The sequence below is a fragment of the Collinsella sp. AM33-4BH genome (assembly GCF_003469205.1).
Taxonomy (GTDB): domain Bacteria; phylum Actinomycetota; class Coriobacteriia; order Coriobacteriales; family Coriobacteriaceae; genus Collinsella.
This window is the reverse complement of record NZ_QSIN01000012.1, coordinates 227-57,897: the sequence shown is the minus strand read 5'-3', so window position 1 is coordinate 57,897 and position 57,671 is coordinate 227. Positions and strand designations below refer to the sequence as shown.

Annotated in this window: 47 protein-coding genes and 1 pseudogene (1 of these 48 cut by a window edge); 32 read left to right on the top strand and 16 right to left on the bottom strand. The window is 60.6% G+C overall.

Translation table 11 applies throughout. From position 1 onward, the window contains the following. Positions 1-352: the 3' portion of a TIGR00266 family protein gene (locus DW821_RS08740; protein ID WP_117629922.1), read on the top strand. The gene continues 323 nt to the left of window position 1, outside the view; 352 of the gene's 675 nt are visible here — the last part of the coding sequence; the start codon falls outside the window, past its left edge; the stop codon is at positions 350-352. A 162-nt stretch (positions 353-514) separates the two neighbouring features. Here DW821_RS08740 and DW821_RS10450 read toward each other — a convergent pair. Continuing rightward, a pseudogene (locus DW821_RS10450) lies at positions 515-655 on the bottom strand (hypothetical protein); the annotation flags it as partial. Positions 656-764: 109 nt separating this feature from the next. On the opposite strand from DW821_RS10450, the gene DW821_RS08730 reads away from it, so the two are divergent. Then, complete coding sequence (locus DW821_RS08730) at positions 765-1,466, top strand: ABC transporter ATP-binding protein (protein ID WP_117637631.1); 702 nt, start codon at positions 765-767, stop codon at positions 1,464-1,466. Between the two features lie 5 nt (positions 1,467-1,471). Beyond that, positions 1,472-4,237 (top strand): FtsX-like permease family protein, encoded by a 2,766-nt coding sequence (locus tag DW821_RS08725; protein WP_233553043.1) that lies wholly within the window; start codon positions 1,472-1,474, stop codon positions 4,235-4,237. 513 nt (positions 4,238-4,750) lie between these two features. Here DW821_RS08725 and DW821_RS08720 read toward each other — a convergent pair. From DW821_RS08720 to DW821_RS08710, 3 genes are all read right to left on the bottom strand, one after another. Continuing rightward, positions 4,751-5,689 carry a helix-turn-helix domain-containing protein gene (locus DW821_RS08720; protein ID WP_118066523.1) on the bottom strand — a complete coding sequence of 313 codons (939 nt, stop codon included), beginning with the start codon at positions 5,687-5,689 and terminating at the stop codon, positions 4,751-4,753. A 393-nt stretch (positions 5,690-6,082) separates the two neighbouring features. After that, positions 6,083-7,162, bottom strand: coding sequence for a 6-phosphofructokinase (locus tag DW821_RS08715; protein ID WP_118066521.1), 1,080 nt, complete (start codon positions 7,160-7,162; stop codon positions 6,083-6,085). 140 nt (positions 7,163-7,302) lie between these two features. Beyond that, positions 7,303-8,388: a carcinine hydrolase/isopenicillin-N N-acyltransferase family protein gene (locus DW821_RS08710; RefSeq protein ID WP_118066519.1), complete on the bottom strand. Its 1,086-nt coding sequence runs from the start codon at positions 8,386-8,388 to the stop codon at positions 7,303-7,305. Between the two features lie 161 nt (positions 8,389-8,549). Here DW821_RS08710 and DW821_RS08705 point away from each other — a divergent pair, with 161 nt between their 5' ends. Further along, the gene (locus DW821_RS08705) at positions 8,550-9,935 is read left to right on the top strand and encodes a M18 family aminopeptidase (RefSeq protein ID WP_233553041.1); all 1,386 of its coding nucleotides are present in this window, start codon (positions 8,550-8,552) and stop codon (positions 9,933-9,935) included. A 282-nt stretch (positions 9,936-10,217) separates the two neighbouring features. Here DW821_RS08705 and DW821_RS08700 read toward each other — a convergent pair whose 3' ends face one another. The 3 genes from DW821_RS08700 to DW821_RS08690 form a co-directional block, all read right to left on the bottom strand. Continuing rightward, a complete protein-coding gene (locus DW821_RS08700) occupies positions 10,218-11,153 on the bottom strand; it encodes a D-2-hydroxyacid dehydrogenase (RefSeq protein WP_118066517.1) in 936 nt (311 codons plus the stop codon). Positions 11,154-11,286: 133 nt separating this feature from the next. After that, positions 11,287-12,174, bottom strand: coding sequence for a methionyl aminopeptidase (locus DW821_RS08695; RefSeq protein ID WP_118066515.1), 888 nt, complete (start codon positions 12,172-12,174; stop codon positions 11,287-11,289). 160 nt (positions 12,175-12,334) lie between these two features. Then, a complete protein-coding gene (locus DW821_RS08690) occupies positions 12,335-13,111 on the bottom strand; it encodes a radical SAM protein (RefSeq protein ID WP_118066513.1) in 777 nt (258 codons plus the stop codon). Between the two features lie 225 nt (positions 13,112-13,336). On the opposite strand from DW821_RS08690, the gene DW821_RS08685 reads away from it, so the two are divergent. The 3 genes from DW821_RS08685 to DW821_RS08675 all read left to right on the top strand — a co-directional run bounded on the left by DW821_RS08685 (position 13,337) and on the right by DW821_RS08675 (position 16,606). Continuing rightward, positions 13,337-14,134: an alpha/beta fold hydrolase gene (locus DW821_RS08685; protein WP_118066511.1), complete on the top strand. Its 798-nt coding sequence runs from the start codon at positions 13,337-13,339 to the stop codon at positions 14,132-14,134. A gap of 211 nt (positions 14,135-14,345) precedes the next feature. Beyond that, complete coding sequence (locus DW821_RS08680) at positions 14,346-16,226, top strand: HD domain-containing phosphohydrolase (RefSeq protein ID WP_118066509.1); 1,881 nt, start codon at positions 14,346-14,348, stop codon at positions 16,224-16,226. Between the two features lie 23 nt (positions 16,227-16,249). Next, complete coding sequence (locus tag DW821_RS08675; protein ID WP_199584322.1) at positions 16,250-16,606, top strand: Hpt domain-containing protein; 357 nt, start codon at positions 16,250-16,252, stop codon at positions 16,604-16,606. 105 nt (positions 16,607-16,711) lie between these two features. Here DW821_RS08675 and DW821_RS08670 read toward each other — a convergent pair whose 3' ends face one another. From DW821_RS08670 to DW821_RS08645, 6 genes are all read right to left on the bottom strand, one after another. Continuing rightward, positions 16,712-17,521, bottom strand: coding sequence for a gamma-glutamyl-gamma-aminobutyrate hydrolase family protein (locus tag DW821_RS08670; RefSeq protein WP_118066507.1), 810 nt, complete (start codon positions 17,519-17,521; stop codon positions 16,712-16,714). 52 nt (positions 17,522-17,573) lie between these two features. After that, positions 17,574-18,338: an amino acid ABC transporter ATP-binding protein gene (locus tag DW821_RS08665; RefSeq protein ID WP_117746439.1), complete on the bottom strand. Its 765-nt coding sequence runs from the start codon at positions 18,336-18,338 to the stop codon at positions 17,574-17,576. 36 nt (positions 18,339-18,374) lie between these two features. Continuing rightward, the gene (locus DW821_RS08660) at positions 18,375-19,208 is read right to left on the bottom strand and encodes an amino acid ABC transporter permease (protein WP_118066505.1); all 834 of its coding nucleotides are present in this window, start codon (positions 19,206-19,208) and stop codon (positions 18,375-18,377) included. Then, on the bottom strand, positions 19,205-19,864 hold the full coding sequence (locus DW821_RS08655) for an amino acid ABC transporter permease (RefSeq protein WP_118066503.1): 660 nt from the start codon (positions 19,862-19,864) through the stop codon (positions 19,205-19,207). Before DW821_RS08655 ends, DW821_RS08660 begins: the two co-directional genes overlap by 4 nt. 138 nt (positions 19,865-20,002) lie before the next feature. Beyond that, complete coding sequence (locus DW821_RS08650; protein ID WP_118066501.1) at positions 20,003-20,998, bottom strand: glutamate ABC transporter substrate-binding protein; 996 nt, start codon at positions 20,996-20,998, stop codon at positions 20,003-20,005. Between the two features lie 455 nt (positions 20,999-21,453). Beyond that, positions 21,454-23,235: a 1-deoxy-D-xylulose-5-phosphate synthase gene (locus DW821_RS08645; RefSeq protein ID WP_117584136.1), complete on the bottom strand. Its 1,782-nt coding sequence runs from the start codon at positions 23,233-23,235 to the stop codon at positions 21,454-21,456. Between the two features lie 228 nt (positions 23,236-23,463). Between DW821_RS08645 and DW821_RS08640 the strand changes: the two genes are divergently transcribed. From DW821_RS08640 to DW821_RS08590, 11 genes are all read left to right on the top strand, one after another. Next, positions 23,464-24,021 (top strand): HD domain-containing protein, encoded by a 558-nt coding sequence (locus tag DW821_RS08640; protein WP_117584135.1) that lies wholly within the window; start codon positions 23,464-23,466, stop codon positions 24,019-24,021. A 3-nt stretch (positions 24,022-24,024) separates the two neighbouring features. Beyond that, complete coding sequence (locus tag DW821_RS08635; RefSeq protein ID WP_233502699.1) at positions 24,025-25,044, top strand: putative ABC transporter permease; 1,020 nt, start codon at positions 24,025-24,027, stop codon at positions 25,042-25,044. Between the two features lie 198 nt (positions 25,045-25,242). Then, positions 25,243-26,520 (top strand): ammonium transporter, encoded by a 1,278-nt coding sequence (locus tag DW821_RS08630; RefSeq protein ID WP_118066499.1) that lies wholly within the window; start codon positions 25,243-25,245, stop codon positions 26,518-26,520. A 156-nt stretch (positions 26,521-26,676) separates the two neighbouring features. After that, on the top strand, positions 26,677-27,015 hold the full coding sequence (locus DW821_RS08625) for a P-II family nitrogen regulator (protein ID WP_117629936.1): 339 nt from the start codon (positions 26,677-26,679) through the stop codon (positions 27,013-27,015). Between the two features lie 74 nt (positions 27,016-27,089). Then, a complete protein-coding gene (locus tag DW821_RS08620) occupies positions 27,090-27,752 on the top strand; it encodes a TetR/AcrR family transcriptional regulator (protein ID WP_158549320.1) in 663 nt (220 codons plus the stop codon). A gap of 100 nt (positions 27,753-27,852) precedes the next feature. Continuing rightward, complete coding sequence (locus DW821_RS08615; RefSeq protein ID WP_118066497.1) at positions 27,853-29,115, top strand: MFS transporter; 1,263 nt, start codon at positions 27,853-27,855, stop codon at positions 29,113-29,115. A gap of 115 nt (positions 29,116-29,230) precedes the next feature. Beyond that, positions 29,231-30,088, top strand: coding sequence for an HAD-IIB family hydrolase (locus tag DW821_RS08610; protein WP_117756920.1), 858 nt, complete (start codon positions 29,231-29,233; stop codon positions 30,086-30,088). A 121-nt stretch (positions 30,089-30,209) separates the two neighbouring features. Then, complete coding sequence (locus DW821_RS08605) at positions 30,210-30,920, top strand: TetR/AcrR family transcriptional regulator (RefSeq protein ID WP_040358972.1); 711 nt, start codon at positions 30,210-30,212, stop codon at positions 30,918-30,920. Between the two features lie 11 nt (positions 30,921-30,931). After that, the gene (locus DW821_RS08600) at positions 30,932-35,713 is read left to right on the top strand and encodes a 2-hydroxyacyl-CoA dehydratase (RefSeq protein WP_117756875.1); all 4,782 of its coding nucleotides are present in this window, start codon (positions 30,932-30,934) and stop codon (positions 35,711-35,713) included. 415 nt (positions 35,714-36,128) lie between these two features. Beyond that, entirely contained in the window at positions 36,129-37,088 is a 960-nt protein-coding gene (locus tag DW821_RS08595; protein WP_117756876.1) for a 3-hydroxyacyl-CoA dehydrogenase, read from the top strand. A gap of 270 nt (positions 37,089-37,358) precedes the next feature. Further along, positions 37,359-37,808 (top strand): hypothetical protein, encoded by a 450-nt coding sequence (locus tag DW821_RS08590; protein WP_117637650.1) that lies wholly within the window; start codon positions 37,359-37,361, stop codon positions 37,806-37,808. Between the two features lie 125 nt (positions 37,809-37,933). Here the strand turns inward: DW821_RS08590 and DW821_RS08585 are convergent, their stop codons facing one another. Then, on the bottom strand, positions 37,934-39,073 hold the full coding sequence (locus DW821_RS08585; RefSeq protein WP_117756877.1) for a DUF389 domain-containing protein: 1,140 nt from the start codon (positions 39,071-39,073) through the stop codon (positions 37,934-37,936). 215 nt (positions 39,074-39,288) lie between these two features. Next, positions 39,289-40,992, bottom strand: a complete 1,704-nt coding sequence (locus DW821_RS08580; RefSeq protein WP_117756878.1) for an OPT/YSL family transporter — start codon at positions 40,990-40,992, stop codon at positions 39,289-39,291. Positions 40,993-41,184: 192 nt separating this feature from the next. Between DW821_RS08580 and DW821_RS08575 the strand changes: the two genes are divergently transcribed. The 11 genes from DW821_RS08575 to DW821_RS08525 all read left to right on the top strand — a co-directional run bounded on the left by DW821_RS08575 (position 41,185) and on the right by DW821_RS08525 (position 51,638). Further along, on the top strand, positions 41,185-42,036 hold the full coding sequence (locus DW821_RS08575) for a type III pantothenate kinase (protein ID WP_117756879.1): 852 nt from the start codon (positions 41,185-41,187) through the stop codon (positions 42,034-42,036). An 81-nt stretch (positions 42,037-42,117) separates the two neighbouring features. Then, positions 42,118-42,642, top strand: coding sequence for a dCMP deaminase family protein (locus tag DW821_RS08570; RefSeq protein WP_117584124.1), 525 nt, complete (start codon positions 42,118-42,120; stop codon positions 42,640-42,642). Positions 42,643-42,812: 170 nt separating this feature from the next. Continuing rightward, complete coding sequence (locus tag DW821_RS08565; protein WP_035137589.1) at positions 42,813-43,091, top strand: NifU family protein; 279 nt, start codon at positions 42,813-42,815, stop codon at positions 43,089-43,091. Positions 43,092-43,200: 109 nt separating this feature from the next. Further along, positions 43,201-44,022, top strand: a complete 822-nt coding sequence (gene lgt, locus DW821_RS08560; RefSeq protein ID WP_118066495.1) for a prolipoprotein diacylglyceryl transferase — start codon at positions 43,201-43,203, stop codon at positions 44,020-44,022. Between the two features lie 135 nt (positions 44,023-44,157). Next, positions 44,158-46,341: a DUF6020 family protein gene (locus tag DW821_RS08555; RefSeq protein ID WP_233553039.1), complete on the top strand. Its 2,184-nt coding sequence runs from the start codon at positions 44,158-44,160 to the stop codon at positions 46,339-46,341. Between the two features lie 165 nt (positions 46,342-46,506). After that, a complete protein-coding gene (locus DW821_RS08550) occupies positions 46,507-47,313 on the top strand; it encodes a YebC/PmpR family DNA-binding transcriptional regulator (protein WP_055309449.1) in 807 nt (268 codons plus the stop codon). A gap of 166 nt (positions 47,314-47,479) precedes the next feature. Beyond that, positions 47,480-48,025, top strand: a complete 546-nt coding sequence (locus DW821_RS08545; protein ID WP_118066493.1) for a hypothetical protein — start codon at positions 47,480-47,482, stop codon at positions 48,023-48,025. Continuing rightward, positions 48,018-48,395 (top strand): DUF2273 domain-containing protein, encoded by a 378-nt coding sequence (locus DW821_RS08540; protein ID WP_233502694.1) that lies wholly within the window; start codon positions 48,018-48,020, stop codon positions 48,393-48,395. Before DW821_RS08545 ends, DW821_RS08540 begins: the two co-directional genes overlap by 8 nt. Before the next feature lie 44 nt (positions 48,396-48,439). After that, positions 48,440-48,961 carry an Asp23/Gls24 family envelope stress response protein gene (locus DW821_RS08535; RefSeq protein WP_118066491.1) on the top strand — a complete coding sequence of 174 codons (522 nt, stop codon included), beginning with the start codon at positions 48,440-48,442 and terminating at the stop codon, positions 48,959-48,961. Between the two features lie 205 nt (positions 48,962-49,166). Beyond that, entirely contained in the window at positions 49,167-50,189 is a 1,023-nt protein-coding gene (locus DW821_RS08530) for a YitT family protein (RefSeq protein ID WP_118066489.1), read from the top strand. Between the two features lie 150 nt (positions 50,190-50,339). After that, the gene (locus tag DW821_RS08525) at positions 50,340-51,638 is read left to right on the top strand and encodes a zinc-ribbon domain-containing protein (protein WP_158567561.1); all 1,299 of its coding nucleotides are present in this window, start codon (positions 50,340-50,342) and stop codon (positions 51,636-51,638) included. Positions 51,639-51,778: 140 nt separating this feature from the next. Here the strand turns inward: DW821_RS08525 and DW821_RS08520 are convergent, their stop codons facing one another. Next, a complete protein-coding gene (locus DW821_RS08520) occupies positions 51,779-53,242 on the bottom strand; it encodes a M20 family metallopeptidase (RefSeq protein WP_118066485.1) in 1,464 nt (487 codons plus the stop codon). 168 nt (positions 53,243-53,410) lie between these two features. On the opposite strand from DW821_RS08520, the gene DW821_RS08515 reads away from it, so the two are divergent. From DW821_RS08515 to groL, 3 genes are all read left to right on the top strand, one after another. After that, positions 53,411-55,048, top strand: coding sequence for an amidohydrolase (locus tag DW821_RS08515; protein WP_233540738.1), 1,638 nt, complete (start codon positions 53,411-53,413; stop codon positions 55,046-55,048). A gap of 423 nt (positions 55,049-55,471) precedes the next feature. Then, on the top strand, positions 55,472-55,765 hold the full coding sequence (groES, locus tag DW821_RS08510; RefSeq protein WP_022094351.1) for a co-chaperone GroES: 294 nt from the start codon (positions 55,472-55,474) through the stop codon (positions 55,763-55,765). Positions 55,766-55,861: 96 nt separating this feature from the next. Then, positions 55,862-57,499: a chaperonin GroEL gene (gene groL, locus DW821_RS08505; protein ID WP_006234938.1), complete on the top strand. Its 1,638-nt coding sequence runs from the start codon at positions 55,862-55,864 to the stop codon at positions 57,497-57,499. Positions 57,500-57,671: the final 172 nt, after the last annotated feature.

Below are 57,671 nucleotides of genomic sequence, written 5' to 3'. Positions count from 1 at the left end.
GTTGAGCATTCACTTTAACAAGAAGGCAAAGGCCGGCGTCTTTGGCGGCGAGGGCTTTATCATGCAGAAGCTCACGGGCTCGGGTGTTGCTTTTGCCGAGATCGACGGCGACCTGGTTGAGTACGAGCTCGCTGCTGGCCAGCAGATGATTGTGGATACCGGCAACGTGGCCGGCTTTGAGGAGACCGTGAGCATCGACGCTCAAATGGTCAAGGGCGTCAAAAACATCATGTTTGGTGGCGAGGGCGTGTTCAACACCGTGCTCACCGGTCCCGGTCGCATCTGGTTGCAGACGATGCCCATTTCCAATCTTGCGGCAGCAGTGGCCTCGATGACCAACAACAATAACTAGTCCGCATAGGATAGCGCGCGGCGGGCTTACCCTGTCGCGCGCTTTTTTGCTGGCAAACGCCTCGCTTATAGAGTGTGGCTGCGCTGCTACAGCGAGCGTCGTCATCTCGTCACCCTGATAGCTTGCGGCAAGCGTGGCAATGAGGAGTGAGAATTTGAGTGCTCAGTCCCAAGTCATAATGGCGGCCATGCCAACAAGCAAAAACGAGTTGCCGGTGTCACGGAAAGGCGGGCGTCGGTCGATTCCACGTGAGACGGCTGTGCCGATCTGCACGGCCGCCCCTGCGCGTCCCGCGCTGCCCCCAAAGAGGTACGTTTCCCCTTATAAAACCTGCCAAAATAAACCTGTCCCTTTTTGGTCGGTGCGAAATGGGTAATACTAAAGAGTTATCCGACCAGATGGGAATTAATCGATGGCCTATATTGAATTCAAAGACGTCATCAAAGCATACGGCGAGGGCGATGCCCGCATTCATGCGCTCGACGGCGCGAGCTTTACCGTTGAGCGTGGCGAGCTTGCCATTATCCTGGGCGCTTCGGGCGCCGGTAAAACCACGGCGCTCAATATCTTGGGCGGCATGGACACGGCAACTTCCGGCACCGTGACGGTGGACGGACGCGACGTGAGCTCCGCCAACGAGACGCAGCTCGTGGAATACCGCCGCGCCGATGTCGGCTTTGTTTTCCAGTTCTACAATCTGGTCCCCAACCTGACGGCACTCGAAAACGTCGAGCTCGCGGCGCAAATCTGCCCCGATTCGCTCGATGCCGAGCAAACGCTTTGCCAGGTTGGCCTGGGCGAGCGCCTCGCCAACTTCCCCGCGCAGCTTTCGGGCGGCGAGCAGCAGCGCGTGTCCATCGCCCGTGCACTGGCAAAGAACCCCAAGCTGCTCCTGTGCGACGAGCCCACGGGCGCGCTCGACTATAAAACCGGCAAGCAGATCTTGCAGCTGCTGCAGGACACCTGTCGCAAGCAGGGCATCACGGTCATCATCATCACGCACAACTCCGCGCTCGCGCCCATGGCCGATCGCCTGATCCGCTTTAAGAGTGGTCGAGTGGAGAGCGAGACGGTCCAGCAAAATCCCGTGCCGATCGAGACGATCGAGTGGTAGCGCCCATGGATCAGGACCGCCAAAACAGCCAACGCCGCGACGCGCAGAACACGGAGCGCGAGCAGGATTTTACGACCTACCGCACTGCCCAAAGTTCAAACGACATGGTGCCGACGGTGTTTCGCCGCGGTGTCTACCGCACGATTCGCGGCAGCCTCAAACGCTTCTTGTCCATTGTCGTGATCACCGCGCTCGGCGTGAGCGTGATGTGTGGCCTTAAGGCGGGTTGCGAGGATCTGTGCGATTCGGTCGACGCTTACTTTGACCAGCAGAATGTTTATGACATCAACGTGCAGTCGACCTATGGTCTGACCGATGACGATCTTGCTGCGATCCAAGAGGTCGATGGCGTCGAGACGGCCGAGGGCATCTACACCGAGACTGCCTACACCGCCGTGGGCACAACGCGCGAGCGCGTGGTTGTCCAGAGCCTTTCCAGGGAGAATATCGATCAACCGGTGCTGTTGAGCGGCGATTTGCCCGAGTGTGCCGGCGAGGTCGCGGTGACCTCACGTTTTTTGAAGGCTTCGGGCAAGAAAATCGGCGATACGGTGAGCTTTGCCGCCAACGATGCGAGCTCGTCGAACCAAAGCGCCAAGGACCAGTTTGCCGATGGGGACTACACCATCACGGCAGAGGTTCTCGATCCCACCGACGTGAGCTCCGACTCGACGGTCAACGCCTTCCGTGCTGCTTCGACTGCGGACTACAAGTTCTACGTGAGCGAGGATGCCGCGACATCTTCTTCCTACTCCGCTGTCCACGTGGTCGTCGAGGGAGCCAAGAGCCTCAACTCCTATTCGGATGCCTACTCGGCAAAGATCAATGAGGTCAAGGGCAATATCGAGAAGATCCGCGAGGAGCGTGAGAAGGCGCGCACTCAGGAGCTGACGGTCGACACACCGGCGAGCTTGGACGCGGCTGAGCGTCAGGCGAATATGGTCTTTGGGATCGAGCAGGACAACATCAATCGCATGGCCGAGGGCAGCGACGAGCGTGCGCAGGCGCAAGCCGACCTGGACCAGCGCCGCGCCGCCGCCGACCAGCAGTTTGCCGATGCCCGCGCCGAGCTCTCTGACCTGGGCGAATGCACCTGGTACATCCAGGACCGCGGCAATATCGCAAGCTACTCGAGCGTCGAGAGCGATAGTTCTTCGATCGAGGCCATCGCCACGGTGTTCCCGTTCATCTTCTTTATCGTCGCCGTGCTTATCAGCCTCACCACCGCCACCCGCATGGTCGAGGAGGAGCGCACGCTTATTGGCCTGTACAAGGCGCTCGGCTATTCACGCGGGCGTATCCTGTCCAAATATGTGGACTACTCGCTGTGGGCGTGTCTGATCGGTGGCGTGCTCGGCAATATCATCGGATTTGTGGGTCTGCCGCTGTTCTTGTTTACGGTGTTCGACGACATGTACTCGCTGCCCCAGATGCTACTTTCGTACGACATCGTGTCCTCGATCGTTTCGGTGGCGCTGTTTGCCGTGGGCGTGGTGGGAGCCACGATTATCGCCTGCCGCCACGAGATGGCCGAGACCCCTGCCTCGCTCATGCGTCCCAAGGCTCCGCCCGCCGGCTCGCGCATCTTGCTCGAGCGCATCGGCTTTATCTGGCGCCGCATGGGCTTTTTGAACAAGGTGGCAGCGCGTAACCTGTTCCGCTATAAAAAGCGCGCCTTTATGACCATCTTTGGCATTGCGGGCTGCACGGCGCTTGTGATTTGCGGCATGGGCATTCGTGATACGTCGGTCGCGCTGTCGCCCAAGCAGTACGGGCATATCACGCGCTATGACTTGCTGGCGGTCGCCAATCCCGACGATTTTTCGCAGACGTGCGCGGCATTGGATGAGCGCAGCACGGCCAATGATTCCAACGTGACGGTGACCTCGACCCTGCCGATTATGACCGACAACGTCACCTTTACGTTTGGCGGCAAGAGCGAGACTGTGCAGCTCATCGTGATTCCCGACGACCGCACGGGTGACTTGGGCGATTACGTGCGCCTGGAGGATGAGTCCAAAGAACCGCTCGCCCTGCGTGACGGAGACGTGTATTTGAGCAAGAGCTCTCAGCTGGTGCTGGGGATCAAGCCGGGTGACACGGCTCACGTCCAGGATTCGTCGCTCAATGTTGCCAAGGTCAAAGTCAGCGACATCTCGCTCAACTATCTAGGCAACACGCTTTACATGACGCAGGGCACCTATGAGCGCGCGTTCGGTCGAAGTGCACGCCTTAACGGCGTCTTTGTGCTGCTTAAGGGTTCGTCGGCCGACCAGATTGCGTTTAGCAAGAATCTTAAGAGTGACGGTTGGCTTACGATTTCGAGTACGGCCGAGCATTGGGAAAACTATGAGGCGAACTTTACGATTATCAATTCGGTCGTGGTGCTCGTGACCTTTATGGCGGCGTGCCTGTCGTTTGTGGTGGTGTTTACGCTGTCTAATACGAATATTTCGGAGCGCGAACGCGAGCTGGCGACCATCAAGGTGCTGGGCTTCCGCCGTGGCGAGGTGCACCACTACGTCAACAAGGAGACGTTGATCCTCACGGCGATCGGAGCCACGCTGGGCGTACCGCTGGGCGGCTTGCTGGCCGAGAGTTTTACGTACATTTTGCAGATGCCGTCGCTGTACTTTGACGTCGAGGTCGAGCCGCTAAGCTACGTGCTCGCCGTGGTGCTTTCCTTTGGCTTTACGTTTATCGTCAACCTCGCCACCAACCGTACCCTCAACAAGATTGACATGGTCGGTGCCCTCAAGAGTGCCGAGTAACCTGCCAAAAAGGGACAGGTTTATTTTACAGGTTTTATCTGGGCAAACGCCGGACAACCATTAGGTGGCCCGGCGTTTGCCCCGTCAAACGGGCTTTCCATTTGCCTTTCATTCTATTTGGCTTTCGCTCGCAGGCGTGGATGAGAGGCTCTCTTTAGCCTTCGAGATTGGGCTTGAATGGGTCGTATGCCGCAAAACGGGCCTATCTACTACGTTTGCTACCACACCCTCGACCATGACAAAGATTATGAAATTAAAACCGCAGGTAGAGGGCTTGCTAATATTCGGAAAAGGCGGGTATGGTCGGCCCTCTCGAGTTAAACGTAGTAAATAGGCCCTTTTCTTGGCGCGTGGTCAGCTCAATGCTAATCTCCGTGCCGGAACTGACCCAGTTGTTTGTAGGTTGCGGTGATATACGGACTGTTTGGCGCTTTGGAGCTTCAAAACAGTCCCTATCTCACCGCAACTTAGGAGAAGGGCGGGGGTGGTTGGGTGCTGGTGGGTCGGAGCGTGTTAGGCCTGTTTGCGGCACTTCCATTGTTTGCGGCACCAGCGCATGAGCGCCTTTATGACGGGAATCGTGATGAGGATGATCCATGCAGGATGGGGCTGTCCCAAACAGAGCCACATGTAGAGGAACCAAGCGATGGCGGCTGCCGGGTAGATGGCCTCGATCAGCTTAGACAGGTGGCGCCGATCGATGAAGTCACCAATCGCGTAGTAGACGGGAACCAGAAAGACGAGGAAAAGCCCCATGCCCCATGTGCCGTAGACAATGCCGAGCACCAGATAGGCGAGAGTGACAAGTGCGGGGAAGGGGAATTTGTTCCATGCACGTCCGACCTTGGTGTGGAAATGCTTGCCATGATGGTCGAGCTTGTCGTGTGCTTCCTTCCAGCTGGAAAACGTCTCGCCGTCGATGGTGACGGTGCCGTCGTCATTGGTGCGTACGCTATGTCCATCGTCCTCAAGCGTATCGATATGCACGCCGTCCGGCCCCACATGCACCTCTTCGCCCTTGCGCTCGTTGGTCACATGGATGCCGCTCCAGCCAACATGGACTTCCTCGCCTTTATTGGGATCAATGACGTGGATACCGCGCGCGAGGGAAATATCGACAAGTGGCTTATCGCTGCAATCAGCGTGCTCAGTAGAAGCCTCAGCCTCTTCAGCCTCATCTGAAGCTTTGGTGCCGGCGTTGCTGTTCCGTGCCTCATCATCAGCTTGCGAGTCATCAGTGCTATCCACCGCCTCCCCATACAGCAGCTCATCCAGCGACACGCCATACAGCGCGGCGAGTGCAATAAGGTTATCGGTATCGGGCGAGGATTCGCTGCGCTCCCATTTACTGACAGCCTGGCGGCTTACGCCCAGCTGTGCAGCAAGTGCCTCTTGAGAAAGCCCAGCGGCTTTGCGGCGATCGACGAGGCGCTGTGCCATCGCAAGATCCATGGCAGTTCCTTTCATGTGGTGACCGTAATCGAATGAGCCGAGTATGCCGAGAACAACCGGTAGCGACCACCATTTCTAGTTAGAATCTGCCCCAACCCTACCGCAACTACCGGTAGCAACCCCTAACGACCAGCCATTTCAGGACAAATGTCAGTGCTACTCTCAGCTAAGAGCCTGCAACATCCCAAAATCTCAGCCCACGCACTTGCAGCAAGAAGACGAATAGCCTCGGCCTCCCTAGTTACCGCAGGAGGCCCCAGGGCTTACCTCCCAAATCTTTCCGCAGGACGGAAGGATCCCGCCGCGCGGAGCGCACGGCGGGATCCTGACATGTCCGAGGACGATTTGGGAGGTAAGCCCTGGGGTCTCCGATGAGAGCAGTTTCGGCCGAGGCTATTCGTCGCCGAAGCTGATGCCCAACGCCTTGGCCTCGCGCACCAGATCGCTCTGCGGGTCGACATATTTGAGCTTGCCGGCGACATCCTCGAGCGGCATGTGGCACATCTTGCCGTCGCGCAGGGCAATCATGTAGCCAAACTCGCCGCGCAGGCAGCCAAGCGCGGCCTCGACGCCGCACTGGGTCGCAAAGATGCGGTCCTGAGCGTCGGGCTGGCCGCCGCGCTGCGTGTGACCGGGGATGGCGACGCGGGTCTCGCGACCGGTCTTGGCCTCGATCTCCTTGGCGATGTCGTAGACGATCGACGGGCTCGTACGCTCAGCGAGCTTCTTCTTGTACTCCTTCTTGGACAGCGCCGCGTCCTCCTTGGAGATAGCGCCCTCGGCGACGGCTACGATCGTAAAGCGGCTGCCGGTCTCCATGCGATGCTCGATGGTCTTGATGACGTTATCCATGTCGTAGGGGATCTCGGGAATCAAGATGACATCCGCACCGCCCGCGACGCCGGCGTACAGCGGGATCCAGCCAACCTTGTGGCCCATGATCTCGATAACGAACACGCGGCCGTGACTCGAGGCAGTGGTGTGGATGTCGTCGATGCACTTGGTGGCGACGTCGATGGCGCTCGTAAAGCCAAACGTCAACTCGGTGCCCCAGGTGTCGTTATCGATGGTCTTGGGCAGGGCGATAACGTTGAGGCCCTCTTCGCGCAGGCGGTTGGCAGTCTTGGTGGAGCCGTTACCGCCCAGCATAAACAGGCAGTCGAGCTGCAACTTGTGATAGGTGTGGACCATCGCGGGCACCTTCTCGACGCCGTCGGCCTCGGGAATGTTCAGGCGCTTGAACGGCGTGCGGCTCGTGCCCAGGATAGTGCCGCCGCGGGTGAGGATGCCGCTAAAATCGGCGGGAGTCATAACGCGGAACCTGCTGTAGATAAGGCCCTGATAGCCGTCCTCAAAACCGTAGATCTCGATAGGCTCTTCGCTATTGGTCATGAGCGTTTTGACGATGCCGCGCATGGTGGCGTTGAGCGCCTGGCAGTCGCCGCCACTGGTAAGAAGACCGATCCTGAGCATGATGAATCCTTCCGGGCAAGTTATAACATGCGCATAAGTTTACCCCCGCACACTGTTGATGCGGAGGTAAAACGTGTTAGCTCAAGCGTATAGAAATGTAAGCAGCGTCAGGCGAGCGTAAGGACGACGGGCCTGGCTCCTTACAGCGCGAAGGCGTCGACGTCGCCCCAATGGCGGCGCAGCGTGATGGCGGCAGCGGGCTCGGTGTTGTCAAAGACGACCGACCACTGCGTGTTGCTGGTGATGTCTTCCGGATTGGGCTCTTGCGCCGCAGCGCGAAGGGCCTTCCAAGCGACTGCCTCGTCTTGGGCGCCGGCATGGGCGTCGAGGACATCGGCGATTGCGACGGCGCGCTCTTTACCATGGCCCAGCTCGCCATTCTTTTGGTTGGGCAGCACTTCGTCGCCATAGCAGGCGTAGAAGTTTGTAACCTGGCGTACAGGAGTCGCTTTGAAAGCGCGGTCCGGATCGCGCGGATCCCACTCTACTACGCGCGCGTCACCGGCGGCGTCGTTGATAAAGAAGTGGTAATCGCGTCCTGCCATGGCGTGCATGTCGTAGGCAGAAAACAGGTCGACGGCCTCCTGCGTGGTAGCCGCGCGGTCGAGCACCAGGCGGATGGCGAGCGAAGTGTTGATGACGGGGCGCTGCGTGTCCTGGTCACAGGGTTTGGAATCCAGAGTGAGTACGGCAATGGACACGCCGCATTCGTTAACACCGTCGAGCTGGGCAAACGGGCCCATCAACGCCGCGGCGCGTCCGGCGACGGAGTCAAGCGGAGTGTTATCGCCCAGGTTGTTAAGGGCGGCAAACCCGATGGAGGCATAGCCGCCGTGTGGGTGATTACGCACCAGCAGCGCCGAGGTGTCGTCCTTAAAGTCGTAATTGCGACCGGTGCGCACGCGGCCTTCGGCATCTACGGCGACAAAAGCGCTGCAGGCAAACTGGGGCGCCTGGACATGTGCCGGCACACCGGGCAGCACCTGCGCCACCACGGCATCGATATAGGCCTGGTCGTCGCGCACGCCAGCGGCGATGATGCGATCAAGATCGTAGTCGTAGGCAATGTCGATTTCGTACAGGTCATAGCCATCCGCGTAGCCGGTCAAGCGTTTGAGTGACGCGGCGGACTTGATTTGTTTGTGATAAACGATGCCGGTGGCAGCGGCAAGGCCGACGGCGACTCCCGCGACACCGCAGGCGATGGCAATGTTACGTGGCTTCATGACGGCTCCTTTCGTCCTGTTAGCGTAATTGTCGCAAAAGGTGCACGGACATGATGGCTCAACTTGGCGAGCGGCGCGGGATTAAACATGGAATGAAAGGCACGGCACTGGCGCGGCGGGGTATGCTGGAGGGGACCATCAACCCAGCGAAAGGGGAGAGCATGACGGATCAGGAAACGCCCGAGCGCGCGCATGTGACGGCCGACGATATCGAGGCCGCCAACGACCTCATCGACTTTATCGAGGCATGCCCCAGCATGTTCCATACGGCGGCGACTATTATGGCCGAGCTCGACGAGGCGGGCTTTACCTACCTGCCCGAGAACGCGGCGTGGGACATCGAGCCGGGCGGGCGTTATTACACGCAGCGCAACACCTCGAGCGTTGTTGCCTTTAAGGTGGGCGAGGACCTGGCTGCTACGTGGGGCGAGGACGGCGTTGCCGGCGACTACCATTTTCAGCTGACGGCGTCGCACAGCGACTCGCCGACGTTTAAGGTTAAGGCCGTGCCCGAGCTCGACGGCGCGGGCGAGACGCTGCGCCTGAACACCGAGGCCTACGGCGGCATGATCGACTACACCTGGTTCGACCGTCCGCTGGCGCTCGCGGGCCGCGTGTTGGTGCGCGAGGGCGACCGTATTGAGAGCCGCCTGCTCGCCACCGAGCGCGAGGTCGCTATCATTCCGAGCCTTGCTATCCATATGAACCGCGGCGTTAACGAGGGCTTTGCTCCCAATCGCGCCGTCGACCTGTGCCCGCTCATCAGCGCTGGCGAACTCAAGCAGGGAGATTTTGACGCCCTGATCGCCGACGAGTTGGACGTTGAGCCCGAGCAAATTTTGGGCCGCGACCTGTTCCTGGTCAATCGTCAGGATGCGCGCATTTGGGGCTGGGCCGACGAGTTTATCTCGACGCCCAAGCTCGACGACCTGGCCTGCGCCTACACCTCGCTGCAGGCATTTTTGGGTGCTGAGAACGCGCACGACGTTTCGGTCTTCTGCTGCTTTGATAACGAGGAAGTTGGCTCCGAGACCAAGCAGGGCGCCATGTCGACGTTCTTGGCCGATGCGCTGCGCCGCATTAACGGATCGCTGGGCTTTGACGACGAGTCGTACCACCGTGCGCTTGCCGCTTCGATGCTCGTGAGCTGCGACAACGCGCATGCCGTGCACCCCAACCACGCCGAGAAGTGCGACGCCCGCAACCAGGTTGTGCTCAACGGCGGCATCGTCATCAAGGAGGCCGCCAACCAGCACTACTGCACCGATGCCTTTAGTCGCGCGGTGTTCCAGGCCATCTGCGATGACGCCGACGTGCCCACGCAGGCCTTCGCCAACAAGAGCGATATGGCCGGCGGCTCCACGCTTGGCAACCTGTCGAACATGCAGGCGAGCATGCACGCCGTGGACGTGGGCCTGCCGCAGCTGGCCATGCACTCGAGCTACGAGACCGGCGGCGTACGCGACGTGATGTACGCCATCCGCGCCCTCACCGCCTTCTACGAGCGCAACCTAACCATCAACGGAGCCGAAAGCGTGGAACTCTAAAACCTGCCAAAAAAGGGATGTTAATTTTGGCAGGTTTTATCTGGGCAAATGCCACAACGCCAACGGCAAGACGGAACTGCTAAGGCTTGCAGATGAAGCCGACGCCAGCGAAACGCCGCAGGTTGAACAAAAGTCAGCGAGAGCCCGCCGTTTGAGCCAAGGTGCCGTGAAATGAAAAGGCGCTGACCTTCTGGTCGCGCCTTTGAAATTGAGCGGCAGATTGGCCAAACGGCGGGCTCGCAGCGTCGGCTCATTACGCCGTTCGTTAGAACGGCGTAATGCTTAGTGTTCAATCCAGCAGCGCAGCGTTTCTCCGGCCTGAAGATGACGTAGATTCTCGGCGGCGATGTCGACCACGTTGTTGAGCGTGGCTGCCAGGTGGAACCAGCCGGAGACGTGCGGCGTGATGAGCATGTTGGGCGCATCCCACAGGGGGCTTGTCGCAGGCAGGGGCTCGGGGTCGGTGACGTCGACCGCAGCGCCGGCAAGATGTCCCGACTCCAGGGCGGCAACCAAGTCGTCGGCGACCACAAGATCGCCGCGGCCGCCGTTGGTAAAGAAGGCGCCCGGTTTCATCGCGGCGAAGAACTCGGCGTTCGCCAGGCCGCGGGTCTCGGGTGTGCTGGGCATAAAGGATGCGACGATGTCGGCCTCGGCTAGGCGCTCGGACAGGGCATCCATGCCGTCCATGTCCTCAAACACAATGGGATAGACGAGCGGATGGCGCTTGATGCCGCGGACGTGCGCACCCATGCTGCGGCAGAGCGTGGCAAAGTGGCCGCCGATATCGCCCGCGCCCAGCACCAGCACGTTGGCATTTTTGAGCGAGGCGACCGGCCCCAAGTCCTCCCAGCGATGCTCGCGCTGCAGGTCCTGGTAGCCGGGCAGGCGCTTCATCATGGAAAGGACCATGGCAAACATGTGCTCGCTCACGGCCTGACCGTAGGCGCCGATCGAGCAAGACAGCTTGGCGTCAGCCGGCACGGTGCCAGCGGCAAGGTAGTCGTCATGGCCGGCGGTCTGCAATTGCAACAGCTGGAGATGCTCGCATGCCGTGAGCATGTCAGGGTCGATGTTGCCCAGGATCACGTCGGCATCGGCGACCTGCTCGCGCGTGGCGGCGTCGGAGCTCGTGTAGATAAAGTCCTCGCCCGGAGCGCTCGACTCAAGAATTGCGCGATGGCGGTCGTTGACGGGCAGCAAAACCAGGATGTTCACAAGCAGTCCTCTCCGCTCGACCTGCCAAAAAGGGACAGGTTTATTTTGTCAGGTTTTATCAGGCAAAACGCTATAAAAACGCCGGGCTTCGCGATGGTTAACATATCCATCGCGAAGCCCGGCTCATCCACGGCTACCAGCTCAGCAGCTCGTAACCGTCCTCGGTCACTACGAGCTGTACCTCGCACTGGGCCGAATCGCTGCCGTCCTTGGTGCGCACGCACCAACCGTCACCCTTGCTAATCTTGATGTCGGGCGCTCCGGCATTGACCATAGGCTCGATGGTAAAGACCATGCCCGGAGCCATGATGGTGTCCACATCGGGTGCCTCGGTGGTAAAGCCCACAAACGGGTCCTCGTGGAACTCCTTACCGATGCCGTGTCCGCCGTACTCACGCACCACGCTAAAACCGGCGTCCTCGACCGTCTTTTGCACGGCCTCAGCCATCACGGAGAGCGGCAGCCACGGCTTGACGGCAGCCAGACCCGCCTCCACGCTGGCGCGGGTGACGTCGACCAGGCGCTGGCGCTCGGCAGAGACCTCGCCGATGCAGAACATGCGGCTCGAGTCGCTAAAGTAGCCGTCTAGGATCGTGGAGCAGTCCACGTTGATGATGTCGCCCTCGTGCAGCACGTCCGTATCGCAGGGGATACCGTGACAGACCACGTCGTTGATCGAGGTGCAAACGCTCTTGGGGTAGCCCTCATAGTTGAGGTCGGCCGGCGTGCCACCGTGCTCGACGGTGTAGTCGTAGATCATCTGGTCGATCTGGTTGGTGGTCATGCCCGCGGCGATGTGCTCGCCTACGTAGTCGAGCACGCCCACGTTGATGGCGGCCGAGCGCTTGATGCCCTCGATATCGGCGGGCGTCTTGTAGAGCGTGCGAGGCAGAACCTCCCAGCCCTCTTCCCACAGGCGCTCGAGGCGCTCGTCGAAGGCGTTATGACATTTCTTATATTTTTTGCCACTGCCGCACCAGCAAGCGTCGTTGCGGCCAGGCACGGGTCCATTGTCAAACATGGCTAACTTCCTTTCATTCGCAGCTAGTATAGCCCACCCACGCGTCCATAAAAGTTGCGGTGATATAGTTCCGATTTAAGCGGTTTAACAGCACAAATAGGAACTATATCACCGCAACTGATGGGGCGGGATGGCGGGCACTAGCTGCTGCGTGGTTTTGCTAGTAGCTCACCTGGCAGGGGATGCCGAGGGCGCGCACGCGCGCGGCAATGACGTCGAGCACCTCGGGCGCTGCTTTGGCAAGGCCGGCGATCGGTGTCTCGCGCGCCACCGTGTAAATGGTCGCTTCTTGTGGGCGAATGCGCTCAAGCGCCGCGAGCCAGGGGGCAACGTACTCCTCGCCGGTGTTGTCGATGGGCTTGCCCTGATACTCACCGGTCAAAAAGATCGTCTGGATAATAACGTGACCGTCAAAGCTTGCGAACGTCTCAATCTGGTGCTCGACGTCGTAGGGGCCAACAGGCTGGTCGAGCAGCTGGATAAACGCCGGGTCGACGGTATCGAGCTTAAGAATGTTGTCGTCAACCATCATGAGCGCGTCGTGCACCTCGGGGCGATCGGCGCGCGTACCGTTGGAGAGCACGGCGATCTTGGAGTTTGGGGCAAGCTCGTTGCGCAGCGCCACGGCGCCGGCGATAGCCTGAGGAAACTCCGGTGCGGCGGTGGGCTCGCCGTTGCCTGCGAAGGTGATCACATCGGGGAGCTCGCCCTCGGCTGCCATCTCGCGCAGCTTTGCCTCGAGCGCGTCGAGTACCACGGCAGCCGTGTTGTACGGCTCATGGCAGGGGCGTTCGGCGTTGAGGCCGTTTTCGCAGTAAATGCAGTCGAACGTGCAGATTTTGCCGCTGGCCGGCATCATGTTGACGCCGAGCGAGAGACCAAGGCGACGGCTGCGAACGGGCCCAAAGATGGGGCTTGCATTCAAAAACGTAGACATAGGCATATGCTCCTCAAGACAATTGTGCCTAAGCATAGCATCGGCTCCAAAGCAAGGTGCGGGCTCTTGCTTTACAAGTTTCGTTTTTTCACGTCGCTCATTATGCCGTGCCATGAAAAGCCTCGGGTCGGGTAAAGTTAATCTGTTAACAAGGCGTAAGGCAATACGGGTCCATCCAACCGCACTGACGTGCAACCGGATGAGCGTTGATGATGGGGGCACAACATGGATTTTACGGTCGAGAATGCGGGCACCACGATTGCCTGTCGCGAATATGCCGGCCCAGATGTGTCGCCTGATACTCCTGCCTTGGTGTGCGTGCACGGCGCTTGTGTCGACGGCACATTTTTCGACGGTATCGCTTGTGAGCTCAGCCGCAACTACCACGTAATTGCCTACGACCGCCGCGGCTGCGGTGGCAGCAGCGATGCGGCAGACGGCGGCTATGATCTTGCCGCCCAGGCCGCCGACCTGCAAGCCGTGATCGAACACGTTGGCGCTCCGGCAAATGTGCTTGCGCATAGCGCCGGTACGTTGGTGGCGCTGGAGCTTCTTCGCACCGAACCCCATCTCGTCGCCCGTGCGATTCTGCATGAGCCGGCTGTGTCGGCCGAAGGCGTCGGCATGGGCGCAGCTCCGGTTTTGCTCGATATGATTGCGGCTGGAAAGGTTTCAAGGGCGCTCCGGCTTTTCTTGGGAGCCCTCGGCGACTTGGACCCCGAGGCTCCCGGGACGACCGAAGCGGAAGTCAAACATGCCCTGCGCAATGGTCGTTGCTTTATGGCCAATGAATACGGAACAAATATGACATATGCTCCCGACTGGGAGCGCGCCCGCGCATCGAAATCCGTTGCTGCTGTGCTTCTCGGCGAGCTTTCGGTCGATACACCCCGCGAGGCTGGCACGCGAGCGGCTGCCGAATATCTCGATTGCCCCCTTGTGACGATCCCGGGCGAGCATAACGGTTTGCGCGATCGCCCCGTTACGGCGGCAAACGCCGTTCGCGATGTCTTGGAGCGTTAGCACGCTCGATGACCTGCGGGGAGAAGGGCTGCTGGCGTTTCGTCATTGTTAACGAATGCGCCCATAACCGCGCACCCGAGGCTCCATTACCGCCGTTTGCCAGGTCATAAAAATGTAACGATAAACGCGCGTTTGCCTTCAGCTGTTAGATGTTACCCTTGTACCAATTGATATGCACCGTTGCCGTGCGTAACGATAGAAAGGGCCCCCTATGCTCAATAATCACGAGGCCAATCTAACCGACGAGGAGGCTGCCGCCGAGGTCGCCCGTGTCGCGAAGACCTACCCCGTGGTACGTTTGCTGTCGGCCGACCAGATTAAGGGCGATCCCAACTGCCTGCTCGCCGGCGATCGGTGTCCCTGTCTGCGCCAGTCAGGTCTGGAGGTCTTGGCAGGTTCCGATGAGGTGTCGGAACGGCTGCTCAACGGTGGCGTTGAGTACCGCGCTCGCCTGCGCCCTCTGAAGGTCGAGGGCGAGCCTCACGTCCTGCTGATGGTGCGTCCGATTGATGAACAGGAGACCGCAGAAGAGGACCTTGTCTACACCGACGTGCTGACGAGCGTGCGCAATCGCCGATATTACGAGGAAAAGCTTCGTAGCGCCCGCATGCAGGCCGGTGTGGCCATGATCGACCTTGATGATTTTAGGGTCTTCAACGATACCTGTGGCCGTCATGCCGGCGACCTTGCACTCGGTGCGGTGGCGACGGCCATACGCAGCAGTATTCGTTCGACTGACGAGCTTGTCCGCTATGGCTGCGATAAGTTTGTGGCCGTCATGCCCAATATCCCCTCCGATGATTTCGCCCGTCGCCTGCGTCACGTATCCGATGCCGTTCATTCCACGGTTATTCCGGGCCATGAGCGTGTTAGCTTGACGGCATGTGTTGGTGGCGTTCGCATTAATGGCGAGACGGTCGATGAGGGCGTTGGCCGCGCTGTCCAATTATTGAGCCGCGCTAAGGCAAAAGCCGGTACGGTCGTGACCGATGCCGATTCCATCGAGGCCTTCCAAAGCGAAAAGCCTTCGGTGCTTATCGTCGATGACTCCGAGATGAACCGAGCTATTCTCAGCGAGATGCTCAAGGACGAGTATTGCATCCTCGAGGCCGATAGCGGTCGCGCGGCGCTCGACATGGTCGACCGCTATGGCGATGAGTTGTCGCTCGTGCTGCTGGACATTGTCATGCCGGGCATGAACGGCTTTGAGGTGTTGGGCGATCTGTCGCGCCGGTCGATTATTGACAATCTGCCTGTCATCATGATCTCGAGCGAAGATTCCGACGATGTGGTGCTGCGCGCGTATGAGCTGGGTGCCTCGGACTATGTCAACCGCCCGTTTGACTCTCGTGTCGTGCGTCGCCGTGTAAGCAACACCATCCGCCTGTACGCCAAGCAGCGTCGTCTGACGAGCCTGCTGTCCCAACAGTACAACGAGCGCGTCAAGAACAGCCGCATGCTCATCGACATCATGGCCGGCGTCATGGAGCTCCGCAATGGCGAGAGCGGCAGGCATGTTACGAACATCGAGAAGCTGACCGAGCTGCTGCTTGGCTGCCTGGTCCACCGTAGCGACAACATCTCCCTCGACAATGAGGAGCGCTCCACGATTGCCCTGGCTTCGGCGCTGCACGATATCGGCAAGATGTCGATTGACGATGCGATTCTCAACAAGCCCGGGCGCCTCACGCCCGAGGAGTTCGAGATTATGAAGACGCATACCACGATCGGCGCCGACATGCTGCGTGAGCTGGGTCGCCATCACGCCGGCAATGCGCTTATGGAATATGCGTACCAGATTGCGCGCTGGCATCACGAGCGCTGGGACGGCAAAGGTTATCCCGACGGCCTTAAGGGCGACGATATCCCCATCGCCGCACAGGTGGTGTCGGTGGCTGACGTGTACGATGCGCTGACGAGCGTGCGCGTGTACAAGGATGCTATTCCGCACGAGGAGGCGATCCAGATGATCCTGGACGGCAAGTGCGGTACCTTTAACCCGCTGCTGCTCGACTGCCTGCTCGAGGTGCAAGACCGTATTGCCGAAACATTGGCGCGCCCCGCCGAGGTCGTTGCGCTTCCTACGATTTAGTTTGACCAAAGGAGTTTGAATCCATGATTTCCATGCGTGAGGCGTATGAGAAGATCGGCGCCAATTATGATGACGCTTGCACTCGGCTGATGGGTGAGGAGATGCTTGCCCGTTTTGCCCTCAAGTTTTTGGATGACGAGAGCATGGACAAGCTGGAGGCTGCCATGGCGGCAGGAGACGCCAAGGAAGCGTTTATGGCGGCGCACACGCTCAAGGGCGTGAGCCAGAACCTGGGATTCGATAATCTGTTCGAGCCGGCGGTCGTGGTGACCGAAGCGCTGCGCGGTGCCGATACTGTTGACGGCGCTCGTGAGGGAATGCATGCGCTGCAGCAGCAATATGCGGCCACGATGTCGGCCCTACGCGAGGCGGCTGAATAAGAGCTTGCGTGCCTTGGGCTGTGCGCCTGCCGCGCATAGGTAAAGGGGCGCCCCGTCGGACCATGTGGCCGGCGGGGCGCCCTTATCTGCTGTGCCGTCCGTGAACTAACGAGCTTGCTTTACCTTGGCCGCTGCCTCGACAAACGACTTCCACAGGTTAAAGTCGGTCTCGAGCGTCTGCCAGGTGTACTCGGGATGCCATTGCACGCCCAGGCAGAACGGCTGGCCTTCGACTTCGATGCATTCGGGCACGCCGTCGGTTGCCTTGGCGACCAAGCGCGTGCTTTTACCCAGACGATCGACGCAGCAATGGTGTGCGGAGTTGGTCTGGATCAGCCTGTGCCCGCCAACCGCGCGCTCCAGCAGCGAGCCCGGCACGACCTCGACAGGATGCACAGGGTCGTTGAGCACGTGGGTATGGCGCCACTGTGTGCGGCCCTCGCGCGCGCCCAGGCTTGGCACGTCCATGCACAGGGTGCCGCCGGTGGCGACATTGAGCAACTGCGTGCCTCGGCAGGTGGTAAAGAGCGGCTTTTTGGCGCGAAGCACCTCGTTAACCAGCTTAAACTCAAAACGGTCGCGGATCTCGCAGCACAGCGTGGGGTCGTACGGACGCTCGTCGCCCCAGCGTTTGGGGTTGACGTCCGGGCCGCCGGGAATGGCGATGCCGTCGGCGATTTCCACGTAATGACGGATAACATCGATGTCTTCGGTAATAGACATCTGCAGCGGCAGGCCGCCGGCGGCAAGGATGGCATCGACAAAGACACTTGCGATTTCCTCGTTGGGGGAGAGCGTCTCGCTTAAAAACGGCTTTGCCTCTTCCCAACGCGGCGCGACGAGGATGAGAGGACGGTCGGCGGGGGCAACGTCGACATGCGGGGTGTAGGACGATGAAGTACGAGTTCCGATCATAGGTGTAACTTTCGAGTTTGGATGGTCATGGCGAGCGAACATGGCAATTGGGCTAGTGGCCCTTGATGGAGTTGAGGAAGTCCTGGGCACGCTTGGTCTGGGGATGGTCGAAGAACTCGTCGGGCGTGCCGGTTTCCACGATCTGACCGTCGGCCATAAACACGACGCGGTCGGCCACGCGGCGGGCAAAGTTCATCTCATGCGTAATCACGATCATCGTCATGCCCTGTTGGGCCAGGCGAACCATGACCTCGAGCACCTCGTTGATCATCTCGGGGTCAAGGGCGCTCGTGGGCTCGTCGAAGAGCATGGCCTTGGGCTGCATGGCAAGCGAACGGGCGATGGCGACGCGCTGTTGCTGGCCGCCCGAGAGCTGTGCGGGCACCTTATCGGCCTGCTCGGCAACGCCTACGCGGCTCAGCAGGTCCATGGCGCGCTCACGAGCCTCCTCCTTGGACACGCCTAGCACGTCGACCGGTCCCAGCATGACGTTCTGCAGCACCGTCATATGTGCGAACAGGTTGAACTGCTGAAACACCATGCCCAGTTCGGCACGCATGCGGGCAAGGTCCTTGCCTTCCTGCGGCAGGGGCTCGCCCTCGATGAGGATCTCGCCCGAGTCGATGGTTTCCAGGCGGTTGATGGTTCGGCACATGGTCGACTTGCCCGAGCCCGAGGGGCCGATCACCACGACGACCTCGCCGCGGTCGACCGAGAGATTGATGTCGTTGAGGACGTGCAGATCGCCATAGTGCTTATCGACGTGTCTGAGCTCGATCAGCGGCTGATTGCCGGTGGAAGAGGTGCTCTGTGCCATGGTGCTCGGCTCCTTATGACTCGAAATGGTAAAGCGTTAGCGGATGATGGTCGCGCCGGTCTTGTGCGAAACGTAGACAGCGGCCTTGTTGATCGCGACGTTGATGAGGATATAGATGACCGCGATCACTAGGTAGACCGACACGAGTGCATCGTAGTTGGTAATGAGCACGCGGGCATTTTGCATGAGGTCGGGGTAGCTCACCACGTAGGCGACGGTGGTGTCTTTGACGACGACCACAAGCTGCGAAATCAACGACGGAATGATAAACCGAATAGCCTGCGGCAGCACGATTTTAAAGGTGATTTTAGCTTTGGAGAGACCGAGCGCCTGGGCGGCCTCGACCTGGCCGCGCGGCACGGCGTTGACGCCGGCACGGAAGATCTCGGCCAGTACGCCGGCCGCAGCGAGCGCGACGGGAAGCGTGAGCATCCAAAACGACGGCAGTGCGATCTTGTACTGGGGCAGCACCAAAAAGAAGAAGTAGATGAACAGCAGGCTCGGCACGCCACGGAAGAAATCGGTGAGCACGCGGCAGACCAGCTGCAACGGCTTGATGCCGCTCGTGCGGCCGAGCATAAGGGCTAAGCCCAGTACCAGCGCAATGACGCCGGCGGTGAGTGCGACTTTAACGGTGCCCTCAAAACCGGCAAGCAGGAACTTCCAGGTGGTGAGGTGCGTAAAGAAGTACCAGTAATGGACCGAAAGCTGGCCGGTCGCATAAAAGCGCTGCAGTACCAGAGCGATGAGCGCGGCCACGGCAACAAGTGAGATGGCGGTGCCGACGCGAATCTTGGTGCGCATCTTGGGGCCGGGAGCCTCGTAGAGCGCATCGCGCATGGTGAGCGCGGAGGTGGAGTGCTTGCTCATCGGAGGATCCTCACCTTCTTATCGATATAGTTGCCAATGTGGCTCACCACAAAGGCCGTGCCCAGGTAGCCGAGCGCCGAGATAAAGAACGCGGCGACGCCGCCGAGCGAGCGCGTGTTGATGTAGCTCACCACGCCGGTGAGCTCCTGCGGTTTAAGCGGCACCTGGCTGCCGAGCGCGGTGGTGAGCATGACGGCGATAAAGAGGTTGGTCATGGGCAGCACGCTCGAGCGCAGTGCCTGCGGGATCACGATCTTGGCGAGGATGCGGTTGAAGCTCATGCCGAGCGAGCGGGCGGCTTCCACCTGGCCGACACCGACGGTGTTGATGCCGCTCATAAAGTTCTCGGAGCCAAAGGCCGAGCCCAAAAGGACCGTGGCGACGATAACGCAGGTGCGGTAGGGCAGGACGACCTTGAGCGGCGGCAGCGCGTAGACGACGATGATAAGCAGCGCGATGCCGGGGATGTTACGGAAGACCTGGACATACAGGTCGCCAAAGACGCGCAGCGGCTTGAGCGGCGACACGCGCATCACGGTGACGGCGACGGCCAGCACCATGGCGATGGCAAACGACTCAAGCGTCGTGCCCCAGGTTGCGAGCAGCGCGTCGATATAGTTCTGGCCATAGAGCGACCAGAGCTCGGAGAGACTCATGCGGACCTCCTGCCGGTAAGGAAAGGGGCTCCCGTGCGTACGGAAGCCCCGACAACTCAGTAAGGAAACAGTTTAGCGCAATAAAGCGCACCGTGCGTTTCCGTATGGTTTCGTTGCGGCCGTTACTAGGCGCGTTGCCTAGGCGCCGATCTCGGGCAGCTCGGGAACATTGGTGTCGCCCGTACGGTCGCCGATGCAGATCTGCCACAGCTCGGTCCAGGTGCCGTCGTCCTCGATCTTCTTAAGGAAGTCGTTAACGAAGGCGACGCCGTCGGAATCGAGCGGCAGACCGATGCCATAGGGCTCCTTGCTGCCGAAGGGCTTGCCGGCGATCTTGTACTTACCGGGCTCGCGGACCAGGGCGCTCTGCTGCATGTTGTTGTCGATGACGTAGGCGTCAACGCGACCCTGCTGAAGTGCCTGGCGGGCCTCCTCGTCGGTCTTGAACTCCTGCTGGCTGGCCTTGGGAGCGAACTCCTCCAGGATGGCGGGGCCGTTGGAGCCGGACTGGACGGCGACGTTCATGTCAGCCAGGTCGTCGACGCTCTTGATGTCGTCGTTATCCGCGAGCACCAGGATGGCCTGCTGGGTGTAGTAGTAGGGGCCGGCGAAAGAGACGAGCTTCTTGCGCTCGTCAGTGATGGTGTAGGTGGCAAAGACGGCGTCGACCTGGCCATTCTGCAGGACGGACTCGCGCGTGTCCGAGGTCACCTGGGTGATCTCGACCTTGTTCTCGCCCAGAATGTAGTTGGACAGGAGCTGTGCGATACCGGCGTCGAAGCCGCGGGTCTGACCGTCTTTCTCGTTGAGGAGGGAGAAGAGCGTGGAGGTCTGAACGCCACCGATCTTAAAGACGCCGGCGTCCTTGACGGCCGTGGCCCAGGTGCTGGCGGCGATGGCATCGTCATCGGCCTTGGGGCCGTTGTCGACGAGCTTGTCGAATGCCTTGGCGTCGAGCGTGGTGGAAACTTCGGTATCCTCGGAGCTCTTGGAGGAGCCGACGGCGGAACCCTTGTCGGCCTCGGCGCTGGTGTCGGAGCAGCCGGCAAGACCAAGGCCGGCAACGGTTGCGAAGGTGGCGGCAACGAAGCCGCGGCGGTCGAGAACGACCTGCTGGGAGAGGTTCTTGCTCATGGTAGAACACCTTTCTCAATAAAATCCCTAGCGGTTGAGTAGAGTTATACCCTATCCCGCTCAAATGGGTCAACACGAAATAACTCAGAAACATACTTACCTTATGGGTTATTCTACCTACCATAAAGGGACAGGCACCTTTGTGGTGGTTCTTGCAGATGTGGTGGCCTGTCTCGCTGCTTTGTCTCAATCTGTAACAGGTAGACGAGGAAATGGGTTCTAACTGTTACAGATTGAGATTTTCTCTTCAGGGGAATTCGAATGTCTCGATCTGTAACAGTTAGACGGCCAAAAGGTCTCTATCTGTTACAGATTGAGACAAAGGTCAGGGGCAAAGACGGTTTGTCTAGATCTGTAACAGTTAGACGGGAATTCGGGCCCTAGATGTTACAGATTGAGATAATCGCGCGCGAAAATAAAAACCTCCGCAGGGGTGCTTCCCTTGCGGAGGTTTTTTACTCGTTAAGTAGCCTAACGGCTTCGGCGGCCATGTTCTCGGCCGTCATGCCGTTCTGAGCGAGCAACTCGTTGGGGTCGTAGCGGTCGGGGAAGCCCTTGGCGATGCCAAAGGTGCGCGTGCGCACGGGCGTGCAGGCCAAGTAGCACGCGACGCGCTCGCCCCAGCCGCCGTCCAAGATGCCGTCTTCGAGGGTGACGACAACGCGATGCTTGGCGGCAAGGCTGTCGAGGAACTCGCGGTCGAGCTCGGTTGCATAGCGCGGGTTGACGAGCGTGGCCTCGATGCCGTACTCGGCAGTCAGACGGTTTGCCACGCGCTCGCCCAGCTCAAAGAAATCGCCAAGCGCGAGCACGGCCACGTCGCGACCCTGGCACACCACGTTGTAACGAACGGCGCCGTAATCGGCGTCCTCGGCAGGCGCAAGATCGGGGCGGCTTACCAAGCCAATGCCCGGCACGCGAATCGCCACGGGATGCTCGCGGTGGTCGAGCGACCAGCTCAGCATGGATAGGTATTCCTCCATGCAGGAAGGCGCCAGGTAACGCATATTGGGGAGAGCGCCCAGCATAGAAATATCAAAGAACGAAAGATGCGTCTCGGATGTGGTGCCAAAGATCGATGCGCCAAACACCAGGATGGTTGCGGGGACATCGTTGAGGCACAGGTCGTGCCACAGCTCGTCGTAGGCGCGCTGCAAAAACGTGCCGTACACACCAAAGACTGGCTTGGCACCCGAGCGCGCAAGCGCGGTGGCAAAGGTCACGGCGTGCTCCTCGGCAATGCCCACATCGACGAACTGTTTGCCGGCGGCGGCGCGAAGCTCGGGTGTAAAGCCCATGATGTAGGGCGTGGCGGCCGTGATGCCCACGACCTGCGGATCGTGCTCGATGGCGGCGCTGAGCGCCTCGCCCGTAATGTCGGCATAGGTGCGCGGCGCAGGCTCGCTCGGATGGCCCGGGCAGAGCTTGCGCCCAGTCGCCATGTCAAACGGACCCACATGATGCCAGCGCTCGGGGTCGCTCTGGGCTGGCTCAAAGCCCTTGCCCTTTGCGGTGGAGACGTGCAGCACGATGGGATGATCGATATCGCGCAGCTCCTGCAGCGTGTCGACCAGGGCCAACACATCGTTGCCGGTGTCCAGATAGCAGTAGTCGAGCCCCATCGCGCGGAAAACGTTGCGCTCACAGGTGCCGTTGCTGGCGCGTAGCTCGGCCAGATTGCGATACAGGCCACCGTGGTTTTCGGCGATGGACTGGTCGTTATCGTTGACGATGATGATCAGGTTGCTGTCGAGCTCGGCGGCATTGTTAAAGCCCTCAAACGCCAGACCGCCCGAAAGCGAACCGTCGCCAATGATGGTGATGACGTTGTACGCATCGCCCGCCAGGTCACGAGCGTGCGCCAAGCCGCAGCCCAGACTCACCGACGTGGAGGTGTGGCCCATGGCGAACAGGTCGTGCTCGGACTCGTCAGGATTGGCAAAACCAGAGGCCTCGCCGTAGCGTGCCGGGTCGATATAAGTGTACGCGCGCCCAGTCAGCGCCTTGTGGGCGTAGGTCTGGTGCGAAACATCAAAGACAATCTTGTCGATGGGGGAGTTAAACACGCGATGGAGCGCAACCGTAAGCTCAACGACGCCCAGGTTGGGGGCAACGTGCCCGCCGACGGCGGCGGAGCTTTCGAGGATGGCGTGGCGGATCTCGCCGCAGAGCAGCGGAAGCTCGGCGCGATCGAGAGCCTTGACGTCCTCGGGCGTTGTCGTTTGCGTAAGCAGCATCGTTGTGGGTTACTCCATGCGAATCGTGCGCCGGCACTCCCTCGGCCGGCACAATTGCACAAGACAGTCTCGCACATTTTGGCGTTTGATATGTGACGGCGGCGCGGTAATTCGCCAACTGGTGGGGCAAAACGTTTTGTCCGATGCCATACTGGTAAATTCGATGATGATTTTATTCATTGCGCGCAGGCCGCGGCTTGCCGCCGAGCGCCGCCGGAAGGAGGCCGCATGTCCGATACCGTTCGTGCCGAGAAAATCGCGCGCGAGGTCGACGATGCCGCCCGTCAGCTTGCCCAGGCGGGCCGCTTGGACCTGATGCATGAGTTTATCCAACATGGCGATGTGACGGTCTATACGCATGTGACCTCGGTAGCGCGGGCAAGTCTGTCCTTTGCCGAGCGCCTGGGCCGCGTCGGTATCTCCGTCGACCGCTTATCGCTGCTGCGCGGGGCCCTGCTGCACGATTACTTTCTCTATGACTGGCACGATCCCGACCCAAGCCATCGACTGCATGGCTTTCGTCACCCGTTTTTTGCCTTGGCGCGTGCGGAGGAAGATTTTGAGCTGACGCCGCGCGAGCGGAATATTATCGTACGGCATATGTTTCCGCTGGTACCGGTGCCGCCGACGTGTCGTGAGGCATGGATTGTGTGCCTGGCGGATAAATGGTGCGCACTGCGCGAGACGATTGCCGGCCGTCTGCCGCGCAAAGGCGGCGCGAACGATTTGAACGAGGGCCCGAGTGACGGCTCGAGCAAAGAATCGAACGAAAAGAGGAGTGGGTAGACGGTGGGAACCGCGATCGACATGGCATTTGACGGCGCGACGCTTGCCGCCTGTCCGCTCTCGGCGCTGGTACTCTCGTTTGCCTTCTACGGTTTTTGCGGCTGGGTATGGGAGTCGACAGTCTGCGCCATGCTCAACCACGGACGCTTTGCCAACAGCGGCTTTTTGCTAGGGCCGTGCTGTCCCATCTACGGTGCGGGCGGCATTGCGTGCTGGTTGCTGCTGCGTGGAATCCCAGACGCCTCGAGCCAGTTTGTCGCTGCCGCGCTCGTATGCAGCGTGATCGAATATAGCGTGGGCGTGCTGTTGGAAAAAACGACGGGTGCCCGGTTTTGGGATTACTCGCATCTGCCGTTTAACCTGCACGGACGCATCTGCCTGTACTGGGCCTGCGCGTTTGGCTTGGGTGCGTTGTGTATTTGCCGTTTAGTGGAGCCGGCATTGCTGGGGCTGCTTGGCCATCTGCCGGTGCTAATCGTGCGCTTGGCCGCCTTTATCGTCGCGGTCGCGATGATGGTCGATGCGGTGTGCTCGTTGGCGAGCTGGCGGCGTCTGTCCGATCAGCTTGAGCGTGTGCGTGCCGACCTTGCCGACCGCATCAATGAGTCGCTTGCCGACGCCTCCGACTCTATGCTCGAACGTATTCCCGATTCGGCGATTGACTCGGTGGCGCAGACGCATATCCGCGGTCGCGCCGTTAACGCTTGGCTGGCCGAGCTGGGCGACGCGGCGCTCGATGCCCTGCGCGAGAAGACTTCGATGCCGACGTTTATCTCGGATGGTGCTCGCGGCCTGGCGCTCGCTGCCCGCCGCGTGGCCGATGCCGCGCCGAGTATGCCGCGTCCGTCGCTCGGTCGTCGCCTTGCCGGCAAGCGCATGAGCCGCCCGGTACCGAGCGTGTCACTCAGCCGCCGCGACCTACGCTTCTTTAACGCCTTCCCGCGTCTGCGCATCAATCGTTACGAGGGTGTCATTCGAGCTACCGACCTCCGCGACCGAGCCCGCGAGCTGTTCCGGCGCTAGCCAGAGCGGAGCCAAGCGAGCCCTTCTCGTTCGCACGTTTCCCGTTCGTTTCGCGTCCGTTGCCGCGCCGTTTCCAAGATTGCGGTGCCGTTTCCATTCGACAACGCAGCGTTTAACAACGCCGTATCTGGTCTACACCAGTTGCCCCTCGGCCGCATCATGAGCGCCGACAACGTTCATGCGACCAAGGGGGAGCGAATGTACGATACGGGATCGACAACGTTTATGCTCATCTGCACCATGCTCGTGTTTTTAATGACACCGGGTCTGGCGTTTTTCTATGGCGGCCTGTCCAGGCGCAAAAATGTCATCAACACCATGCTTATGTGCTTTGGCGCCATTGGCCTGGTTGGTGTGCTGTGGATTGTTGCCGGCTGGTCGCTGGCCTACGGTGGCGACGGTTCTAGCCCGTTTATTGGCGGCTTTGACCAGTTGCTGTGCCTGCCGGTGCTCAACCAGGTGCTGCAGGCGGCCGAGGGCAATGCTGCGGATGGTGCCGTCTACCCTCAGATCATCAACATCGCCTTCCAGATGGCGTTTGCCATGATCACCGCCGCTATCGTTACGGGCAGTCTGGCAGGCCGCGTTAAGTTTGGTGCCATGACGGCCTTCCTGGGCATTTGGCTGCTCGTGGTCTATGCGCCGCTCGCCCACATGGTTTGGGGCGGCGATGGTTCCTTTATCGGCGACATCATCGGCGCGCTCGACTTTGCCGGCGGCGACGTGGTACACATTTCGTCCGGTCTCACGGGCCTGATTCTCTGCTTAATGCTCGGCCGTCGTCGCGGCTTTGGCATGGTGAGCTACCGTCCGCATAACGTGCCGTTTGTGGCGCTGGGCGCCGGTCTACTTTGGTTTGGTTGGTTTGGCTTTAACGGCGGCAGCGAGTTTAAGGCCGACGCCGTGGCGGCACTCGCCATCCTCAACACCGTGACGGCCAGCGCGGCGGGCATGGTCTCGTGGCTTGTCGTCGAGCGCGTGCACACCGGTCGCCCCACGCTGGTGGGTGCCAGCACCGGTCTGGTTGCGGGCCTTGTGGTGGTCACGCCGGGTGCGGGCTTTGTCGAGCCGTGGGCAGCGCTGGTCATGGGCCTGATCGTCTCGCCCGTCTGTTACCTGGCCATCAGCCATCTTAAGACCAAGTTTGGCTACGACGATGCGCTCGACGCGTTCGGTTGCCACGGTATCGGCGGCATCTTGGGCGGTGTGCTCACGGGCCTGTTCTGCGTGCCGGAGCTCTCGTGGACCGGTAAGGGCGGCCTGTTCTACACGGGCGACGTGTCGCTGCTTGTCTCGCAGGTTCTGGGCATTGTGGTGACGGTCGTTATTGTGCTGGTGCTCGACTTGGTGATCGCCGCGGTGGTCAAGGCACTGTTCCACGGCAGCCTGCGTGTGGACGAGGCCGACGAGGCGCTGGGCCTGGATGCGAGTCAGCACGGCGAGAGCGCATACCCTTCCTTCTCGGGACTCGATTAGCGGCACGGGTTTCCCAGGCACCCGACCTTGCCCCTCAAACCGTCGCTTGCGTACCGAAGTACGCGGCGCTCCTCTTTCGGGGCAATCTCGGGCACCTGGAAAACCCGTGCCATGTGAAGGTAAATCAATTTCTTTTATTGAAGAGAGGAATTCACTATGAAGAAGATTACAGCGATTGTTCGTGCCGAGAAGCTTGAGGTTCTCAAAGATGCGCTGTTTGCGGCTGATGTTCGCGGCATGACCATCAACCAGGTGCAGGGCTGCGGCGCGCAGCATGGCTGGAAGGAATACGTGCGCGGCAACGAGCTGCTCGTCAACACGATCCCCAAGGTGCAGTTCACCCTCATCTGCGCCGACGAGCATGTCGACGGTATCGTTGACATTATCTGCAACGCCGCTCGCACCGGTGCCGTCGGCGACGGCAAGATTTGGGTCGAGCCGGTCGAAGAAGTCATCCGCATTCGCACCGGCGAACACGGCCCGGCCGCGGTGTAGAATCGACCGTCTGCCATCCGCAACGTTAAAATGCTGCAATGAGGCACAAGACTTGCGTTGCGGATGGGCGGATTATGGGTCGCAATAAATATCCCGAGGAGACGGTCGCGAAGATTCTCGACGCGGCACTGGAGCTATTCTGCGCACAGGGTTATGAGGGGACGAGTATTCAAGATATCGTTGACCGTCTCGACGGCATGACCAAGGGCGCTGTCTATCATCACTTCAAGAGCAAAGAAGAGATTTTCAACGCCGCGTTTGATCGGGCGATGACTCCGATTGTTGAGCACCGCCGCTCGATGCTTGGCGTCGGTAATATGACCGGAGCCCAAAAGCTCAAGCGACTGTACGCTCCCGAGTCCGTTGTTCCACAAATTGAGCTATGGGCACGTATGCGTCCTGCAGCAGATCCGGTAAAAAGCTCGCGCCTACTGGCGATGCAGTACCAGGGCTCATTTGACGAGTCGGCCGATGGCTGTCTCTTGCCAGTGATCGAGGAGGGCATCGCCGACGGCTCCATTGCGTGCGAATGCCCGCGCGAAGCGGCGGAGGCCGTATCGTTGTTGGCGAATCTTTGGCTGCTGCCATTGTTCCGTCCGCTCGAGCCCAAGGAGCGAATGCTCGCTCGCGCACAATGTTTGGCGCAGATGGCTGCCGCGGTGGGGCTCGATTTGGGTAATGAAGTGCTTCAGACAACGGCGCAGATTTGGGACGTATGGGACCGCGCCGGGTGGTAATATAGATACCAACGGTATGTAATTGATTTGTGAGGGTAGCCACGGCTGCCCTTTTCAAGTCATTAAATACATACTAGTGGTATGTATAGGGGGTGGGCTTATGGCTGGGCTGAGAGACGTCGGCGTCTCGTTGAAATCAAAAACAGTGCGGTCAATCAGGCTCGCGGAACTTCTGGTTGCGCAGCTGTGCACGTATTCGATGCTGTCGGCGCTGTGCTTTGCGTATCCACTTTACTTGTTCGATTGCAGTGGATCGTCAACGTTATATGGCGCCGTCGTGGCGACGGCGTTCATACCCGGCGTACTCGCAACTCCGGCTGGTGGGATCTTAGCGGATCGGGGAAGACACCGCGAGGTCCTCGTGTCCCTCGGCATTGCTCTGATGACTGCATCACTGCTGTCTATCCCCATGAAGCGCTCGTTGCCTCTTGCGGTCGTCGTAGTAGCGATACTTTGTGTTCAATATGGTGTTCAATCGCTGCTAAAGCCAATGCTCCAAATTGAGACGGTGCGTATGGCGGGTGAAGAGAAGGTTGAGCGGGCCACTGCATTGGTTTCGCAGATGACCATGGTGAGCAATATCTTGGGTCCTGTGGTCGGGACGGCAGTCTATGGGTGCTTTGGCATCGATGCTCTTTGCACAACCGCGTCGGTGGCGTTTGCGATTTCAGCTCTCTTGTTTGGGGTCGCACTCAAGCAAAACGCCTCATCTGAAACGATGAGAGACGGCGCGACTCGCACGACATGCCGAAACGATTTTCGGGAGTCGATTCGGTATCTGTTGCAAAATGCATCATTGGTCGCTGTGATTTTGCTTGCGGCAGTTTTGAACCTTGCGTTGGTTGGGCTAACGATTGGCGCTCCCATTATTGTTACAAAGCATCTCGGTATGCAATCGTCCTGCGTTGGGATAGTTGAGGTTGCTCTGGGCCTGGGTGGTCTTACCGGCAGTGGCTTGGTCGGCATTTGGCCGCATCGTTTTTCTTTCAATGGCATATGCCGATATGTTGCGATGATCTGTTTTGGAGTCGCGCCGATTATTGTTACGCTGCTGTTCGGCGTAGATGTATGCGTGTTCACCGTGTTTGCGGTTGGTTCGGCATGGGTCATGGTGTGGGCGAGCATTACGTCGGTTGAAATCACCGCGTTTGTTCAGCGGGTAGCGCCGACTGAGCTCTGCGGAAAAGTGCTTTCGGTCGTTTACATGGTCCTTTCCTGCGCAACGCCTATCGGCCAATTGACGTACGGGGTTGCATATGATCGATGGACACCGGCGATTGTATTCGCAGCCATGTTGGCGGTGCTGACGTTGACGACGGCTCTGTTTTATCGGCTGAAAAATCGATTGCGGCGATTGTCTTAACGCGCTGGGGCACCGTGAATTTGTGAAGGCGGTGGTACGCCGCGCCGGGACGGCATTGTTTGGACATGCCTCTCCTTCGTCTACAATATCGGGCAGACGAAGGAGAGGCATGTCCATGATCAAGATGTTCGCGAGTGACTTAGACGGAACGCTGCTGAACGCCCTGCACGAGGCGGATGGGACCATCCGCCGCGCCATTCGCGAGCTGACTGAGGCTGGCCTGCACGTGGTTCCCGCGACTGGACGCTCGACGTTGCCGATCGGCGAGCATGGCTTTACGGGCTTGGCGCTTGACGCCTGCTGCTCCAATGGATCCATCGTGCGCGACAGCCATGGCGAGGTGCTCAAGACTTGGACCATCGACCCGCAGGTCACTGAGGAACTGCTCAAGGCGTTCCCGGACATTTGCTTTGATTGCTCCACGCCCGATGGCATGTTTTCGAGCGGTTCGTTCGAGATGCATCAGGCGGGCTTTAAAAAGGACAGCCCCATCAAGCGTATTGTGATGCGCGGCATGCGTGCGCGCGGCGGGTATCACGAGGAGCAGTATTTCGACCAGTCGATCGGTGACATCCTGCGCCACGATGTATGCAAGATCAATTGTCGCGTGACCTCGCCCGAGCTGGAGCGCGACCTTAAGGCGTATCTTGCCGAGCGCTCGGACCGTGTGGTCAACGCGCCGTTCGATCCGGTGATGTTCGAGATCACGGACGTGGCGTGTAACAAGGGCGAGAGTGTGGCCTGGCTGGCGGGCTACCACGGCATTGCCGAGGACGAGGTCGCGGTTTATGGCGACGGCGGAAACGACATCGCCATGCTCAAGCGTTTCCGCCACAGCTACGCGACCAAAAACGCTAGCGATGCAGCCAAGGTCGCCGCGAGCGCAACTATCGGCAGCTGCATGGTCCACGCCGTCCCCAAACACATGCTCGCCACCATGCATAAGCAGAGCTCCCGCACCATCATCGAATAATGTGACAAAGGGACTGCCCCCTCGTCACATTCCAAATATTGCCTTTACGTGTTGGTACACACGGTGTGCAATAATACTCGCACTGTGCAATAGCGCACAGGCTGAGTAACAAGGAGGACGCTTGTCCCAGCTCGAGAAATGCGATCGCCGGTCCCTTCGCTCGCAGCGTGCCCTTCGCCAGGCACTTGCCAGCGAGCTTGCCGAAAGCGGCGACCTTTCGCGCATTAATGTCGCGTCGCTCACCGAGCGCGCTGGCCTTACGCGCCGCACGTTCTATTCGCACTACCGCGATATCCCCGACTTTATCAATCAAATCGAGGACGGCTTGCTGGCCGAGATCCGTGAGCGCATTGAGCTCATCACCGCAGCTCAGCTGCCCGATCTCTATCACAATATCGACGAGCTCGAGCCGGCGCCCGGTTCGGTTGAGCTGCTGCGTTATCTTGCGGCCAACCGCGACTTAATCGGTGCGCTGCTGGGTCCGGGCGGCGACCAGGCCTTCATTAAAAGGATCATCGACACCGCGCGTGAGGCTGTGGTGCCGCGTGCGCAGACGGGCATTTTGGGCCTGGCGCTGGGCACGTTCTTTGACTACTACGTCACCTACGTCGTGAGCGCCGAGGTTGGCATGATTCAGCGCTGGTTTGAGCGTGGGCTCACCGAATCGCCCGAGGCCATGGCGCGCATTATGACGGTGCTCGCTTTTGTTCGTCCTGGTGACCTGTATGGCCAACCCATCGATATCAACGTGCCGGAATACGGCATGAAGCTATTGAACTTGCAGCTCGAGGACGCGGCCGACACCGCCGCAACCGTCGAGTCCAACAACTAAGAGGAGAGACAATGAGCAAACTCGTCGAGGGCATCAAGGATCGTATGGTCGCTGCCGCACGCGAGGCCGCGCCCGCCGTGGTGGACGCCGCGCAGAAGGCCGCGACCGCGGCTGCCGAGAAAGTTGCCGAGGCAGTTGCCGATGCCAAGAACGCGGCAGGGGAGACGTCCATCGCTAGCGAGCTCGCCACCGCCGCTGAGCCCGTGGCCGCCGCCCACGCCCCCGAAGGCGCGATTTTCAACTCCGAGGCCGCCCGCGGCAACCTGCACCTGGGCATCGACGTGGGCTCCACCACCGTCAAGCTTGCCGTGCTCAACGATGACAACCAGATCGTCTACGCCAAGTACCAGCGCCACCACACCGACGTCCGTGCCTGCGCCCGCGATCTGTTCGAGGGCGCCGCGACTGTGCTGCCGACGGCCCAGATGACCTGCGCCATCACCGGCTCGGGCGGTCTGCTGCTGTCCCAGTGGCTCGACTTGGAGTTTGTCCAGGAGGTCATCGCCAGCAAACGCGCCGTCGAGACCCTTATCCCGGCCACCGATGTCGCCATCGAGCTGGGCGGTGAGGACGCCAAGATCATCTACTTTGACAACGGCATCGAGCAGCGCATGAACGGCACCTGCGCCGGCGGCACGGGCGCGTTCATCGATCAGATGGCCACTCTGCTGCACACCGACGCGAGCGGCCTCAACGAGCTCGCGGCCAACGCCACCACCATCTATCCCATCGCCAGCCGTTGCGGCGTCTTTGCCAAGACCGACGTGCAGCCGCTCCTCAACGAGGGCGCCCGCCCCGAGGACGTCGCCGCTTCCATCTTCCAGGCCGTCGTGACCCAGACCATCTCGGGCCTGGCGTGCGGCCGTCCCATTCGCGGCAACGTCGCCTTCCTGGGCGGCCCGCTGCAGTATCTCTCCGAGTTGCGCCACCGCTTCTACCTCACGCTCAACCTGGACGAGGAGCACCGCATTGTGCCCCAAAACGCCCACCTGTTTGTGGCGAGCGGCGCTGCCATGGCGCACGAGTCCAACAAGCTCAGCACGTTCCCGCAGCTTATCGAGGCCATCGACAGCCTGGGTGACACGCAGGGTGCCGAGGTCGAGCGCCTGGATCCGCTCTTTGCCACCGACGAGGACTTTGCCGAGTTCAAGAACCGCCACGACCAGGAAGTCGTCCCCAAGGGTAAGCTCGACGGCTACACCGGCCGCGTGTTCATCGGCATCGACGCCGGCTCCACCACCATGAAGGCCGCGCTCGTGGGCGAGGACGGCCAGCTGTTGCACACCTGGTACGGCAACAACAACGGCGACATCCTGGGCACGGCCAAGGTCATCATGGCCGATTTCTACAATCACATCCCTGCCGGCTGCACCATCGGCCACGTGACCACCACGGGCTACGGCGAGGCGCTGCTCATCGAGGCCCTCAAGGCCGATTCCGGCGAGATCGAGACCGTCGCGCACCTGCGCGGCGCCAAGGCATTCCTGCCCGGTGTCGAGTTTATCCTGGACATCGGCGGCCAGGACATGAAGTGCCTGCGCGTGAAGGACGGCGTCATCGAGCACATTATGCTCAACGAGGCCTGCTCATCGGGCTGCGGCAGCTTTATCGAGAGCTTCGCCGTGTCCATGAACATGGACGTGCGCGCGTTCGCCGATGCCGCCATCCATGCCAAGGCCCCGGTCGATTTGGGCAGCCGCTGCACGGTCTTTATGAACTCGCGCGTCAAGCAGGCGCAAAAGGAAGGTGCCACGGTGGGCGACATCGCGGCCGGCCTGTCCTATTCCGTCATCAAGAATGCCCTGTTCAAGGTCATTAAGCTGCGCGACCCCAAGGAGATCGGCAGCCAGGTGATCGTTCAGGGTGGCACCTTTATGTCCGATGCCACGCTGCGCGCATATGAGCAGCTCACCGGCGTGCACGCCGTGCGTCCCGACATCGCCGGCTGCATGGGTGCTTACGGTGCGGCCCTGCTCGCCCGCGACCGCGCCGGCGCCGACGGCACCTCGACCATCCTTTCTGCCGAGGACATCGCGCACCTCACCGTGACGCAAAAACACGTCCGCTGCGGCCGTTGCTCCAATAACTGCCAGCTCACCGTCAACGATTTTGGCGGCGGCAGGCGTTTCATTACCGGTAACCGCTGCGAGAAGGGTGCCGGCCACAAAAAGCAAAAAACCGAGGCTCCTAACCTCTTTAAAAAGAAAAACGAGCTGCTCTTTAACCGCGAGGTGCTGAGCCCCGACGAGGCCCCGCGCGGCACCGTGGGTATCCCGCGCGCACTCAACATGTACGAGAACTACCCCTTCTGGCATGCGTTCTTTACGCGCCTGGGCTTTAGCGTGCAGCTGTCCGACCAGTCGAGCAAGAAGACCTACCAGGCGGGCATCGAGTCCATGCCGTCCGAGAGCGTGTGCTATCCGGCAAAGATGAGCCACGGCCATGTGATGAACCTTATCGACCGCGATGTCGACTTCATCTGGATGCCGTGCGTGCGCTGGGAGCGCAAGGAGGATCCGACGGCTGGCAACTGCTATAACTGCCCCATCGTCATGAGCTACCCCACGGCGTTGGCACTCAACATCGACGAGATCCGCGAGCAGAACATCGAGTTCCTGTATCCGTTTGTGCCGTATCACGACAAGACCGAGCTCAAGCGCCGTCTGTACCAGGTGCTCGCCGTCGACCGTGTGGCCGATGCGCAAGCCGGTCGCGGTCGCGTGCGTGGGCCCAAGATCACGCGCTCCGAGGTCGATGCCGCTGTCAACGCTGCCTTTGAGGCCGATGCGCGTTTCCATGAGGACATCCAGACCATGGGCGAGGAGGCTCTTAAGTGGGTCGAGGACCACGGTGGCCACGGCATTGTGCTCGCCGGCCGCCCCTACCATAACGACCCCGAGATCAACCATGCCCTGCCCGAGCTTATCTCGAGCTTTGGCTTTGCGGTCTTTACCGAGGATTCGCTCGCGCACCTGGTAAAGCCTGAGCGTCCGATTCGCGTCGTCGACCAGTGGATGTACCACAGCCGCCTGTATGCCGTCGCCCGTTTTGTGACGATGCGCAACGACCTGGATCTGATCCAGCTCAATTCCTTCGGCTGTGGCCTGGACGCTCTGACCACCGACCAGGTGCAGGAAATCCTTGAGGCCAGCGGCAAGATCTACACCGTGCTCAAGATCGACGAGGTGTCCAACCTGGGCGCTGCGCGCATCCGCATCCGCTCGCTCATGGCGGCGCTCAAGGACCAGGAGGCCGAGCGCTTGGCCGAGGCTACGGCAGCGGGCGAGGCCTACGAGCAGGGCGACGCCGCGCCGGTGGCACCCTCCATGGATGCTCCCGCATTCGCGAGCCGCAAGTACACGTTCGAGGCGCAGCGTGAGAGCGCCTCGACCGCATGGCCCAAGGTGCCCTTTACCGAGCAGATGCGCGAGGAGGGTTACACCATCCTGTGCCCGCAGATGGCGCCGATCCACTTTGACCTGGTCAAAGAGGTGTTCCGCGGTGCCGGCTACAACCTGGAGCTGCTGCCCTCGACTGACCACGATGCCGTCGAGGCCGGTCTGCGCTATGTGAACAACGACATCTGCTATCCGTCGATCCTGGTGACGGGTCAGATCATGGAGGCCATCGAGAGCGGTCGGTACGACCTGTCCAAGACAGCCGTGGTCATCAGCCAGACCGGCGGTGGCTGCCGTGCCACCAACTACATCGCGCTTATCCGCAAGGCCCTGCGCGAGAGCGGCCACCCCGAGATTCCGGTGATCTCGCTTTCGGCCGTGGCGCTGGGCGAGGACAACCCCGGCTTTAAGATTACGCCGGCGCTGCTTAAGCAGGCAGTCTACGCGGTGCTCTTTGGCGACGTGATGATGCAGATGCTCTATCGTTGCCGCCCGTACGAGGCAACGCCCGGTGCGGCGAACGCACTCTACGAGGAGTACATGGCGCGCGCCCGCAAGCTGGCGCCCAAGTTCAACAGGCATAACTACACCAAGCTGTGCCGCGAGGCCATCCGCGCGTTCGATACCATGCCGCTTGTGGGCGAGGGCACCAAGCCGCGCGTGGGCGTGGTCGGCGAGATCTTGGTCAAGTTCCATCCCACGGCCAACAACCACGTGGTCGACGTCATCGAGCGCGAGGGTTGCGAGGCTGTGGTGCCGGGCCTGCTCGACTTCTTCCTCTACTCCATGAGTAACGCCGAACTGCAGAAGGACGAGCTGGGCAGCTCCGCCACGACGCGTGCGGGCATGCAAGCGCTCATCAAGCTCGTGGACTGGATGCGTACGCCGGTGGAAGAGATGCTCGAGAAGTCCCGTCGCTTTGAGGCGCCCGAGCGCATCGGTGCCATGGCCGACAAGGCCCGCACGGTGCTTTCGGTGTGCAACAACATGGGCGAGGGCTGGTTGCTCACGGCCGAGATGCTCGACCTGATCGACCATGGTGCGCCCAACATCATCTGCACGCAGCCCTTTGCGTGCCTGCCCAACCACGTGGTGGGCAAGGCCGTGATCAAGGAGCTGCGCCGCCAGCATCCCGAGAGCAACATCGTCGCTGTGGACTACGATCCCGGTGCGTCCGAGGTCAACCAGCTCAACCGCATTAAACTCATGATCAGCGTGGCCAAGGAGAACATGCGCGCCGGTAAGGGCTTTAAGCTCGAGAAGGTGGCGCCGCTCGCGATGGACGAGGTCACTGGCCAGATGCGTGCCCACGACGGCTGCGCGAGCTGCGGACCGGCCAGCGAGGAAGCCGTTGCGTCGGTCGCCGAGCGTCTGGGACGCGGCATTAAGAAGTAACTGGCCTGCTATGGGCTAGATATGAGACAAACGGGCGGTAGCGTATCGACTACCACCCGTTTTTGCTGGACATATGTTGCGTAAATGCCCCAACTATCACCCTTTGCGAACTTAGATTTCGGAAGTATGCGGCAAAATCTGAATAGGCCGAGCACACCGGATATGTCCAAGCTCTGTACCTGCGGTTTTATTGGCGAAAAACCAGGATGTGCTCAAGAGTTCCGGAATTTGCCGCATACTTCCAAAAACGACGTCTCGGTGGCACCAAAAACTGTCCTCGGAACCCTGAGATAATGAACATATGTAGCCGTTTGCCGCGAAATACCGCCCGTTTATAGAACCCACCCCCAGCGTGCGTCATCCTTACGGTTGAATAAATACACATCTATGGAATTACGTAAGAGAGGACCGTTCCATGAGCTACAAGACCGTTTGTGTTGCCGGCGGCGGCGTGTTGGGAAGCCAGATTGCCTTTCAGGCTGCCTACTGCGGCTTTGATGTAACGATTTGGCTGCGCAGCGAGGGCAGCATCGGCCGCACCCAGCCCAAGATCGATCGCGTGCGCAAGGAGTACATCGCGGCAATCGAGGGCATGGCGGACGGTACGGGCGAGTGGTGCGCCGGTATCGCCGATGGCACCCAGCCCTTCGACAAGGAAGCGGCGCTCGCCGCCGTCGAGCGTGCCTACTCCACACTCAAGCTGGAGCTCGATCTTGCCAAGGCCGTGGCCGACGCCGACCTGGTCATCGAGTCTATGGCCGAGGACACCCAGGCAAAGATCGACTTCTACAAGAAGCTCGCCCCGGTTCTGCCGCAAAAGACCGTCATCGTGACCAACTCATCCACGCTGCTGCCGAGCACCTTTGCCAAGTACACCGGCCGTCCCGAGAAGTACCTGTCGCTGCACTTTGCCAACTCTATCTGGAAGAACAACATGACCGAGGTCATGGCACAGGACCAAACCGACAAGCGCTACTTCGACGAGCTCGTCGACTTCGCCAACGACATCCGCATGCTTGCCCTGCCCGTCAACAAGGAAAAGAACGGCTACCTGCTCAACTCCATGCTGGTACCGTGGTTGCTTTCGGGTCTTGACCTGTACGTTTCGGGCGTGAGCGACCCCAAGAGCATTGACCTCGCATGGACGCGTGGCACCGGCGCTCCCAAGGGCCCGTTCCGCGTATTCGACACGGTGGGTATCCAGACGGCCTACAACATCGTCATGCAGTATCAGAAGGTGCCGGGCTTGGTGAGCCCGCTGCTCAAGAAGATGATGATGCCCTACAACTTTAAGGCTATGGCGTCCGTCCTCAAGAAGATGCTCGACGAAGGTAAGCTGGGCGAAAGCTCGGGCGAGGGCTTCTTTACGTACTAAAAATGATCTCTTGGGGGCGGAAGCGTTGGGGATCTACGGTAGTATGCGACAAGATCTGAATAGGTCGAGCAAGAGCCGTAGCGCGCGTTGACGTTTGGCCAATAGAACGCAAAAATGCACCGTTCGCCGATACTCCTCTCGCGAGTGGTTGCCATATGGTTTGATGTTGTAAACATATGATTGCCGGCAGGCCGTAGGTGACGTTCGTCATGATACCGGAGGTACCAAGTATGTTTTGCACTCCGTTAAACAAGTATCGGGCTGGTTGACATGAACCGCCGTACTATCTCGATAGCCCTCGCAGTGGTCTGCCTGGCTGTGCTCCTGGGCGCTGCAGGGCAGTTTGCTATAAATCGAGAAACATCCTATATGCAGGAATGCGTTTCCGAAGGCTTTGCCATTGATGGTTACTATCGGGATGACGAAACAAGTCGGGAAACCCTGGCTTTTCTTGAGGAGGACAACTGTCGATGGCAGCTGGTCGACCAAGACGGAATCTGCACAGACGGGCAGTTTAAGCGTACGGATGACCCCAACATCCTGATATTAAAGAAGGAAAACGGCGAAGAATTCGGTGCGGTCCACGTGGCGTATATTTCGCGCCGACGCGATCAGGGCTTGCTCTACCTATTTAGAGATACCAGGGTGACCCGTTTTTATCTGGTGAGTACCGGTCCGGCGTTTACAGTGGAGTCTGGCGATGTCGATGCGGACAGATGATTCACGGCAATAAATCAGCGAGCGGAGCGCGGCCATGGACCGCGCCCCGCTATTTGCTCGTGGCCCGCGTCACGTCTGCGCCATGTCGTGACTCGCGGCTGCGCGCATCCATCCCACGTCGCGTATTACTGCACATCAAACTCCACGCGATCGAGCTCGGGCACATTGAGGTCGATGAGCTTGCGGGCTACACGGCGGTCGTGTGCCCCAAGCGCCTCGCTTGTCGTCACGTGGGCGACAACCTCGCGCTCGACAAGGCCCTCCTCCTCGCCTTCGGTGGCCGAGGTCTCGACGGCAACGGTGTAATCCTTAAAGCCCGGCAGCACCGCGGCAAGCTCGCGCGTGGTTTCGGTGACGCCGTAGCCGTCCTGCACGCCGGCCTGTGCCGAGCCAATGGACCCCGCGGTCATGACGATGCAGGGGATGGCAAAGATCACCGTACCCACGATGATGCGGCGGCGCACCTTGTGTGACAGCTCATCGACCTCGGCATTTTCCTCGGCGGTCACAATGCCGTCGCCGTTGAGGTCGCGCTTGAGCGGCACGCGCAAAAGAAGTAGTACGGCTTCGGCCGCCAGCGCGATAAAGACGACGTTGATGCCAAACTCGTAGAGGGCCGAGAGAAACAGCGACCCGCTCGCGATGGCGATGCCATAGCCCGCCGCGCACAGGGGCGGCATGAGCGCGGTCGCCACGGCCACGCCGGCGATGAGCGTGGCGGGTTCCTGGTCGCGCGAGTTGCCCAGTCCGCCCGCAAAGCCGCCCGCGAGCGCGACGGCAAGGTCCCACACAGTCGGTGTCGAGTTGTCGATGATGGCGGCCGTGGTGGTGCCAAGGGGCGAGAGCTTAAAGTACAGCGTGGACGTGATTAGACAAAAGACCATCTGCAGCGCGAGGCCGGCAATTGCCTCGACGGCAATCTCGCGGTCGAGCGTGGCGATGCCGTATGCCATGGCAAGGACCGAGCCCATGAGCGGACAGATGAGCATGGCGCCCACGATGGCAATGTCCGAGTCGATATCGAGGCCGATGCTCGCGATCAACATGGCAATGATCAGGATGCATAAGTGCGAGCCAGTCAGGCGCGCCCCGTTTACAAAGCGCTTGCGAATCACGTGATAGGGCGCGCGTCCCTCGCGTATGTTGAACGCCTGCTTAAGGAAACGGGTGGCATTCTCCATGGCCTCGCTGTGTGCAGGGCGTATACCGTGACGACGATGATGACGCTCGCGCAGCCGCTTGATCTGTTGTTTGTCGAGTTCCATGCTTACCTCGTTTAGCTTCTGAGCCGCTTCTTGCGTCTGTCGTCTTTACTCTACACCGCGTTAGGCGAGGTGTCAGACAAGGTTTGTTGACCTGGAAGTCAGGACAATCGACATGGCTAAAACGCCGTGAGGATCATAAGAGTCAAATAGACAAAAAAGCGCGGGGCCGGTTTGATTCCGACCCCGCGCTCTGCGCTGGTGCGTTGTTGTTCGGCCTACCCCAGCAGGCTTAAGCCCACGGAGACAAACGCCAGGATAACGCCGACGATGGACTCGCCGCCCAGCAGGCCGCTGGCGACAACCAGGCCCTGCTCCTGGAAGGCGGCGTCCTTGGCAGCCTTCTCCTCGTCCGAAAGACCGGCAGTGGCGTCGCGGCGTGCGGCCCACTTGTCGTAGGCGAGCTTGACGCAGGAGCCCAGGAATGCCGTGAGTGACATGTAGAACGGCAGGTACACGCCCAGGCCGATCATCATGGCCGGAATGCCGAGCCAGTACATGACGATGCCGGCGATAAAGCCGCCAACGAACCACGGCACGCTTGGGATGCCCGAGACCATGGTGGCGACAACGCTTGCCTGCGCGGCAACAAAGCTCTTGTCGGGGCCAAAGGCGTCCGGGCCATAGGCGGTGACGAGCGCGACCATGACGGCTGCGGCGACCAGGGCGCCCACGATGCCGCCGATGGCCTGGCCGATCCACTGTGCACGCGGGTTGGTGCCCAGCACGGCGCCGGCTTTAAAGTCGTTCATGACGTCGCCCGCAAGGCCGCACGCCACGGCTACGATGCCGGCGATAAAGAACAGCTTGACCTGAGCGATCTGTGCGAAGGCAGCCACGATGAGCATGACGATGAGGCCAAAGATCTCCATGGGGTCGATGCCCGTCTGGCCGCAGCTCTGTGCGCTCATAATGGTAGTGACAAAGGTGAACAGCGTCACGATGACGGCCGGGACGGGACCAAGGTCGAGCGCGATGGCGACGATCACGGCGATGGCGGCAGCGCCCAGGCCGATGATGCCGGCGTCGAGCTTAAGGGAGCCCGAGATGAGCGACTGCTCGTCGGTGTCGGTGGAGCTGTCGGCGGCAAGACCGCGGACGATGCCGGCGACCTGCGGCAGGATGTCCTTGAGGACGACGGCGACGCCAAAGCCCATCATGAGGCCCATGCCGAGCGATTTGACGATGCCTTGCGCAGTCACAACGTCGAATAGACCGGCAGCGGTGCCGCCCACGATGATGCCAAAGTTACCTAGCAGCGCGCCGGCAAACCAGAAGGCAACCGGGGCGAAGCCAACCAAAAAGCCGATGGAGAGCAGCATGGGCGAGTTATAGATGGCAAAGGTCACGCCGGGGATATTGAGCGTGCACAGCATGCTGGGCACCACGCCCAGAGCGTCGCGAAGCACGCTGTAGATGCCTGCGATGGCCATGGAGCCAAAGAGCTGCTTGCCGGTCTTGCCGCCGGCCTCGGTGGCGCGCAGTGTCTGAGCTGCGGCATTGCCGGTGGGAAACTCCAGCGCGGCGTCCACGATAAAGTGGCGGTGGATGAGCGCCGTTGCCAGCAGGCCCAAGATGGTGCCGACGAGTGCCACGATAAACATGTCGAGCCAGCTGATCTGGTCGGCATAGCCCAGCATCCAGGCGCCCGGGATGGTAAACGCCAGGCCGCCGGCGACCATGGCGCCTGCGGACATGATGGTATGGGTGACGTTTGCCTCGTTGAGGCTGGCGTTGCCCATGAGCTTCAGGAAGAACAGCGAGATGACGGCAGCGAAGACGATCGGCCAGGGGAGTGCACCCATCTTGAGGGCCGTGTAGGCCGAGCTTGCCGTGATGATCACGCAGCCAAGGACGCCTATGACGACGCCGCGCAGCGTGAGTTGCCCGCGCATCGAAGCGCGGTTCGAGGGATTGCTCATATAGAACTCCTTTGCGTATATCCGCTTCCCCCGGGAGCGCCGTTACGGATACGGCGCGGGAAGTCGGGTTACCAAGGGCCGCCGCGTGAGCTCGCAAACGACCGCGCACCAGTATAGCCGCAAGCTAGTCATTTTGGGATGACTGGTTTAGGTAGGCGATATACTGCTGGGCAGACGAAAGGAGCGCCGACGATGCTTAATGGGTGCGCATATATATTGACGGTCGACGTGGGCAACACGTTCATTCGCTTTGGCCTGTTTGCAGAGGATTCGGCCGCGGCGCAGGAATGTCCGCTTGCGACATGCGAGATCACGACGCCGTCGAGCATTACGGCCGACGAGGCACGCATGCGACTTGTACAGGTCATGGGCGCGCTCGCCGCCGATGCAGGTGTGCCCGGGGTGCTTGCACCCGCCGCGGCCGTGCTGAGCTGTGTAGTCCCGGCGCTCGAGCGCCCGTGGAAGGCGGCACTTTCCCGCACCTGCACGGGGCGCGTGCTCACCGTGGGGCCGGGACTTAAGACCGGCATACCCGTGCACTACGACGATCCGGCCGAGATCGGTCCCGACCGCATCGCCGATGCCGTGGCGGCCCGCGCCGTCTACGGCTCGCCGTGCATCGTGATTGACCTGGGCACGACGACCAATATCGAGGTCATCGACGCGCACGGTACCTTTGTGGGCGGCGTTATCGCGCCAGGCCTGGCCCTCGGCGCCCGTTCGCTTTCGGCGGCAGCAGCGCGCCTACCCCAGGTTGAGCCCTCGGCGCCAACGCACGTCATCGGACGCAACACGCGCGAGGCCATGCGCTCGGGTGTGGTTTTGGGCGAGGTAGCCCGCATCGACGGAATGCTCGACATGGTGCTTGCCGAGATGCGCGCGACCAAGGCCGCGGGGGAGGGCGATGTGCCCATCGTCATTACCGGCGACGATGCCGAGGCACTTGCGGCGCTGGTCGGCCATAGCCTGACGGTAGACGACGCGCTGACGTTGCGGGGTCTCGCCGAGCTCTACCGCATCAGCCAAAAGCCCCGCCGCGCGTAGGGCGAGGGGCTGTGGGATAAGCGCCCCCACCTTTCACCTGCTACAATGGGCCAAACTATTGCGATTGCGGAGGTGTCTGCCATGTCGGACGATCTTCATCAAACCGCGTCGGGCAAGCGCCGCGACGTTATTAGCTGGGACGAGTTCTTTATGAGCGTGGCCATCGCCGCGCAGCGCCGCAGCAAGGACCCCAACACGCAGGTGGGAGCGTGCATCGCCAGCACCAACCACCGCATCCTTTCGGTGGGTTACAACGGCACGCCCTCGGCGCTCAACGACGACTTTTTCCCGTGGGGTACGAGCGATGACCCGCTGCAGGACAAGCACAACTACGTGGTCCATGCCGAGGCCAACGCCGTGCTCAACTACCGTGGCTCGCTCAAGGACCTCGAGGGTTCCACGGTTTACGTCACGCTGTTCCCGTGCCACGACTGCGCCAAGATCCTGGCGCAGGTGGGCGTGGGCGAGGTCGTCTACCTCGACAATAAATATGCCGACACCGATGACGGCCGTATCAGCCGCCGCATTCTCGACTCCTGCGGCATCAGCTACCGCCAGGTCATCGTCGATGTCCAGATTGGTACCGGGGGACAGGCTCGGCAGTAGCGCGTGCCAACGCCAGCTGGCGGCAAAACAGCCAAAAGAGCCCCGTCCCAAATTGACTGCTCGTGAAAGTCGTGTCCGCACGCATGGCTGGCGCCTAAGCGGGTACATGGCTGTAGTAACATAGCCCCTGTCCGCGGGCGTGCCCGCGTTATTGTGAGAAAGGAGCCCCTGTGGCTGTTAACGAAGAGCTGCTTAAGAAGGTTCTTGAAGAGATTCGCCCCAACCTGCAGGCCGATGGCGGCGATATGGAGTATGTGGGCGTCGACGACGAGGGTGTTGTCAAGTTGGAGCTGCAGGGCGCCTGCGCCGGCTGCCCCATGAGCTCGCTAACCCTTTCCATGGGTATCGAGCGCATCCTGAAGGAGCATGTGCCCGGCGTTACCCGCGTTGAGCAGGTCAATGCTTCCGGCGAGGCCGAGGACCTGTACGACGAGTACGCGCCGTTCTAAGATGCGAAAGCTGCGGACGGTACGCTTCGCATAGACGTTACGCCCAAATATGCGGCTGCGAGCGTAAGGCCCGCGGCCGCATTTGTATGTAGGGAGCAGGGGGATCGATATGCTCAACGACCTCTACCATATGCTTGATCCCGTCGCGATCTCGGCGGGCCCCATCACCATCTACTGGTACGGCCTGGCCTACGTGGTCGGTGCTCTGCTCACGGCGGTCGTTATGTACCGCACGCAGCGTCGTTGGGGCTTCAACATTACGATTGATGACCTGACGAGCGTCGTGGTCGGCGCGGTCTTTGGCCTCATCATCGGCGCGCGCCTGTTTTACGTCGTCTTTTACGGCGATGGCTACTATTGGACCCACCCGCTCGAGATCTTTGCCACCAACGAGGGCGGCATGAGCTTCCACGGTGGCCTGGTCGGCGGCATCTTGGGCGGCATCATCGTGTGCCGCATGTATAAGCTCGACGCCTGGACCGTCGCCGACCTTGCCGTTATCGGCGCTCCGCTGGCGCTGTGCCTGGGACGCTGCGCCAATTTCGTCAACGGCGAGCTGTGGGGTAAGCCGACCGATCTGCCCTGGGGTGTGGTCTTTGGCGGCACCGCGGGCGATATGCCGCGCCATCCCTCCCAGCTCTACGAGGCGTTTCTAGAGGGCATTGTGCTCTTTTGCATCCTGCAGGTGCTCAGTCGCAAAAAACCGCTGCTGCCCCAGGGTACGTTTATGGGCGTCTTTGTGATGGGCTACGGCATCGTTCGCTTTTTGATTGAGTTTGTGCGCGTGCCCGATGCGCAGCTGGGCTATCTGCTGGGAGGCGTTATCACCATGGGCCAGCTGCTGAGTTTGCCGCTCGTGATCGCCGGCCTGGCGCTCATCATCTTCGCCCGACACCGCAATCGTCCCCAGCGTATCTACCTGGACGTCTAACCACCACAAAGGGGACAGGCACCTTTGTGGTGGTTTGCTGGGCAACAATGACAGAACCGTAACGTTTTCCCAGATAAAACCTGCCAAAATAAACCTGTCCCTTTTTGGCAGGTTTCTAGAAAGGCTTTTTTGACTGTGAAGGATTCCGACCTCTCCACAACAGCTGCGCGCGACGCCGCTCGCATTGTTTGGTTTAAGCGCTACCCCGCCAAGCAGACGCTCATCGCATTTCTGCTCGCGCTGTTGGCGACCACGGCGTTTTCCATCGATCCCGCGCCGGTCTCGAGCAACGCAGTCTTGGCGATTGACCCCAAAGCCTCGGGCATGCTGTACGTGTGCTACGAGGTGCTCCTCTCGTTTGCCGGCCATACCGACGCGGTCATGCTGCTTGCGCTTGCCTGCCTGCTCACTCTGCCGTTTCGCTACGTATTCTTTGGCCGCGGCGATGCTTGGCGTCCTTCGGTGATCCTTCCGTCGCTGTTCTTTGCCGTCTGCATGGTGTTTGGCCGCAGCTACGACCTCACCGATTCTGCCGAGATCGTACTCGGCGACAAGGCTCGCATCATCTGCGCCTGGATAGGCGGTGCGGGCTGGATGCTCTTGGCGGTCGTTGCCTTCTACCTGGCTTTTGAGTGTCTAGATTGGCTGAGCTCTCGGCGCATTCCGTTTTCCGAAGCGCACTTTGGCCGCGTATGGCGTGTGGCTCACGCCGTGCTCTCGGTCCATCCCTTTGCCGGGCCCTTCCTGGTGCTTGTGATCGCCTGGGCGCCCACGCTTATCGCTTCGCTGCCCGGCCTTTTTATGGGAGATACGGGTGCGCAGATTCGCCAGTGGTTCAACTACCCCAACGGCACGAGTGATTACTTGCGTCTGCTCAATCCCAATGTGTTGCTCAACGGACATCACCCCGTGGTGCACACGGCTATCATCGGTTCGTGCGTCCAGCTGGGGCTTTCACTGTTCAACAGTGCCAACGCAGGTCTTGCCATCTACACCTGCGCTCAGTTCGTCATCACGGCCGCCTGCATGGCCTATTCCATCTCGTCGCTGCGCAAGCTGGGCGTGAGCTTGCCGATCCGCGGCGTGATCTTGCTGTTCTTTGTGTTTATGCCCATGTTCTCCAACTACGCGGCCCTGCTTACCAAAGATGTGCTGTTTACCGACGCGTTTTTGGTGCTGTTGGTGCAGACCGTGAAGCTCGTGGCCTGCGGCCTGCCCCGTCGCGATGCCAATGCCGAGCGTGCGGGCGAACAGAGGCCCGTGCTCTTTGCGCGCCATGACTGGCTGCTGCTCGCTCTGGGTGCCATGGGTTCCACGTTTCTGCGCAACGGCGGCCTGGTGTTTCCCCTGGCGGCATGCGTAATCGCGGCGGCGTTTTGCGCATGGGACGCGCATGTGGCTCGTCGTGCAGTCAAGCAGGCCGGTGCTGCGCCTTCGGGCGCCATCCCGCGTTTCCGCTGGATGGGAGTTCTTGCGGTGCTTGGACTCTGCCTTGCCTCTAATATGTACTTCACCAAGGTGTTTATGCCGGCGCACGACATTACGCCTAGTTCCAAGCGCGAAATCCTCTCGATTCCGTTCCAGCAGACGGCTCGTTTCGTCCAAAAGCACGACGGCCTCAACTCGGGTGTCAACCCTACGGTTAAGGAGGACGGCACTATCGTGGAGGCTCCTCGCGACGGCTTGGTGACCGACGATGAGCGTGCCGTGATCGACCGTGTGCTCAAGTACGACAATCTGGGCCGCCGCTACAACCCGGATAAGTCGGACGCCGTCAAAAATTGCTTTAACGAGTACGCCTCGCAGGAGGACATCAAGGCCTATTTTGAGGTCTGGGCGCAGATGTTCAAAAAGGATCCCGAGTGCTACATCTCGGCGCTCATCAATAACTACTACGGCTACTTTTATCCGAGTGCCCGCGATGCGTGGGTCTACAGCACGGCGCGCAGTGCCGAGATTATGGCGAAGCCCGATAACCTCAAGTACTTTGACTTCCATCCGGTCGATAGCAAGGTTGTGCGCTGGTGCGACCACCTGATCAACCTGTATCGCGTGGCAGTACAGCGCATCCCGTTTATCTCGCTCACCATGAGCTCGGCTACTTACGTGTGGATTATGATCGCCGTGGTGGTCTACCTGTTGCGCCGCCATTCGTGGCGCGGGCTGGCCATTTGGGTGCCGCTGCTGGGCGTGCTCGCCGTGTGTCTGATCGGTCCCTGCAACGGTTCGACCTATATGCGCTACCTGTATCCGGTTATCGCCTGCATGCCCTTTGCCATCGGCGCCACCATCACTCGCAGCGACCTCCTCTGGTCCTAATTTGGTGCAAAGGGGACAGGTTGCTTTGCACCAAAGGATGGCATCATCACGACGCCTTCATTTTGGGGTTTATCTCGCAGGCTAGTAGGTATATCATAACGACGTTTGTTTATATTGCCCGAGCATCTGCGCTGGGCTTTAGGTCAAAACCGATAGGAGACACGTATGTCCGGACACTCTAAGTGGGCCACAACCAAGCATCGTAAGGGCGCGCAGGACGCCAAGCGTTCCGCCCTCTTCTCCAAGCTGAGCCGCAACATCACCGTTGCTGCCCGTCTCGGCGGTGACCCGCTGCCCGAGAACAACGCCAGCCTCGCCGCTGCCGTTGCTAAGGCCAAGGCTCAGTCCATGCCCAAGGACAAGATCAAGTCCGCTATCGACAAGGCCTTTGGTTCGGGTGCCGATGCCGCCGTCTACGAGAACATCGTGTACGAGGGCTATGGTCCCGCCGGTGTCGCCGTCTACGTCGACTGCCTGACCGATAACCGCAACCGTACTGCCGCCGATGTCCGTTCCGCCTTCTCCCACGCTGGTGGCAACTTGGGCACCTCCGGCTCCGTCGCCTTCCAGTTTGAGCGCAAGGGCCAGATTGTCGTCGCCAAGGAGATCCTGGACGAGAATGCCAAGAAGGAGACCATGATCGCCAACGGTGCTGCCGGTGACGAGGATGAGTTCATGATGGCCATCGCCGAGGCCGGTGGCGAGGACTACGAGGATGCCGGCGAGGAGTGGATCGTCTGGACCGCTGCCAACGACGTCATGGCTGTCTCCAAGGCACTCGAGGAGCAGGGCATCCAGGTCAAGGGCTCCGAGACCACCATGGTTCCGACCACCCCGACCGAGGTCTCCGGTACCGACGCCAAGAAGGTTCAGCGCCTCATCGACCGTCTCGAGGAGCTCGACGACGTCCAGGACGTCTACAGCACCATGGACATGACCGACGAGGTCATCGCTGCCCTCGAGGAGGAGTAGCGCCTGCACGGGTTAAGCCGTGCATATCTGGGCATAATGAAGCGAGCATGCAAGCCTCGTGGAATAGATGAGCCGGATCCGCGTGCGTATGGCACCGGACCCGGCTCTTTTATAATGATGCGAATCGTTTTGCATTCTGTGGATCGAGATTTGAAGGGAGCGCCGCATGCGCGTGCTCAAACGAGCCCTAGCGATCGTATATCTTGCCGCCGCCGTCGTGGCGCTGGGCACGTTGGTCTGCCAGTTTTGGGGGCCATATACCTACCGCTTTATGCTGCTGATGCGTGACCCCATGCCGCGCATTGTCGTTACAGTGTGCGGCGGTGTCGTGGCGCTTGGCGTGCTGGCGGTCTTCTTCCGCCTGATGTTTGCTCGCCGCGAGCCGTCCTGCGTGCATCCGGCAGGGGAGCGCAATATCGAGGTCACGCTCGCGGCTCTCTCCTCGTGTGCCCGCGCTGCTGCCGAACGCGATGACCGCGTGATGGTCGAGCATATCGAGGCGCGTGTTCAGGGTTCCGACGAATCGCACGTTCGTTTTAAGGTCGAAGCCATCGCGCTCGATGATAAAGACGTCGCTTCCCTTGCCACTGCGATGCAGCAGCGTATCGAGCGGGCCTGCGACACCATGCTCGGTACGCCGGGCACGACTGCGCGCGTTCGCTTTTTGCCGTCCAAGACTACCGTCCAGACCGTGGAGGTTTCCGGTGAGTGATACCAACCAAGACAAGACCGCCCGCACGCCGCGCCTGACGATCGATCAGAACGCTATGCCGGCAGGCGAGTCCGCCGACACCAAGCCCGAGGCCGGCGAGCAGCACGACAGCGCCGCCAACGACTTTGACGAGGCCATGGGTCTCATCAAAGGTACGGGCGCTGCTATCTGGAGCTACGCCGTGCGCCACCCCAACACTACGCTCGGCGCCGTGGCAGGCTTTATCCTCGCCGTGCTGGTACTTACGTTGGGCCTGTGGGACACGCTTGTCATCGCATTCTTTGTGCTGATCGGCGCCGTGATCGGCCAGATTCGCGACGGCGAGAACGGTATCGTTAACTTCTTCGGCCGTCTGTTTAGCGGCCGCTAATATGTATTCGACTGTCGCATCCGTGGCAGGCATAAGGAGGAACCATGGCTTTTAACACGAAGGTCGATGTGGCCGATACCGAGCTCGAGGCGAATGAGGCCATCGCCGCCGAGGCGGAGGACGTAACGCTCGAGGACGAGGCGCTCGTCGAGGCAGAGTCCGAAGATGAGGCGGACGAGGATGACGAGGAGGCGGACGAGTCCGAGGACTCGCTGACCTATTCCAACGGCGTGATTGAGAAGATCGTCGCCATGGCCACCCGCGAGGTGCCGCACGTTCTGGGCATGAAGGGCAACCTCATGCACTTTGTGCAGGAGCAGTTTGGTGCCGAGAACCTGACCAAGGGCGTGACGGTCGAGGTCACCGACGACAACCGCGTGGTCGTCAACATCTCGGTCATCATCGAGTACGGCGCCTATGCGCCTGCGATCTTTGACGACGTTAAGGCGCGCGTCACCGAGCGTCTTGCCGCGATGACCGGCCTTGAGGTGGCAGGCGTCAACCTGCGCATCGAGGATGTCATCACCCCCGAGGAGTACGAGCACCGTACCAGCCAGCACGAGTAACCTACCAAAAAGGGATGTTTATTTTGGCAGGTTTTATCTGCGTAAACGTCAAACGGCCGGTCGCGCATGCACATGCGCGGCCGGCCGTTCTTTGTATGCCCCCGATGCGGGCATACCGCTCGTCTAACTAAGGGTTGCAATCTTCGCGTTCCGCGTTACCCTAATGGGCGCATTGTTTCCAAATTGTTAACGAGGGGTTGCCGTAATGGCCGACGAACACGAGACCGAAAGCAAGGCATGGGCGATTGAGGCCGCTGCGGCAGAGGCGGCGTCGCGTGCCGCCGAGGAGGTGCATCGTCCTCCGGTGGTGCCGATGGAGCGCGTTGTCGATCGCGATGTTATTGAGCAAGGCGAGCGCGCCGGCCGCAAGCGCAGCCAGGAACCAGGCTTTCCTCGCTTTTTTGCCGAGCTCAACCTGGGCCTGATCCTCACGGCCTTTGCCATCGTGGCTTTCAAAACGCCCAATCACTTTGCCTTCGGCGGTACCTCGGGTGTGTCGGTCATTCTTTCTACGCTGTTCCCGACTCTGCCCGTCGGCGTCTTTATGTGGATTATCAACGCGATCCTGGTCATCCTGGGTTTTATCTTTTTGGAGCGCAAGGCAATCCTTTGGAGTGTCTTTGCCTCGTTTGCGCTTTCGGCCTACGTCTCGCTGTTCGAGCTCTTCCTCCCGACGGATGTTTCGATGACGGGCGATATGTGGCTCGACCTGTGTTTTGCCGTTATCTTGCCGGCGCTCGGCAGTGCTATTGTCTTTGACATTGGCGCCTCGACGGGTGGCACGGACATTCTTGCCATGATCCTCAAACGCCGCACCACGCTCGAGATTGGCCGCGCACTGTTGCTGGTCGATATCGGCATCGTGACCATCGCGGCTTTCCTGTATGGCCCGCGCGTCGGCCTGTACTGCGTGCTCGGCCTGTTTGCCAAGACGCTTGTGGTCGACAAGGCCATCGAGAGCATTCACCTGCGCAAGGTCTGCACGATTATTTGCGCCGAACCGCGCAAAGTCGAGGAGTTTATCGTCAAGCATCTCAACCGCACGGCAACGATCAGCCGTGGCTATGGCGCCTTCTCGGGCAAGTGCGTCACGGTGATCATGAGCGTGCTGAGCCGTCGCGAGGCAGTGCAACTGCGCCGCTATACCCGCGAGATTGACCCTGGCGCCTTCATCACCATCGTCGATAGCTCCGAAATCGTCGGCAAGGGCTTCCGCGGAACGAACTAACGCGGTCGAGCTCATCAAACAATCGAATAGCGCCCTGCGCATTGCAAATGCGTCATGTTGGAGTATTTGTCCCCACATTGGGTGATAATGATGCCAAAGACATCGTTTGCGATCCAGATGATTCGCTCAAGATACGAAGGGATGATCTCGATGTTCTGTTCGCAGTGTGGTGCCCCCATGGGCGATAACGACAAGTTCTGCGGCGCGTGTGGTGCCCCCAATGCCGGTGCCGCAGCCTCTGCCCCTCAGGGTCAGCCCCAGCAGTTTGTTCCGCAACCGCCCGTGGCGAATGCGTCCAAGGGCTGTGTGGCTCAGGCGTTTGAGGATATGACCAAGACTCCGGGCGTGCTGCAGCGCGTGTGCCAGATTGCCTTTTTACCGGCGCTGATTTGTGTTGTGTCGGTACTCGTGCTGTTTATTCCCGTTATTGGCGGCATTGCAGCTGCCATCGGCTTTTTGGCAGCTTGCATTGCGAGCGTGTGTGGTTCCGGCTTTGGTATTGAGTGGGGTCGCGATCTGTCGCTCAAGGTTGATGACGGTATGGATCGTCCACTCATGCGTTCCACGTCGTTTGGCCTCGGAGTCTTTTCGAGCGTTATCTCGGTCGTGCTCGAGGTTATCGCTGCCATTCCCGTTATCGGTGTAGTGCTTTCGCTGGTGGAGAGCGTGGTAATTGGCGCCGCGGGCTCGTATTCGTATTACGGCTCTTATGCACTCGAGGCAGCGCTGTTCGGCTCGCTTGGCCTGCTTGTCCTGGCTATGATTGCCACGGCGGTCTTGGGGGTCTTCTTTAAGATGTTCGCCGACATTGCCGTGATGCACTTTGCGGTGACCGGTCGTGTCGAGAGCGCGTTTTCGCTCGATAAGGTCTGGGCGGCCTTTAAGCACAACAAGACCAAACTGTTCTGCGCTTCGTTCCTTCCCGAGTTTTTGACGGGTCTGGTCGCCAACGTTGTCACATGGATCCTGACGCTCGTCTTCGGCGCCATTGCCTCTGTCGGTATGTATAGCTACTACTACCGTCCTTCGGCTATTGAGGCGCTTGTTACCGGCGGTGGCATCACGCTCGTATTGTTCTTGGTGCTGACGGCGTTTGTCACGGTATTCCTCACGGTCTTTGGCAAGATGCTCAAGCATCGTGCCGTTGGCTATTGGGTTGCGCGCTACGCAAGCGAGTGGGCCGACGAGGACAAGGACGACGTCCTGACTTTTGTGCTGCCGTTTGAGAAGAAGTCTGCTCCGGCTGGTTTTAGCGCCGACGCAGCGCCCGTATCCGATTCCGCTGCGGCGCCTGCGCCCGAGCCCGAGCCCGAGCCTGAGCCTGAGCCTGAGCCCGCGCCCGCGCCCGTGCCTGAGCCCGAGCCCGCGCCCATGCCGGAACCGGAGCCCGAGCCTGCGCCTGAGCCCGAGCCTGCGCCAAGCTCCGACGAGGACCCGCAGGACGAGTAACCCTGCCACCTGCCATTTGGGGACGGGGTAGAAACGGTAGAAATAGCGCTTGACAAATAAGCGGGGACGGACGTGCCGAAGCGTCCGCCCCCGCTTTGATATCGCGATGCGGCTATGACTGCGAGATGGCCGCGAATCGACTACTCGTCGTGCTTCTCCTCGCGGCGAGCGGCGGCACGTGCATCGTGGATGCCCTTGATTGCGGCGTGTCGGGCGGTGCGGGCATCGTGCATGGCGTCGCGGGCCTCGGCGGCCGTGGCCTTGGCAGAGCGCAGTTTGGCTGCCAGGTCGGGGTTGGTTTCGGCGACCGCGGTGATCGCGGGGCCGTCGAGCTCCTCTTGCGTGGGCTCGGCCAAAAAGTCGATGGCATACTGGGCGGCCACCATGGAGCCCTTGGCCAGTACCGACTCGTCAATCTTGTAGAAGCAAGAATGTTGGGCGTACGTGGCGCCAATCTGGGGGTTGCGCGTGCCAACAAAGGCGAGTACGCCCGGTACGCGGCGCAGGTACTCCGAAAAATCCTCGCCCGAAAGCGTGCCGCGGTAATGGCCTTGGCCGGTGGGGCCCAAGCATTTGATTACTGCCTGGCGGCAGCGCTCGCTCGAGGCGGCATCGTTTTCGACCTTGTAGTTGGCGATGGTGTAGTCGGTGAGCTTTGCCTCGGCGCCCAAGGCGGCCGCGGTATGCTCCACGATGCGGCGCATGAGCTCCGGCATTTCCTCGTGGGTCGAATCGCCGTAGGTGCGCACCGTGCCGGCGAGGTAGGCCGTGCCGGCGATAACGTTGCGCGCGGTTCCGCCGTGCAGCTCGCCGACGGTAATGACGGCCGGCTCGTAGGGACTGATCTCGCGCGAAACGATGGTCTGCAGAGCGTTGACGATCTCGGCGGCAACCATAACGGCGTCGTGACCGCGCTGGGGCATGGCACCGTGGCACGAGGTGCCGCGGACGTCGATGCGGAACCAGTCGGTATTGGCCATGCGCGGTCCGGGCTCGCAGCTCACGGTGCCGGCGTCGACCTCACTCCAGATGTGCGCGGCGTAGGCGCCATCGACGCCGTCGAGCACGCCCGTGCCGATCATGAGCTTGGCGCCCTGGCCGTTTTCCTCGCTGGGTTGGAAGACGATGCGGACTTCGCCGTGGATGTCGTCGGTCATATGGCGCAGGATTTGCAGCGTGCCGAGCATCATGGCGATGTGGCAGTCGTGGCCGCAGGCGTGCATGCAGCCCTCGTTGACGCTGGCAAACTCCTCGCCGGTCTGCTCGGTGACGGGCAGGGCGTCGATATCCGCGCGCAGCAGGATACGGCGGCGCGGCGTGCCGTCCTCGCGATAGGCGTCGGGCGCGGTGCCGCGAAGGGTTGCCACAAGGCCCGTCTTAAGGGGACGCTCGTAGGGGATATTCATGGCGTCGAGCTGGTTGGCGATGTCAGAAGTCGTGCGCTCCTCGGCAAGGCTCAGCTCCGGGTGCTTATGGAAGTGGCGGCGCTGCTTGATGATATAGGGTTCAAACTCGGTAGCGATATCTTTGATGGCTGCGGTGACGTCGTCAGCCGCGCGAGCCTCGGTCGCCGCCATAATCTGCTGTGCCTTGGTCTTCGTCATGGTCGATTTGCTCCTTGCTGGGTTGATCGCAAAATCGTACAGGCTCTCTCCAGTATGCCACCTGCCGCTAGGGCTGGTAAAGTTGCCGTTTGCCGCTTGGGGTTTTGTTACAAGGGCGGGGGAGTACACTCGGGGGTGTTGAATTTCCTGCCAGAGATGGGGATGCCCATGCAACATATCGATCGGATTATCCGCTCTAAGAACGTCTTTACCGCGCAAGACGGCATCGATACCGCCCGCGAGCTGGCGATTGCCATCGCAGGCGACCGTATCGTCGCAGTCGGTGCGCCCGATGACGTGATTGCCGCCGCGCCTGCCGCCACGCCGGTTATCGACTACGGCGAGCAGTTTGTCTGCCCCGGTTTCCACGATGCGCACCTGCATTTCTTCCATACTTCGGTTGGCTCCTCGCCGTACATGCTCATGGATATGGGCGCGTCCGAGGCAGCATTGGTGCAGCATGCGCTCGAGTTTTCCAAAGGCTTGCCAGATGACGCCTGGGTCGTGACCCAGGGTTGGCGCGATTACCGCTGGGATCCGCCCGAGCACCCTACCAAGGCCTCCCTCGATGCGGCATTTCCCGATCGTCCCTGCGTTATGTACTCGGGCGACGGGCACACGCTGTGGCTCAACAGCCGCGCACTCGAGGCGCTCGGCGTTACGCGCGACAGCGAGCCTCCGGCGGGTGGCAGTTACGACAAAGATGCAAATGGCGAGCTTACGGGTATCGCCCACGAGGCGGCTGCTATGCAGCTGCTGCCGCGCTGCCTGGAGTGGCTGGGCGAGGACCGCATCGCGAGCGCTTACGCCGACCAGATGAAGCGTATGGCCGAGCAAGGCATCACCTCAATCTGCGATATGTCGCTCATGCCCATGCCGGGCTGCGACTTTATTCGCGACGATGTTTACGACAAGCTGCAGGCCTCCGGCAAGCTGGGCATCCGCGCCCATCTGTTTCCCACGCTGCTGGATGACCAGTCGCGCTTGGAAGAACTCCAGACCCGCTACGCGAACAACGCGCTGCTCTCGGCGCCAGGCTTTAAACAGTTCTTCGACGGCGTGTCGAGCGAGCATACCGCATACCTCACTGAGCCCTATACCAACCCGCGCTTCCCGGGCGACCAGGGCCGTCTGACAGTTCCTGCCGAGCGCATGCGTAAGCTGGTTCTGGCGGCTGCGGAGCGCGGCCACACTGTGCGTATCCACGTCATCGGCGACGGTGCGATTCATGCCGCGCTGGATATCTTCGAGGAGGCCGCCGACCTGTACGGCCTGCCCCAGCACGGCCATAACACACTCGAGCATCTGGAGAACCTCCTGCCCGAGGACATCGACCGCCTGCGCAAGCTCAACGTGGTCGCCTCGAGCCAGCCCTGCCACATCACGCTCGATCCGGGCGGCCCCGAGCGCGATTTGGGCATGGAGCGCAGCCGCATCATGTGGCCGTTTGCAACCTATAAGCAGCGCGGCATTCGCCAAGCCTTCGGTACCGACAGCCCCATCACGCCTGTTACCAGCATGAACGTGCTCTACACGGCTATTACGCGCCAAGACCCCAAAAGCCACTGGCCCGAGGGCGGCTGGTTGCCGAGCGAGCGTATCGATGCGGCAACGGCTCTGCGCAACTACACCCTGGGCAGCGCCTATGCAGCGGGCGACGAGCAAAACCTCGGCAGCCTAGAACCCGGCAAATACGCCGACCTGGTAGTCCTGGACCAAAACCCACTCACCATCGACCCCCAAGAACTCCAAGCCACCAAAGTCCAAGCCACCTACCTAGCCGGCAACCTGATCTACGAGCGCTAGCCCCATACCCCACCCATAAGGGGCGCGTTTCTGCAACGTGCCCCTTTCTTGTTCGCACCATCTGCATCGCCATTTTGCTGCACTGACTTTTCTGAATGCCGGGCCCGAATTAGTTAACCTGGCTCCCTGGGCGGACCGGAGGGCATGAAGTTTGTCGCGAGTTCCGCACGCAAAGGAAAGCACTTAATGTGCTTTCCGTCTTGCGCAGGACTGTAGAGCAGCAAACTACATGCCCTCCGGTCCGCCCCGGGAGCCACCGTTAGGTTATCCCCCGGCATTCAGAAAATCTAAGTGCCAAAAAATAAGATTTTTTGACTCCGTGTTGTATAACCCGCCATTCGTGGGTACCATTCAACGCGTACGCAAACAAAAAGGGTTAATTCGCGTGGCATAACCACGCGGCCCAAAAAGGAGGAGACAAGCATGTCGTCTTTGAAGCCGCTTGCAGATCGTGTTCTGGTCAAGCCCGACGAGGCCGAGCAGAAGACCGCTTCTGGTCTGTATATCGCCAGCAACGCCCAGGAGAAGCCGCAGCGCGGCACCATCGTTGCCGTTGGCGCCGGCAAGGTCAACGACAAGGGTGAGCGCATCCCCATGGACGTCAAGGTCGGTGACGTTGTCATCTACGGTAAGTTCGGTGGCAACGAGGTCAAGGTCGACGGCGAGAAGTATCTGCTGATGCGCGCCGACGACATCTACGCTGTCGTCGAGGCCTAGTCTCGTCAGAATCTCTGATTCGTCTTTGAACGCGATCGTCGCATAGGACTCGGAAGCGGCGACGCGAGTCACATTTCTTTTGGAGGATTACCTACCATGGCAAAGAACATTACGTTCAACACCGATGCCCGCGCCAAGCTCGCCAAGGGCGTCAACACTCTGGCCGACGCCGTTACCGTCACCATGGGCCCCAAGGGCCGTTACGTCGCTCTGCAGCGCACGTTCGGTGCCCCGACCATCACCAACGACGGCGTTTCCGTCGCTAAGGAGATCGAGCTCGAGGACAACATCGAGAACATGGGCGCTCAGCTGGTGAAGGAGGTCGCCACCAAGACCAACGACACCGTGGGTGACGGCACCACCACCGCAACCCTGCTCGCTCAGGCTATCGTCAACGACGGTCTGCGCAACGTCGCCGCTGGCGCCAACCCGCTGGCCATCCGTCGCGGCATCGACAAGGCCGTCAACGCCGCCGTCGCCGAGATGAAGAAGCAGGCCAAGCCGGTCGAGACCAAGGAGCAGATCGCTTCCGTCGGCACCATCTCCGCTGGTGACCCCGAGGTCGGCGAGAAGATCGCCGAGGCCATGGAGGTCGTGGGCAAGGACGGCGTCATCACCGTCGAGGATTCCCAGACGTTCGACATCACCATCGACACCGTCGAGGGCATGCAGTTCGACAAGGGCTATGTCTCCGCTTATTTCGTCACGGACAACGACCGCATGGAGGCCGTGATGAAGGATCCGTACATCCTCATCACCGACCAGAAGATCTCCAGCGTTCAGGACATCATGCCTGTTCTCGAGGCTGTCCAGCGCGCCGGCCGTGGCCTGCTCATCATCGCTGAGGACATCGACGGCGAGGCTCTGCCGACCCTGGTCCTCAACAAGATTCGTGGCGCTCTCAACGTCTGCGCCGTCAAGGCCCCGGGCTACGGCGATCGCCGCAAGCGCATCCTCGAGGACATCGCCGTCCTCACCGGTGGCCAGGCCGCTCTGGACGAGCTGGGCGTGAAGGTCGCTGACATCACCGCCGATATGCTCGGTACCGCTAAGTCCGTCACTATCTCCAAGGACAACACCGTCGTCGTCGGCGGCGCTGGCTCCAAGGAGGCCATCGACGCCCGCATCGCTCAGATCAAGGGCGAGATGGAGAACACCACCTCTGACTTCGACCGTGAGAAGCTCCAGGAGCGCCTGGCCAAGCTCTCCGGTGGCGTTGCCGTCATCAAGGTCGGCGCTGCTACCGAGTCCGAGCTCAAGGAGATCAAGCACCGCGTCGAGGATGCCCTGCAGGCTACCCGCGCTGCTGTCGAGGAGGGCATTGTCGCCGGTGGCGGCGTCGCCTTCATGGACGCTGCTCCTGCGCTCGATGCTGTCGAGATCGACGACCCCGAGGAGAAGATCGGCGTCGATATCGTCAAGAAGGCTCTGACCGCTCCGGTCGCTACTATCGCCAAGAACGCTGGCTTTGAGGGCGCTGTCGTGGTCGACAAGGTTGCCGAGCTGCCCGCCGGCCAGGGTCTCAACTCTGCCAACGGCGAGTGGGGCGACATGATCGAGATGGGCGTCCTCGACCCCGTCAAGGTCAGCCGCGTCACCCTGCAGAACGCTGCTTCTGTCGCCAGCCTGATCCTCATCACCGAGGCTACCGTCTCCGATGTGCCCAAAAACACTCAGCTTGAGGACGCTATCGCTGCTGCTACCGCTGGTCAGCAGGGCGGCGGTATGTACTAAGGCCGACAAGGTCTAGAACTCCCACCGGGAATCCGGGGGCGTGACGGGGGCTTCCCTCCGGAACGTCCTCGGACATGCAAAGAGGCTCCGCATCGCGCTTCGCGCTGCGGAGCCTCTTTGCGTCCTGCGGAATGTTCCGGAGGGAAGCCCCCGTCACGCCCCCGGATTCCCT

What these genes read in the sequence shown, in the direction of transcription:
- DW821_RS08590 (WP_117637650.1), top strand. Translation starts at nt 37,359, where the DNA reads ATGAACCGCCGTACTATCTCGATAGCCCTCGCAGTGGTCTGCCTGGCT.
- DW821_RS08530 (WP_118066489.1), top strand. Translation starts at nt 49,167, where the DNA reads ATGGCCGACGAACACGAGACCGAAAGCAAGGCATGGGCGATTGAGGCC.
- groES (WP_022094351.1), top strand. Translation starts at nt 55,472, where the DNA reads ATGTCGTCTTTGAAGCCGCTTGCAGATCGTGTTCTGGTCAAGCCCGAC.
- DW821_RS08625 (WP_117629936.1), top strand. Translation starts at nt 26,677, where the DNA reads ATGAAGAAGATTACAGCGATTGTTCGTGCCGAGAAGCTTGAGGTTCTC.
- DW821_RS08585 (WP_117756877.1), bottom strand. Translation starts at nt 39,073, where the DNA reads ATGGAACTCGACAAACAACAGATCAAGCGGCTGCGCGAGCGTCATCAT.
- DW821_RS08650 (WP_118066501.1), bottom strand. Translation starts at nt 20,998, where the DNA reads ATGAGCAAGAACCTCTCCCAGCAGGTCGTTCTCGACCGCCGCGGCTTC.
- DW821_RS08615 (WP_118066497.1), top strand. Translation starts at nt 27,853, where the DNA reads ATGGCTGGGCTGAGAGACGTCGGCGTCTCGTTGAAATCAAAAACAGTG.
- DW821_RS08520 (WP_118066485.1), bottom strand. Translation starts at nt 53,242, where the DNA reads ATGACGAAGACCAAGGCACAGCAGATTATGGCGGCGACCGAGGCTCGC.
- DW821_RS08725 (WP_233553043.1), top strand. Translation starts at nt 1,472, where the DNA reads ATGGATCAGGACCGCCAAAACAGCCAACGCCGCGACGCGCAGAACACG.
- DW821_RS08595 (WP_117756876.1), top strand. Translation starts at nt 36,129, where the DNA reads ATGAGCTACAAGACCGTTTGTGTTGCCGGCGGCGGCGTGTTGGGAAGC.
- DW821_RS08695 (WP_118066515.1), bottom strand. Translation starts at nt 12,174, where the DNA reads ATGTTTGACAATGGACCCGTGCCTGGCCGCAACGACGCTTGCTGGTGC.
- DW821_RS08665 (WP_117746439.1), bottom strand. Translation starts at nt 18,338, where the DNA reads ATGGCACAGAGCACCTCTTCCACCGGCAATCAGCCGCTGATCGAGCTC.
- DW821_RS08705 (WP_233553041.1), top strand. Translation starts at nt 8,550, where the DNA reads ATGACGGATCAGGAAACGCCCGAGCGCGCGCATGTGACGGCCGACGAT.
- groL (WP_006234938.1), top strand. Translation starts at nt 55,862, where the DNA reads ATGGCAAAGAACATTACGTTCAACACCGATGCCCGCGCCAAGCTCGCC.
- DW821_RS08690 (WP_118066513.1), bottom strand. Translation starts at nt 13,111, where the DNA reads ATGTCTACGTTTTTGAATGCAAGCCCCATCTTTGGGCCCGTTCGCAGC.
- DW821_RS08660 (WP_118066505.1), bottom strand. Translation starts at nt 19,208, where the DNA reads ATGAGCAAGCACTCCACCTCCGCGCTCACCATGCGCGATGCGCTCTAC.
- DW821_RS08680 (WP_118066509.1), top strand. Translation starts at nt 14,346, where the DNA reads ATGCTCAATAATCACGAGGCCAATCTAACCGACGAGGAGGCTGCCGCC.
- DW821_RS08675 (WP_199584322.1), top strand. Translation starts at nt 16,250, where the DNA reads ATGATTTCCATGCGTGAGGCGTATGAGAAGATCGGCGCCAATTATGAT.
- DW821_RS08575 (WP_117756879.1), top strand. Translation starts at nt 41,185, where the DNA reads ATGCTTAATGGGTGCGCATATATATTGACGGTCGACGTGGGCAACACG.
- DW821_RS08525 (WP_158567561.1), top strand. Translation starts at nt 50,340, where the DNA reads ATGTTCTGTTCGCAGTGTGGTGCCCCCATGGGCGATAACGACAAGTTC.
- DW821_RS08710 (WP_118066519.1), bottom strand. Translation starts at nt 8,388, where the DNA reads ATGAAGCCACGTAACATTGCCATCGCCTGCGGTGTCGCGGGAGTCGCC.
- DW821_RS08545 (WP_118066493.1), top strand. Translation starts at nt 47,480, where the DNA reads ATGCGCGTGCTCAAACGAGCCCTAGCGATCGTATATCTTGCCGCCGCC.
- DW821_RS08720 (WP_118066523.1), bottom strand. Translation starts at nt 5,689, where the DNA reads ATGGATCTTGCGATGGCACAGCGCCTCGTCGATCGCCGCAAAGCCGCT.
- DW821_RS08685 (WP_118066511.1), top strand. Translation starts at nt 13,337, where the DNA reads ATGGATTTTACGGTCGAGAATGCGGGCACCACGATTGCCTGTCGCGAA.
- DW821_RS08730 (WP_117637631.1), top strand. Translation starts at nt 765, where the DNA reads ATGGCCTATATTGAATTCAAAGACGTCATCAAAGCATACGGCGAGGGC.
- DW821_RS08630 (WP_118066499.1), top strand. Translation starts at nt 25,243, where the DNA reads ATGTACGATACGGGATCGACAACGTTTATGCTCATCTGCACCATGCTC.
- DW821_RS08515 (WP_233540738.1), top strand. Translation starts at nt 53,411, where the DNA reads ATGCAACATATCGATCGGATTATCCGCTCTAAGAACGTCTTTACCGCG.
- DW821_RS08610 (WP_117756920.1), top strand. Translation starts at nt 29,231, where the DNA reads ATGATCAAGATGTTCGCGAGTGACTTAGACGGAACGCTGCTGAACGCC.
- DW821_RS08640 (WP_117584135.1), top strand. Translation starts at nt 23,464, where the DNA reads ATGTCCGATACCGTTCGTGCCGAGAAAATCGCGCGCGAGGTCGACGAT.
- DW821_RS08570 (WP_117584124.1), top strand. Translation starts at nt 42,118, where the DNA reads ATGTCGGACGATCTTCATCAAACCGCGTCGGGCAAGCGCCGCGACGTT.
- DW821_RS08535 (WP_118066491.1), top strand. Translation starts at nt 48,440, where the DNA reads ATGGCTTTTAACACGAAGGTCGATGTGGCCGATACCGAGCTCGAGGCG.
- DW821_RS08645 (WP_117584136.1), bottom strand. Translation starts at nt 23,235, where the DNA reads ATGCTGCTTACGCAAACGACAACGCCCGAGGACGTCAAGGCTCTCGAT.
- DW821_RS08550 (WP_055309449.1), top strand. Translation starts at nt 46,507, where the DNA reads ATGTCCGGACACTCTAAGTGGGCCACAACCAAGCATCGTAAGGGCGCG.
- DW821_RS08715 (WP_118066521.1), bottom strand. Translation starts at nt 7,162, where the DNA reads ATGCTCAGGATCGGTCTTCTTACCAGTGGCGGCGACTGCCAGGCGCTC.
- DW821_RS08600 (WP_117756875.1), top strand. Translation starts at nt 30,932, where the DNA reads ATGAGCAAACTCGTCGAGGGCATCAAGGATCGTATGGTCGCTGCCGCA.
- DW821_RS08670 (WP_118066507.1), bottom strand. Translation starts at nt 17,521, where the DNA reads ATGATCGGAACTCGTACTTCATCGTCCTACACCCCGCATGTCGACGTT.
- lgt (WP_118066495.1), top strand. Translation starts at nt 43,201, where the DNA reads ATGCTCAACGACCTCTACCATATGCTTGATCCCGTCGCGATCTCGGCG.
- DW821_RS08620 (WP_158549320.1), top strand. Translation starts at nt 27,090, where the DNA reads ATGGGTCGCAATAAATATCCCGAGGAGACGGTCGCGAAGATTCTCGAC.
- DW821_RS08655 (WP_118066503.1), bottom strand. Translation starts at nt 19,864, where the DNA reads ATGAGTCTCTCCGAGCTCTGGTCGCTCTATGGCCAGAACTATATCGAC.
- DW821_RS08580 (WP_117756878.1), bottom strand. Translation starts at nt 40,992, where the DNA reads ATGAGCAATCCCTCGAACCGCGCTTCGATGCGCGGGCAACTCACGCTG.